The organism is Streptomyces sp. NPDC056738, from assembly GCF_042790435.1.
GTDB lineage: Bacteria > Actinomycetota > Actinomycetes > Streptomycetales > Streptomycetaceae > Streptomyces.
The window spans coordinates 74,105-130,703 of the sequence record NZ_JBHTZF010000004.1 but is presented as its reverse complement, the minus strand read 5'-3'; the positions used below and the strand labels follow the sequence as shown (position 1 = coordinate 130,703).

The following is a 56,599-nucleotide window of genomic DNA, read 5'->3' as shown; positions in this document are numbered from 1 at the left end:
GAACTGAACGGCAAGCCCGTCACCCTCGACGACCTTGAAGGCCTTGCGCTCACGAACTATGGGCACTTCACGTCCATGCGGATGGAGGACGGCACCATCCGGGGCTTGTCGCTCCATCTGGACCGCTTGGTGCGGGACTGCCGCATCGTCTTCGGTGTGGAGTTGGATCGAGAGCGGACGCTCAACTACATCCGCAACTTGGCCGACGGAGTGACCGGGGTTGCCGGTCTCCGCGTCACTGTCTTCGATCCCGCGCTCGATATGGGACGCCCCAGCGACGCTAAAGATCCCCACGTCCTTGTGAACCTGCGACCCGCGGGCGCCCTGTCGCCGTCGCCGCTCACAGCCAAGACCTTCACCTTCACCCGCGACAACGCAGCGGTGAAGCACATCGGTCTTCACCCGCAGCTTCGGCTTCGCCGCGACGCTCAACTTGCGGGGTTCGACGACGCGGTGTTCATCGAATCGGACGGCCGGATCTCTGAGGGAGGCACGTGGAACCTGGGATTCATCGACCAGGACGGGACGGTCATTTGGCCTGACGCTCCCGTGCTCCCTGGCACGACGATGCTCTTGCTCCAGAGCCTCAACGCTCCGAAGCAGGTCACCGCCCCAGTACGGCTCGCAGACGTCCCGAACATGGCCGCTGCGTTCGCCACCAACACGACGATCGGCGTGCGTTCCGTCAGCGCGCTTGACGACGTGCAATTCCCGCAGGACCACCCCGTCCTCACCGTACTGCGGGACGCCTACGCCAGTATCCCCGGCGATCGTCTGTAGACGCGTGCCGCCGCCCCTCTCGGGGGCGGCGACCCACGACAGAGGTAGCTCATGCCACTCGTAACGAAATGGACCGGACGTGAAGTTAAGGCGCTGCGTGAAGCCGTACGCATGAGTCTTATGGAATTTGCTGAGAAGCTCGGGGTGTCCGACCGCATCGTCTCCCGATGGGAGGCGGACGGTGGCCAAGCCTCTCTGCGCATGGTAAATCAGGCAGCGTTAGACACGCTGCTTGCTAAGGCTGACCAAGACGCACAGGGGCGATTCGTCGGCATCCTTGCGGCAGACGACATCCCGGCACACACCGTTATCGACCCTGACGATGAGCAGACAAGCAGCGGCGACTACGTGAAACATCCCGGGGATGGAAAGCTCATGGCCCTAGTGCCAGAAGGCATCTTCCTGTCCGGTGAGGACGATGACCCCGTTTGGGTGGAAGAATTCCACATCGACACCTTCCCGACGACCAATGCAGACTATGCGCGATTTTGCGCGGCCACTCAACGTTCTGTACCGGAGCATTGGAAGAATGGCCGATGCCCACGTGAATTGTATGACCACCCCGTCGTTCACGTAACTTGGCGAGACGCGAACGCATATGCGATGTGGGCAGGAAAGTCACTGCCGACTGCCGAGCAGTGGGAGAAGGCGGCGCGTGGAACCACTGGCCGACGCTTCCCTTGGGGTGACCAGAAGACTGCTGCGAAGTGCAATGTTCGAGAGACTGGAGTGGAGTGCACGACATCTGTCTCTCGGTACCATAGCGGAGTTTCACCTTACGGTGTCTACGACATGGTGGGCAATGTATGGGAATGGCTTGCCGCGCCGACGAAGGCAGGGCGATATGAACTACGCGGGAGCGCCTTTACTAGCCCTCTGTTCCGCGGGGCGCCAGCCGTCGCAAATGACGCGAACGAAACTATGCATGACGACGACACCGGATTCAGGTGTGTCGCCGTTGGTAGGCCAGATAAAGGATGGAAGAACGCGTGAGTGACAAGGTGGCAGGCTCCTTTACTGCGGGCTATGAGGCCTATTGGCGCCGCACGGCTAACGAGGTGGAAGAGGCAATCAAGACCAGTGTGATTGTTTTGGATACCAATGCGATTATCAACGTCTACCGCATGGCTCCTAAGGGGCGAGCGGAGTATCTCGCCGTCTTGGCAAACGTTTCGGATCGGTTGTGGGTGCCCCAGAACGTGGTGGCGGAGTTCCATCGGACTCGACTATCGGCAGTAGCGTCTCATATTGCTGGATTGAAAAATAAATCAGAGGCCGTGGGTGTTGCCGCTGAAGCCCTAAAAGTGGCGCTGAAGGATTTTGCTCGCCTCTATTCCCTAGCTGATGGTCGTGTTGCGGAGTATATGAAGCCACTGGACGTTGCAATCGCAGGAATTTTGGAACACGTCGATAAAGACGTAGAGGCGTTCGACCTAGACCCGAGTGATCTCGTCTCCGCAGACCCCATCCTTGATCGGCTGGGTGTTCTGCTGGAAGGGAAAGTGGGTGGCGGGATCGGCGAGGGGGACATGCCAGGAGTCTTGGCCGAGGCTAAGCGTCGGGGGGAGGGGAAAATTCCGCCAGGGTATAAGGATTATGAGAGTAGAGGTGAGGAAGGGTTTGGAGATTTTCTAATTTGGCGGGAAATCTTGACCTTTGCCAAGCAGGATGATCGGGGCATTTTGTTTGTCTCGAACGACGCTAAAGATGATTGGTTTAGACGTCAGGCGGGATTTGTAGTCGGTCCACGCCCTGAACTTGTCAAGGAGATGCGTGAAGAGGCGAATAGTGCCTACCATCATCTGACGTTGGCAGATTTTTTGCGAAAAGCTTCAACCGCGCTCGGGGTGTTTGTTAGTCCGAATACGATCAGCCAGGCCAAGGAACTGGAGAGTGAACGCTCTCGACTCGCAAGGGGGGAACTTATTAGGCAGCACGGGCAGCTTCGGAAAGAACTTTCCTCGGCAGTGGCGGAGCATACTCAACGACTCCATGAACTCACCCTCTTGCAGGAACGTGTGGCGATGTCTGAGCATGAGCTCAAAGAGCTTAACGCTCGTGCCGAATCGTCAGAAGTGGTGACAGTGAAGGAGTGGGAAGCTCTTCGCGAGAGGTTGGCTCATGCGGATGCCGGATTGAATGCGGAAAAGGAAGGCCGCGCGCATGTTCGCCTGGCTGTTAAGCGCAGTAATGCCAGGGTTTCGGACCTGACTGCGGCGCTGGACCACTTGGAAGGGATGATCAATGACCTACCCGCAGAATAGTGCGCTGGTTGAGACGCATTGAGATCCGAAAGAACGGTGCAGTAGCAACGAGGCGCCGCAGTGAGTCTGCCTCTGGCCAGACGATCTGCGCTCAGGATGTGGGCCATGTGTGGGCCAGACGTTCGGCATAGGACCCTGACACCGTGCCTGGCCAGCACGTTTCTAGTTCGTGCTTGACGGTCTTGAAAACCGTCGTGGCGCGAGTCACCGTGGGTTCAAATCCCACACCCACCGCAGGTGAGAGGCCCCCGACCGGTAGATGGTCGGGGGCCTCCGTCGTGTCCGTCCGCCGCGGGCCGTGCCGCGTCCACCCGGTGCGGGATCCCTCACCGCCTCACCCCTGGCGGGGCGATGAGGCGGTCATCCGGGCCGCCGAGGCGATCGTGGAGCGGGCCTCCCGTTCGGTCAGGCCCGTGCTGACGGCCGCCCGGACGAGCGGGGCGGTGAGCTGGGGGCCGAACCCGTTCTCGTAGGCGCGGCAGGCGGCCCAGAAGAGACGGGTGTTGCGCTGGCCCTCGTGCGCGGCGAGGACGAACTGGACCAGCCCCTGGCCCTGTCGTTCGTTCGCGGACTGCGTGGAGTGCCCGGAGTCCGTGGAGCGGCGGTCGCGGGCCGGAGGCGTGGGCGGGGGCAGGAGCAGGCGCAGGAGTTCGGGCGGGCAGGGCGCGGGCGCGAGCCCGGAGGTGCCGGGAGCCGTCCCGTACACGCCCTGTTCGGTGCGTGAGCCGGGGCCGACGAGGTAGCCGCCGGCGCCGCGGATGTCGATGCCGGGGGCGAGCCGGCTGGCCGAGTTGGGGACGACGACGTCCGGCGGTCCGCTCAGCCACAGATGGCGGCCGCCGCTGGGGGTCACGACGACGACCGTGTCCGGGATCGTGAACAGGTGACGCAGGGCCAGTTCGCGCAGTGCGGTCGAGGAGTCGGTGTCGGACTTGGTGTCGAGGTCGACGCCGATGAGGTGGTGCGGGTGCAGCCCGCAGGCGATGCCGTAGCCGGTGGCCCAGGGGGCGGCGGCGAAGAGCTCGCGGATGCGCCGGGGTTCGGTCGAGGCGTCGTACACGCCGTGCCCGAAGCGGCCGCATTCGCCGTGGCACGGGCGGGGGTCGGGGTCGTCGCGGTGGGGGGAGCGCAGGGCCGGGAGCTTCGTGCGGGACAACGGGATCACCGCGAGTCCGCGCTCGGCCGCGGACAGAGCGTGAGCCAGGGCCAGAGTGGTGGCCCGCCGGTCGATGGTGGCCATGGATCCATAATCGTACGAGTGTTCGAGAAAAGGAAGGGCTCTTCGGGCTCGTGCGGGAGCCGGTCGGGTGAGAGGCGGGAATGGCTGGAAAGGTGCCGAAACGCTTCGGCCGTTGCGGGGCCCGGATCCCCGCGCCGCACGGGGGCTGAGCAGGGGTTCCGTGTGCGTGAAGGTGGTTTATCGACATGTCATCACGCTTGAGGGGGATTAGCCGCTTCCGGTGTGGTTCGCCCGGGACGACCTGGGCAACTCTGGACTCGCGACGTCGTGGACAGCGCCGAGGCGGCCGGCCGACCGCCTCGGAACAAGCCGTATTTCGCGTACGTCCCGGCTCACCGCCGGTGCGTGCAACCGCTTCTGGAGGAACTCGCATGGCAAGCATCCGTACCGCTCGCGTTCTCGCCACCGCCGCGGCCCTGCCGCTGGCCGCCGCCCTGTTCACCGGGGTCGCCGCGGCGGACGACGGCGCCGTCGCGGACACCGGTTCGAACGCGGGAGCGGCGACCGCCGGGGGCGGGGTCGGGCGCGACAACAGCGGCAACTCCTCCGTCACCCAACAACAGGCGGTCGGCACCGGATCCTCGAACCAGAGCAACACGGCCCAGGTGAACGGCTCCGCGCCCACGGCCCTCAATCAGGGCAACTCGAACGTCCTCGTCAGCTTCGGCGGGCTCTGACGGGCGGGGCCGAGGGACGTCCGTCGGCTGGGGGCTGGGGGCTGGGGGCTGAGGGTCGGGGGTCTCTTCGTGGGGCGGGGGTTGGGGGCCTCTTGGCGGGGCCGGGGTCCTGGTCGGGTGGGGTTCCGGGGCGGGGGTGATGCGCGGGGTGGGGTGAGGCAAGGGGCTGTCGGGGCGGGGGATTCGGGGTGAGGTGAGGCGGGGGACGCGGGTGGGGTAGGGCGGGGGACGCAAGGTCCGCGCGACGGTGCTCAGGCACCGTCGCGCGGTCGTGTTCCCGGGCTCACCCCACGCGTTCCCGGGCTCGGCCCCCTTGTTCCCAGGGTCCAGCCCACGGGTTCCCGGGACCGGCCGACGACCTTGACACTCAAAGGTATCTGACGGACAGTCAGAAAACCTTGTTCGTACGAGGTCCGGGAGGGCCGCCGCCGTGCACCTCGCCCCCACCGAGCGCCAGCAGCGGCTGCGCGCCGAACTCCGCACGTACTTCAGGGATCTGATGCCGGACGGACCGCCGCCCGCCGACGATCCCGCCCGGCAGCGGGTACTGCTGCGCCGCATCGGAGCCGACGGTCTGCTCGGGCTCGGCTGGCCGGTCGAGTACGGCGGGCAGGGGCGCGGGGCGGACGAGCAGTTCGTCTTCTTCGACGAGGCCCACCGGGCCGGCGCACCCGTCTCGATGGTCACGCTGAACACCGTCGGACCGACGCTCATGAAGTACGGCAGCCAGGAGCAGAAGGAGTTCTTCCTGCCGCGCATCCTGAAGGGTGAACTCGTCTTCGCCATCGGGTACTCGGAACCGTCGGCCGGCACCGACCTCGCCTCGCTGCGCACCCGCGCCGTCCGCGAGACCGGCGAGAACGGTGCCGGGGGAGGATCCTGGCGGATCGACGGGCAGAAGATCTTCACGTCCAACGCGCAGAACGCCGACTGGATCTGGCTCGCCTGCCGGACCGACCCGGACGCGCCCCGGCACCGCGGCATCTCGATCCTGCTCGTCCCCACCGACGCCCCCGGCTTCTCGTGGACACCGATCGAGACCGTGGGCGGCCAGACCACCACGGCGACCTACTACGACGGGATCCGCGTCCCGGCCGGGAACCTCGTCGGCGAGGAGAACGGCGGCTGGGGACTCATCACGAACCAGCTCAACCACGAGCGGGTCGCGCTCGCCGCGATCGGCATGCAGGCCGAGGACTTCTACGCGGCCGCGCTGGAGGCGGCCCGCACCCCTGACCCGGTGACCGGGCGGCGCGCGGCGGACGAGCCGTGGGTGCGCTTCCAGCTCGCCGAGGTGCATGCCCGGCTGGCGGCGTCACGCCTGCTCAACTGGCGTCTGGTGGGGGACGTGGGCGCGGGCGGGCCGGCTCCCGGGGACGCGAGCGGCGTGAAGGTCATGGGGACCGAGTCCGCGGTCGCGGTGTACCGGATGTGCCAGCACGTCGTGGGGCCGGAGGCCATGCTCCGCTCCGGTTCCGCCGGGGCGTTCGGGGGCGGCGGACTGGAGCGGATGAACAGGGCGGCCCAGATCAACACGTTCGGGGGCGGGGTGAGCGAGGTGCAACGGGAGATCGTCGCGACGATGCGGCTCGGCATGAGGCGGAGCCGGCGGTGAGCGGCCGGGGCACGCCGGGCGAGGGCCCGGCGACGGGGCACGGCGTGACGCCCGGCGGCGTGGCGCGGGAAGAGGCGCGGCGGGCCGAGACCGTGCGGGCCGAAACCGGGGCCGGGGCCGGGGACAGGGGCGTGGCGTCCGACGGGGCCGGGGACAGGGGTATAGCCCCCGACGGGGACGAGTTGTCGGCGCGTCTGAAGGAGTACGAGGGGCGTTCGGCCACGGCCGGGGGCGTCGGCAGGGACCCGGTCAACGCGCCGATGATCCGCCACTGGTGCGAGGCCATGGGCGACACCAACCCGGCGTACACGGGGTCCGACGCGGTGGCCCCGCCCACCATGCTCCAGGTGTGGACGATGAGCGGCCTCTCCGGCCACGCCGACCGGCCCGGCCGTTCCGAGACCTACGACGAGCTGTTCGCCCTGCTCGACGGCGCCGGATACACCTCGATCGTCGCCACCGACTGCGAGCAGGAGTATCTGCGGCCGCTGCGCCCCGGGGACGAGATCACCTTCGACTCGATGATCGAGTCGGTGTCCGGACGCAAGACGACCAAGCTGGGCACCGGGTACTTCGTCACCACGCGCATGGACATCCGGGCGGGCGGCGAGCTCGCCGGGACGCACAGGTTCCGCATCCTCAAGTACGCGCCCGCGCGCCGGAGTCCGCGAGGAGCGGACGCGGCTCCGGTCTCGTCGGACACCGGGCGGCCCGGGAGCGGGCGTCCGCGTCCGGTCGTCAACCGGGACAACGCCGGATTCTGGGAGGGCGTCGGCCGGCACCGGCTGCTCATCCAGCGCTGCACGGCGTGCGGGACGCTGCGCTTCCCGTGGCTGCCCGGGTGCGGGGCGTGCGGCGGCCCGGACTGGGACACGGTCGAGTCGGGCGGTGAGGGGACCGTGTACTCGTACGTCGTCATGCATCATCCGCCGTTCCCGGCCTTCGACCCTCCCTACGCGGTGGCCCTGGTCGAGCTCGCCGAGGGTGTGCGGATCGTGAGCAACGTGGTGGGGGTGCCGTACGACGCGGTGCGGATCGGGATGCCGGTGCGACTCGAATTCCGGCGGTACGACGAGGACATGGAACTGCCGGTCTTCCGGGCCGTCACGGCTGCGGTCGGCGGCCCGGGCAGGGAGGGCTGACATGGACTTCACGCTCACCGAGGAGCAGGCCGCCGCCGTGGAGCTGGCCGCGCGGATCCTCGGCGACCACTCCACCCACGAACGCCTCACCGCGGCCGGTACGGGCAGCGACGCCGGGCTGTGGAAGGAGCTGTGCGCCGCCGGACTCGTGGCGGCGGTCGCGGACACCGGGCTCCTCGGGCTCGTCCTGATGCTGGAGGAACAGGGACGCGTCACGGCGCAGGTGCCGTTCGCCGCGAGCTGTGTGTACGGGCTGCTCGCGGTGGCGAGGCACGGATCGCCGGAGCAGCGCGAACGGCTGCTGCCGGGGATCGCCGACGGGACGGTGGTGGTGACCGGCGCGATAACGGGCACGGAAGCCGTTCTGTCGACCCCGGCGCCCTCCCCCGCCTCCCCCGCCTCCCCCTCCTCTTCCCCCTCACCCTCCCTCTTCTCCTCCTCCGGGACGCTGACCGGGGTTCTTCCCGCCGTGCCGTGGCTGCGCGACGCCACCCACGTGCTCGTGGCCGACGACCACCGCCGGCTCTGGCTGGTGCGCACCGCGGAGGCGGCGGTGAGCGAACCGGTCGAGCTGACCGCGCCCTGGTCGGCGGGGCGGCTGACGTTGGACGGGACGCCGGGGGAGACGCTGGGCGCGGCCGACGCGTGCGAGGACCTCCTGGCGACGGCCCGTACCGCGTTCGCCGGGCTCCAGGCCGGTGTGTGCGCGGGTTCGCTGGCGCGGGCGGTCGAGCACACGAACGCGCGCGAGCAGTTCGGGCAGCCGCTCGCGGCCCGGCAGGGAGTCCAACTGCGGGCCGCCGACGCGTACATGGACACCGAGGCGATACGGGTGACGGTGTACGAGGCCGCGTGGCGGCGCGACGAGGGGCTGCCGTACGCGACGCACGCCCTCACGGCCGCCTGGTGGGCGTCCGAGGCGGGCCGGCGCGTGGTGCACACGGGCCAGCATCTGCACGGCGGGGCGGGCGCCGACCTCGGGCACCCCGTGCACCGGCACTTCCTGTGGGGCAGGCAACTGGACGCGTATCTGGGCTGTGGAGGCGAACTGCTCCAGGAGCTGGGGGAGCTGATCGCGAACGGGAAGGTGGAGACATGAGGGTGGGCGACGTACTGCCGCCGCTGGAGATCGAGATCACCCGCACGTTGATCGTGGCCGGGGCGATCGCCTCACGGGACTACCAGGACGTCCATCACGACGCGGAACTGGCGCGGGCGAAGGGATCGCCGGACATCTTCATGAACATCCTGACGACCAACGGCCTGGTCGGACGGTATGTGACCGACCACTTCGGCCCGGACGCCGTGCTGCGCAGGGTGGCGATCCGGCTGGGCGCCCCCAACCACCCCGGAGACACCATGGTGTTGACCGGATCCGTCGAGGAGGTCGAGGGCGACACGGCGACGGTCAGGATCCTCGGTGCCAACCGCGTCGGCCGGCACGTCATGGGCACGGTGACGGTGACGGTCCCGGCGGGCGGTGCCGCATGAGCGCGCGCAGGCGGGACGGCCTCGGCGGCCGGGCGGCGATCGCGGGCATCGGGGCCACCGCGTTCTCCAAGGATTCGGGGCGCAGCGAGCTGCGGCTGGCGGTCGAGGCGGTGCGGGCCGCGCTCGACGACGCGGGCCTGACGCCGGGGGACGTGGACGGTCTGGTGACGTTCACGATGGACACCAGCCCGGAGATCACGGTCGCGCAGGCCGCCGGGATCGGGGAGCTGTCTTTCTTCTCGCGCGTCCACTACGGCGGCGGCGCGGCGTGTGCGACCGTCCAGCAGGCGGCGCTCGCGGTCGCCACCGGCGTGGCCGAGGTCGTGGTCTGCTACCGGGCGTTCAACGAGCGGTCGGGGCGCAGATTCGGCTCGGGGGTGCAGCGGCGGGAGCCGTCGGCGGAGGGCGCGGCCCTGGGCTGGGCCCTGCCGTTCGGGCTGCTCACCCCGGCCTCCTGGGTGGCGATGGCGGCCCAGCGGTATCTGCACACGTACGGACTGACTCCCGAGGCGTTCGGCCATGTCGCGGTGGTGGACCGCAAGTACGCGGCGACGAATCCGGCCGCGTACTTCCACGGCAGACCGATCACCCTGGCGGATCACGCGGCCTCGCGGTGGATCGTGGAGCCGCTGCGCCTGCTGGACTGCTGCCAGGAGACCGACGGCGGCCAGGCGCTGGTGGTCACCTCCGTGGAGCGGGCCCGCGACCTGCCGCACCCCCCGGCCGTGGTCACCGCCGCCGCCCAGGGCGCGGGCCGGGCGCAGGAGCAGATGACCAGCTTCTACCGTGACGACCTCACCGGGCTTCCGGAGACCGGCGTCGTGGCCCGGCAGCTGTGGCGCACCGCGGGGATGGGCCCGGCGGACATCGACGTGGGCATCCTCTACGACCACTTCACCCCGTTCGTGCTGATGCAGCTCGAGGAGTTCGGCTTCTGCAAGCCGGGGGAGGCCGCGGACTTCGTCGCCGAGGAGAGGCTGCCCCTGAACACGCACGGGGGGCAGCTCGGGGAGGCGTATCTGCACGGGATGAACGGGATCGCGGAGGGTGTACGGCAGCTACGGGGCAGCTCCGTGAACCAGGTGCCCGGCGCCGGCCGTGTGCTGGTGACCGCGGGCACCGGGGTCCCGACCTCGGGCCTGATCCTCGGCGCCGACGCCTGAGAGCCCCGCCAGGGGAATCACCCGTACTTCCCGGCCCCGAACCTCAAAGGAGTGACCCGCCCGCCCGGGTGACCCCACCCCTGTTCTCTCGCCCCCTCCGCCCCTACCCGTCCCATACCTGGGGCTCCACCCCAGACCCCGCTCCTCAATCGCCGGAGGGGCTGAAACTCCCCTGCGCCCGCGGGCGGGATCCGGCGCGGCCCCGACCCACCCACCGGACAGAACCGCGCCCGGCGACCGTCTCAGGGGTGAACCCTCAGACGGGGTGACCCGCTTGTCCACCTTCAGGAGGTGAGGCAGGCCCCGTCTCTACAACCTGAGGCGGACACCGCTTCGGGACCTGCGGCCGATCCGCCGGACGAGGGGTCGAACCTAGCGTGGAGCCATGACCCCACTCGTCTGCACGAGCGCCTCGAACGCCGCCACCGGGGCGGCCCGGACCCTTTCGTACCCCTCGTTCTCGTCGTACGTGAAGGCGCGGCAGCCGGTGCTGCTGCGTACCGCCCGGTCGCTCACCGCCAACCCGAGCGACGCCGAGGACCTGCTGCAGACGGCACTGACGAAGACGTACGTGGCCTGGGACCGGATCGAGGACCACCGCGCGCTGGACGGCTATGTGCGGCGCGCCCTGCTGAACACGCGGACGTCGCAGTGGCGCAAGCGCAAGGTCGACGAGTTCGTCTGCGAGGAGCTGCCCGAGCCGGAGGGGCTCCCGGCCGCCGACCCCGCCGAACAGCAGGCCCTGCACGACGCGATGTGGCGGGCGATCATGAAGCTGCCGGCGCGGCAGCGCGCGATGGTGGTGCTGCGCTACTACGAGGACCTGAGCGAGGCCCAGACCGCGGAGGTCCTCGGGGTCTCCGTCGGCACGGTCAAGTCGGCGGTCTCCCGTGCACTGGGGAAACTGCGCGAGGACCCCGAGCTGCTCCCCGTCCGCCAGGAAGCCACCCGTCCACAGGCCCGGCGCCCGGCCCCCGAGCACGCCTCGCGGTGATCGATCATTCCGGGGCCTAGTGACATACCACGCGGTATGTGCGCAGAATCAGCGCAACCCATTACTACCGCGTAGGCAATGTCGCCCCCGGGAGGACGCCGTGCTGAGCACGATGCAGGACGTACCGCTGACTGTGACCCGCATTCTGGAGCACGGGGCGCTGATCCACGGAGAGTCGCAGATCACGACCTGGACCGGCGAGGGCGAACCGCACCGCCGCAGCTTCCGCGAGGCCGGCCGCCGCGCGCACCAGCTCGCCCACGCCCTGCGCGACGACCTCGGGGTGACGGGCGACGAGCGCGTCGCGACCCTGATGTGGAACAACGCCGAGCACGTCGAGGCGTACTACGCGATCCCCTCCATGGGCGCCGTGCTGCACACCCTGAACCTCCGCCTCCCGGCCGAGCAGCTCGTCTTCATCGTCAACCACGCGGCCGACCGCGTCGTCATCGCCAACGGCTCGCTGCTCCCGCTCCTCGCGCCGCTCCTCCCCCACCTCCCGACACTGGAGCACGTGGTGGTCTCGGGCCCCGGCGACCGTTCGGTGCTCGACGGGACGGGCGTGCGGGTGCACGACTACGAGGAACTGCTCGCCGGGAAGCCGGACGTCTTCGACTGGCCGGAGATCGACGAGCGGCAGGCCGCGGCCATGTGCTACACCTCCGGGACCACCGGGGACCCCAAGGGCGTGGTGTACTCCCACCGTTCGATCTACCTGCACTCCATGCAGGTCAACATGGCCCAGTCGATGGGGCTCACCGACCACGACACGACCCTCGTCGTGGTCCCGCAGTTCCACGTCAACGCCTGGGGCCTGCCGCACGCGACCTTCATGTCCGGCATCAACATGCTGATGCCGGACCGTTTCCTCCAGCCCGCGCCCCTCGCCGAGATGATCGAGAGCGAGCGGCCCACGCACGCCGCCGCCGTCCCGACGATCTGGCAGGGACTGCTCGCCGAGCTGACCGCCAAGCCCCGTGACGTCTCCTCCCTCACCCAGGTGACCATCGGCGGCTCGGCCTGTCCGCCCTCGCTGATGGCCGCCTTCGACGATCTGGGCATGCGGGTCAGCCACGCCTGGGGCATGACCGAGACCTCCCCGCTCGGCACCGTCGCCCGTCCGCCGGCCCACGCGGTGGGCACGGAGGAGGAGTTCGCCTACCGTCTCACGCAGGGCCGCTTCCCGGCGGGCGTCGAGGCCCGTCTGACCGGCCCCGGCGGCGAACGCCTCCCGTGGGACGGCGAGTCCGCGGGCGAGCTGGAGGTCCGTGGCCCGTGGATCGCCGGCGCCTACTACGGCGGCAACGACGGGGAACCGCTGCGCCCCGCCGACAAGTTCAGCGAGGACGGCTGGCTCAAGACCGGTGACGTCGGCACGATCAGCCAGGACGGCTTCCTGACCCTCACCGACCGCGCCAAGGACGTCATCAAGTCGGGCGGCGAGTGGATCTCCTCGGTCGACCTGGAGAACGCCCTCATGTCCCACCCGGACGTGACCGAGGCCGCGGTCGTGGCCGTCCCCGACGAGAAGTGGGGCGAGCGCCCGCTGGCCACCGTCGTCCTGAAGGAGGGCTCCACCGCGGACTTCGAGACCCTGCGCGCCTTCCTCGCGGCCGAGGGCAAGATCGCCAAGTGGCAGCTCCCCGAGCGCTGGTCGATCGTCGAGGCCGTCCCGAAGACGAGCGTCGGCAAGTTCGACAAGAAGGTGATCCGCAAGCGGTACGCCGAGGGCAGCCTGGACGTGACCAAGCTCTGACCCTGACGACGTGAACACACAGGCCGGGCGGGGAGCTCCGAGGCTCCCCACCCGGCCTGCGCGTGTGTCACGGTCGTACGGGGCAGAACCCCACGGCGCTCCCGTACCGGGGCCCTACGACGCTCCCGTACCGGGCCCTACGACGCTCGGGTACCGAGGCCGTACCGGCGGCTCCGGTACCGGGCCCCACGGCGTTCTCGTACGGCCCTAGTTGGTGCCGATACGGGCCAGGAGGTCGACGATCCGGTCCTGGACCTCGTCGCTCGTCGAGCGTTCGGCGAGGAACAGCACCGACTCCCCCGCCGCCAGCCGCGGCAGTTCGGAGGCGTCGACGGCGGCGGTGTAGACGACGAGCGGTGTGCGGTTCAACTGCCCGTTCGCACGCAGCCAGTCGACGATCCCGGCCCGCCGGCGCCGTACCTGCAACAGGTCCATCACCACGAGGTTCGGCCGCATCTGCGCGGCCAGCGTGACCGCGTCCTCGTCCGTCGAGGCGCGCGCGACCTGCATCCCGCGCCGCTCCAGCGTCGCCGTCAGCGCGAGCGCGATCTCCGCGTGCTCCTCGATGAGCAGCACGCGCGGCGGGTGCTGCTCGGAGTCGCGCGGAGCGAGCGCCTTCAGGAGTACGGCGGGGTCGGCGCCGTACGCCGCCTCGCGCGTCGCCTGTCCGAGTCCGGCCGTCACCAGGACGGGAACCTCCGCGGCCACGGCGGCCTGACGCAGGGACTGCAGCGCCGTGCGGGTGATCGGGCCGGTCAGCGGGTCGACGAACAGCGCGGCGGGGAACGCGGCGATCTGCGCGTCCACCTCCTCGCGGGAGTTCACGATGACCGGCCGGTAGCCGCGGTCGCTCAGCGCCTGCTGGGTGCCGGCGTCGGGCGCCGGCCACACGAGCAGCCGCCGCGGGTTGTCCAGCGGCTCCGGGGGCAGTTCGTCGTCCACGGGCCGCGGCTGCGGCGGGTCGGCGACCTCGACGGCACCGCCGGGACCGTCGAGCGGCTCGGGGCCCTCGGCGGCGTTCTCGTCCGGTGCTCCTATGGCGTAGGACCGTCCGGCGCCCTCGGTGGTACCGGGCCGCCGCGGTCCCCCGCCGGGCTGGGCGCCCTGCGGAAGGGCGCGCGCGGCGGTGTCCGGGCGCTCGGCGGCGGGCTCGGGCGGAGTGCCGAGCTTGCGGCGGCGGCCCGCGCCGTTCGTCGCGTGCGGGGGAGGGGTCGGGGCCTGCACGCCGCTGCCGGGATGGGCCGCCGGGGCCTGGCGGGCGAACGGAACACCCTGGCCGAGCGTGCGCACGCTTATGGCACGGCCCTGCGTCGAGTTGGGGTCGGCCGCGGCGGACGCGGGCGCCGCCTCGGCGGGCAGCGGCTGGGCGACCCGCGCGGCCGGGCGCTCCGGGGGGAGCGGGGCGGGAGTCGCCTGGGCGGCCGGGGCCGCCGTGGTCGCCGCGGCTTCGGCGGTCGCCGCGTTCGCCGCCGGGAGCGCGGGCTGGGCACCGGCGCCGGTGGTGTTCGCGTCGGGCCAGGGCTGGGCCGCCGGACCGGACGCGGCACCCGGCTGCGCGGCGACCGGGACGGCCTGCCCCGGAACGCCCTGAGCGGGAACCGGCTGTCCGGGAAGTCCCTGAGCCGGAACCGGCTGCCCGGGAACACCCTGCGCGGGAACGGCCTGTCCGGGAACGCCCTGAGCCGGAACCGGCTGAGCGGAAAGTCCCTGTGCCGGTACGGGCTGTCCGGGGAGTCCCTGTGCCGGGACAGGCTGCTGCCCGGGAAGTCCCTGTGCCGGTACGGGCTGCTGCCCGGGAAGTCCCTGTGCCGGGACCGGCTGTCCCGGACCGCCCGGTGCCGGACGGGCCTGCGCGGGGGCCGCGCCTGCCGCTTCGGGCGCGCCTTCGGCGAGCTGACGGGCACGTCGGCGCCCCGTCGGGGCGGCGGTCGGGTGCGGCTGCGGCGGGGTGTGATCGTCGTCGGGGTCGTGCCGCATCGCGTCGTGGCGGCCGTCGGGCTGCTGGGCCAGCGCGACCTGGGCCTGCACCTGGGCCTGCACCTGGTCCTGCGCCGCCTGGGCCACCTGCGCCCGCGCGGCCTGGACCTCGGCGGCGTGGGCCTCGGCGGCCTGTTCCTGCGCGGCCTGCGCCTGCGCGGCGGCCTGGACGTACTCCGGCGAACGGTCCGCCTCGGCCGGCGGCAGCGCGAACACCGCACGGGCGCCCGTGTCCTGCGCGGCGGCACGCTCGGCCGCCTCGGCCAGCGCACGGCGGCGCCGCCCGGTCGGCCGGCCCGCCTCGTCGGCGGAGCCGTCGTCCTCGCCGGGACCGTCGGCCGGGGCCGCGGGCGCGGCCGGCAGCGCGTTCTGCTCGCCGTCGCGGCGCGCACGCCGTCCGGAAGGCACCGGCACCCCCTGCGGGGGCACCGTCCCGCCCAGCCCGGACCCCACGGCCGCGGTTCCCGCGCCGTGCTCGCCCGCCATCACGACCGCACCTTCGGAGACCTCGTCGGGCGCGTCCGGGGCCGCACCCGTGCCGTCGGCGGGGCTGGGCCGGCCACGACGCCGTCCGGTACCGCCGGAGCCGTCCTCGGAGGCGTCGACCTGCTGCTCCTGCGCCGGAACCGCGGGCTCGACCGCCGCCTGCTCCTCCGCGGCACGCCGGCGACGGCGCCCGGTGGGAGCGGTCGCGCCGGCCGCCTCGACGGCGTTCGGACCGGACTCCCCCGACTCCTCGCTCTCCAGGAAGGCGTCCGTCGAGGCACGCCGGGCCCGCCGTCGGCCACCGCTCTGCTGCGGGGCCGGCTCGGCCAGGGCGATCTCGGCGCCGACGGGTACGACGGAGTCGAACGGGACCGCGCCCGCCCCACCGCCGATGGGCACCTCGAGGACGTACGCGCTGCCGCTCATCCCCGGCACCTCGTGCGTCTGGAGCACACCGCCGTGCGCGCGCACGATCCCGCGCACGATCGGCTCGTGCACCGGGTCTCCCCCGGCGTACGGCCCGCGCACCTCGATACGGACGACCTCGCCGCGCTGCGCCGCCGCCACGACGACCGTGTTGTCCATGTAACCGCCCGCGGACACCGGCGCGTTGCCGGTCGCGTCGACGCCCGCGACGTCCGCGACGAGGTGGGCGAGGGCGCGCGCGAGACGCTGCGGGTCGACCTCGGCCTCGATGGGCGGCGCGTGCACGGCGAACTGCACGCGGCCGGGACCGATCAGGTCGACGGCGCCTTCGACACCGGCCGCGACCACGGCGTCGAGCATCACGTTCGTACGGAAGATCGTGTCGATGCCCGCGTCCAGCCGCTGGTAGCCGAGGACGTTGTCGACGAGCGTGGTGATGCGCGAGTAGCCGGCGGCGAGGTGGTGGAGCACCTGGTTGGCCTCGGGCCAGAGCTGCCCGGCGTCGTCGGCGGCGAGCTTGGCGAGTTCGCCGCGGAGCTGGTCCAGAGGGCCGCGCAGGGAGTGGCCGAGGACGGCGAGCAACTGCTCGTGCCGGGCGGCCAGCGCCTCGTAGCGGTCCTTCTCGCGTTCGCCGAGCGCCGCGTACCGCTCCTCGCCGGCGGCGAGTTCCTCCTCGTGCCCCTCGGTCAGTTCGGTGAGCTCGGTGCTGTGCCGCTCACGCAGCTTCTCGAGCTCGGCGGTGTGCTCCTCGCCGAGCCGCTCCAGCTCCTCGGCGTGCCGGGTGTCGGCCGCCTCCTTCTCCTCGACCAGGGTGTCGTACGGGCGCCGGTCGGTGAAGGTCATGACGGCGCCGACGAGCTGGTCCCCGTCGCGCACCGGAGAGGTCGTCAGGTCGACCGGCACCTTGTCCCCGGACTTCGACCACAGCACCTGGCCGCGCACCCGGTGCTTGCGTCCGGAGCGCAGGGTGTCGGCGAGCGGCGACTCCGCGTAGGGGAAGGGTTCGCCGTCCGCCCGCGAGTGCAGGATCAGGGTGTGCAGTTCCCGGCCGCCGAGGTCGCTGGCGCGGTATCCGAGGATCTGGGCGGCGGCGGGGTTGACGAGGACGACGCGGCCGTCGGTGTCCGTCCCGACCACGCCCTCGGCCGCGGCGCGCAGGATCATCTCGGTCTGGCGCTGCGAGCGCGCGAGCTCGGCCTCGGTGTCGACGGTGCCCGACAGATCGCGTACGACGAGCATGAGCAGCTCATCGGGGAGGGGGCCGTAGTTGTCGTAGGCCTGCTGGCCGCTCTCCAGGTTCGCGCTGGTGACCTCGACCGGGAACTCCGAGCCGTCGGTCCGCCGCGCGGTCATCCGGGTCGGCTTGGTCCGCCCGCGCTCGTCGGTGCTGTCGGGACGCCGCATGGAGCCGGGGATCAGCTTCGAGTCGAACTCGGGCAGCAGATCGAGGAGCCCGCGGCCCACCAGGGCGGTGCCCGGGGTCTCGAAGGCCTCCAGGGCGATCGTGTTGGCGTTGACGACGGTCCCGTTGGCGTTGACCAGGACCAGCGCATCCGGCAGCGCGTCCAGTATGGCTGCGAGGCGAGCAGCGCCTCGGGATGGCCTGCTGCTCACGAGACGCTTCCTCCCTGTTACCGCACCTTGCCGCCCGCGGAGGCCATCTTGCCAACCGGTCCGCGGCGTGTCACGCGAGGGAGTCTACGGGCAGAGGTTGCGCTCGCGATGCCGGATGAGAGGGAGGTCGCACACATATGAGACGCAGAAGCGGCGTAGAACCTGTGACCACGCATTTCACCGTACGGAACCGTGAGAGCACCGTGAGATCACCGTGACTCCGCCGTGTCCTCGGTCCCGAGTCCGCCGTCTCCCCGGTCCGCGGCACCTAGGAGTGGGTGCCGGGCAGGACGGGCACGAGGGCGTTCCAGCGCGAGATCTCGCACCCGTTCGAGCGGTCGTAGCGCGCGTCGACGGGGCGCCCCGCCCATGTCCCGGTGACATGCGCGGTGGCCGGACCCCCGTAGACCATCGTGCACAGGGCGTCCGGCGGCGCCGGGGCGAAGGTGTCCTTGCCCCAGGTGGTCATCCGGTCCAGCCGGTCGCAGGCCTCCGCCGCGTGCGGGTGGGTGCCGCCGGCGGGGTGGCACTCCAGCTCGAACGTCCCGTCCGCGCCGCCGCCCACGCCGTCGACGGTGACGGTGAGCCGGTCGGAGGAGTCCTCAGGACGGGCCGGCGGGGGCATGAGCGCCGGCGCGACGAGGCCGTACGCGGCGGCGACGGCCCGCGCGGACGGCGTCCCGGCGGGGAACAGCGACGCCGGTCCGCCGGTGAACGCGGCGGAGGGCCCGGCGGGGGACGCCGCCGGTACGGGGAACACGCCGGGGGCGTCGGAGAGGGTCCCCGCGACGGCGCCGGGCGCCGAGGAGAGCGCGGCGGAGGCGGACACGGCGGCGGTGAGGAGCAGTCGGCGCAACATGACCTGCCTAACGCGGGGCGACCCACCCGGTTGCGTGTTCGCGGGGGCTTTGCAGTGCGGCGTATCCGCCTAGTACCGTGGGGGGCGATTGGTGACACCGCGCTCGTCTGTGTCATCATCTGCACGCACCACTCGCGCTCGCGTGAGGGGTTGTGCGGGAGGCGTCGCCTAGTCCGGTCTATGGCGCCGCACTGCTAATGCGGTTTGGGACTTCAATCCCATCGAGGGTTCAAATCCCTCCGCCTCCGCGCGAAGATCCGAAACCCCGGTCCACTGGACCGGGGTTTCGGCGTTCCAGGAGTCCGCGCGACCCGGCGAGCGCGCCCGCGCCCAGGGCGTCCGCGAGCGCCCGGAAGCACGTTTGCCCAGCTCACAAGGGGTGAGGCAAATGGATTTCACATGGCGGCGGCAGTCATGTAATGTTCTTCCTGTCGCCGCGAGCGGGGCAAAAGCCCGGGGAGCGAAGACAAGAACAAAAACAGAACAAGCACTCGTAGCTTAACGGATAGAGCATCTGACTACGGATCAGAAGGTTGCAGGTTCGAATCCTGCCGAGTGCACACAGGCAAGAGGCCCCCGGAAATGATCCGGGGGCCTCTTGCGTTGACGCGCCCGGCGCGCAGGTCTGTGTCCGGGTGTCTCTCGACCTCAATGCCGACCGGAGTCGCACTGCGCCGGTCCGCTTCGGCCCCAGGGCGCTGGGCGCACGGCGAACAGCCGTCTGGCCGTCAGGTCGGTTGTGGTCGCGCTTTGCCCGTTCGTCTGGCGAGCAGGCCCGCCAGCAACAGGACGATCAGGCTGCATCCCACGCCGCACAACGTCCAGAGCAACCGGTAGCCCTCGGCGGCATAGTCGGAGGGCTGCGGAAGGTCCACCAGGATGAGCGCGCCCGCGGCGATGGCCGCACTGTAGAAGCTGTAGTTCCAGAAGCGGATCCCCGCCCCGTGCATCAGCAGGACGAGCGCCACCACTTCAAGGCCGCGCTCGACCGCAAACAGCCTGAGTCCGTGTTCGCTCGTGGGCACCAGCAGCAACAACCCGGCTACGACCGCGCCGATCAACGTTCCGACGAGACGTTGCGCGCTGACGAGCGCGGCTTGTTCCAGGCTCGGCTTCATCGCGGCCATGGCCGCGATCGGGATCCAGGAGCCGTGCGTCAGATCCAGTCCGAACGCCAGCGCCACGGTGCCGGCGATGACCACGGCGCGGATCACCGCGAACAGGATCAGCGGCGGGGTCAGCTTCCTCCGTGAGTTGTCGCCCGGGAGCTCCGAGAAGGGCTGGTTCTGATCCGTACGTCCCCGGATCAGCCACCACAGGAACGTCACCGCGATCCACAGCGCCGCGCCTCCGCTCCAGGCGAGCACCTGGGCCCAGATGTGGCTGGTGACGTGGACCGCTTTGTGGACGCCGAACTCGTATCCGATGGCGACGACGAACCAGACGTTGAGCAGCATGGCGTTGATGAATCGGTGGACCCCGAGGGCGACGGCCAGCCCGGCTGCCAGTGTGACCACGAAAGCCGCGAGCACCATCCAGCCCCAGGCGTCCGCCCCGATCTCGAACGCCAGCGCGGTCACCCCGGCACCCACCAGTGCGAAGACGGCGACGGAGAGCGCCCGGTGCCCGTAGCTCCCTCCCGGGTCACTCAGCGCCGAGAACAGCAGACCGAACACCGCGCTGAGCAGGTACACCTCATGACCGATCGCCCAGAAGACGAACAGCGGCACCAGCCCGGCATCCAGGAAGGCCACCGCTCGCGGCCAGTTCAGCCCTGCGGGGTGGAACTCGAACACCTTCGACAGCCACCTCATGGCCTTCCCCCTGCCAACGGGCTGTACTGCTCGTCCGCTCTCGCTCGCCACGGCCGCCCTCTCTCGTCTTGGCCATCAGGCACGCCGCTGAGGTGTCGAATTATCCGATTGGCTGAGGTTCATCACGAAAAGACTCACCGCGAAGCCGTGGACACTTGCCCCTTTTTTCACCCATTCCGGCAAGGTCATCAAAGGGTGAGCGGCAACCGGCCCCACCACTTGGCGTCTCTCAGGGGGAGGCGCGACCTGTCCGGCCGTCTGCGATCGACCTCTGTGAAGCCATGGAGCGGCCTTCGAGGCCGGAAGCAAAAGGACTCGGTACTCAGTGCCGCGGGGACTCCGTGATCCAGCGGCCGGGTGAATCGGCGTACCGGTAGAGCGGGAGGCCCGTGATGCCGGAGGTGCGGAACGGGCGGCCGTGGTCGTCGATCCGGATCGTTCCGGTGCTGCCCTGCGAGGACCAGTCGAGTTCGAGGTACCAGTCGCACGCGCAGTGCTCGGTCCCCGCTTTGACGAGCAGGACCTCGGGGTCGTCCACGGAGACGCGGTACGGGAGGTTCCGCGCCGGCAGGGTCTCGTCCCCCTCGCTGCCGGCCACGGCCCGGGGGACGGGGGTGTGCGCGTCGAGATTCACCGCGAAGGACCTGGGCTCGGTGTTCCCGCCGCAGCCCAGGGACGTGTCGTACACGAAGGCTCCGGCGCCGGGGGGCGCGGTACGGCGCACGACCCGGACGTGCAGGGACTCCAGGACGACGGCGGCCGGGCTGCGCCCCTGCACCGACACCCGCACGATCGTCTCCCCGCCGTGCACCGCGTCCTGGGCGTTGGCCCAGACCTCGGCGTCCTCGGCGGGCGGGGGCGGCGGGACCTGGCCCGGCGGTTTGGAGATGACGTAGTCGTGGCCGCAGTCCCCTTCCCACACGTGGGAGTTCACGGTCCAGGTGAAGGGGAGGGCTCGGGCGGACGGCCCGGCCGAGGCCCCGCCGGTCGACGCCGCCGGACCGCTGCGGGGGGTGGCTCCGCCGCCGGGAGAACCGTGCGTCGGGAACCCCGGGAACACGGAGAACGCCGCGAACCCGGCGGCGGTCAGCAGGAACACGCCGCCCAGGACGGCCGACACGACGGCCGGCCGCCGCCGGTACCAGGGGGGCGAGGACGGCTCGCCCGCGTTCGGGGTTCCGGGTGCCATGTCCGGTGCGGTTGGCGCCTTCGGCCGGCCCGGCCCTGACCCGTCCGGCCGAGACCCGCCCGAGCCTGGTCCGTCCTGATCTTCCGGTGTGTGTTGCGGAGCTGCCGTGTCCGGCGCGGGCGCGGTGACGGGGCCAGAGCTTGGCGTTCGAGGTGCGGAAGGTCCCGGTGGCGCTTGGGGCGCCGACGGTGCCTGGGGCACCGACGGTGCCTGGGCTTCGGGCGCGGGCCGCCGCTCCGGAGCCCCGCCAGGCGGCATCGAGCCGTTCCCGCCGGGCCCCGACGGACCGTTTCCGCCGAGCCCCGACGAGCCCGCTTCCGCGGCTCCGGGCGCGCCGCCCTTCGGGCCTCCGTTCACGCTTCCGTTCGCGCCGCCCTCCGAACCGCCTTCAGGGACGCTCGGTTCGCCCGCGGACGTCGGACGGGGGCGGGCCGCGGCCGGGCGGGAGCGCCTTCGTTCCGCGACCGCCAGGATCCACAGGCGGTGCAACTCCACGCGCTCCTGCGGCGAGGCTCCGCACAGCGCGGCGAACCGCTCCACCACGCCGAAGTCCAGCGGCACCGCCTCGCCCGCGCAATAGCGGTGCAGCGTGGAGGCGTTCATGTCCAGGCGCCGGGCCAGCGCCGCGTAGCTGCGATCCGTACGGGTCTTGAGGCGCGCCAGCAGCTCCGCGAACCTCGTCACGTCGTCGTCGGCCGCGGCCATGGCCCGTGCCCACCTCCGCTCGTATCGGTCCGTCCCGTCCCGGAACGGCATCCCAGGGGACCCATCTCTCTGCACGTCAACCGCCCTGGGATGGTTCCACCGTTGCGGATCCGGCGGGGGTCGTTGCCGCGGCTTCCCAGGGCCGCCGATGCTCTTGGCGTCGCCACCAGCGGTACGGCCCGACCGGCCGGCCTGTTCAGGGGAGCGGCATCCAGACCACGCACTCGTCCACGGGGAACCCATGGCCGGACGCACCCTCGACGGGGCGCCGGCGGTCCCCGCGACGACGTGCACCGAACCGGAACGAGGGACACACCATGCACGGCAACACCACCGGACGCCGGAGCCTGCGCCGTATCGCCGCCATCACCGCCGGCCTCGCGCTGGGCCTGGGGCTCGGCGTCTCGGCTCACGCCTCCCAGGCCGACGCGCCGCACCGCACCGCGCAGGCGGCCGCCGCCACCCCGCGGACGGTGAGCGGCAAGACCGGCGACGCCCTGACCGGCATCGCCGACTTCTACGGCGCCTACATCGACGCCCAGAACGGTTCCGACCCCGCCACCAAGCTGATGGGCGACCTGCGCGCCCACTACCTGGACCCCGCGTTCAGCAAGCGACTGGCGGCCTGGGAGCGCACGAACCACGCGGACGGCGTCCTGCGCGCCCAGAGCATCCCGGCCCGCTGGACGGTGACCGAGAAGAGCAAGGGCGACTCCACCGAGGCCCTCGTCACCCTGAACTGGAGCCAGGGAGGCGGCACGGTCAAGCTCTCGGTCGTCATGACCCCCAACCACCGCATCGTCGCCATCAGCCCCGTCAAGTAGCCGGCGGCCGCCTCCGGCCTGTGCGTCGCCTGAGCGTTCCCGCAGGCCGGGGCCGATGTCAGTGGGGACCTCTACTGTCGTGGTGTGCGGCAGGAGTGGGTGTGTTCGGGGGTGCGGTGGTCGGGGGACGGGGCCGTGCTGGTCTGGGGCGGGGGGCGGACCAGTCCGCTGGTCCGGGGGCGGCGGATCGCGTTCGGTGTCGTGGACGGGGGTGTGCGGACATGCGTGGGGGCTCGGGGGAACGCGTGTCCCGTGCGGGCCGTCGTCTCGCCGCGCGGCACGGGCGCCCGGTGCGAGGAGTGCGCGCGCCTGGACCGCGCGCACTCCGTCGCCGCCGACACGCTGGCCGACGACCCCCGGCCGTACCGCGTGTATCTCGCGTGGTTCGGGCCCGGCCTGGTCAAGGTGGGGATCACCCGGGTCGAGCGGGGTTCCGTCCGGCTCCTGGAACAGGGTGCCGTCACCTTCACCTGGCTGGGGCAGGGGCCGTTGATGGCGGCGCGCCGGACCGAGGAACTGCTGCGGGCCGCGCTCGGGGTGCCGGACCGGATCCCGTACGCGGGCAAGCGGGCGGTGCGGGCGGTGCTGCCCGGGGCCGGGGAGCGTGTCGCCGAGATCCGGGAGCTGCACGCGCGGGCCGGGGAGCTCGACGGCTGGCCCGAGTCGGTCGCGCGCGCCCCCTTCGAGCCCGTGGACCACACGGACCTGTTCGGGCTCGCCGGGTTGGCGCCCGCGCAGGCGGTCGTGCGTGAACTGGCCGCGGGCGGCTCCGTCGCCGGCGAGCTGTGCGCCGCCGTCGGTCCCGATCTGCACCTCCTCACCGGGCGGGGTGTCGTCGTGCTCGACACCCGGCTGATGACGGGCTGGGTCCTGACCGGCACCGGCGCCGGGGCCGCGGACGTCGACCAGGGCTTCGGAGTCACCTTTCCCGTACGGGAGTCGCCCGCGCCGGACACCGGCGTTCAGGACGGGCTGTTCTGAAGGGCGGGAAGAGAGGGAGACGGGGGAAAGGGGCGGTCGAGGGCGTGCGGACGGCCGGCGGGCGGGAAGGTCAAGACTTCGATCCCTTTCGGATCCCGTTCGGAAAGGCGCTGGACGACGGGGCGCGCCCGGAACGAGAGTGGCGGACATGAGCGATCACTCTCCCGCGCCTGTCGCGGCCTTCGAGCCTCCCTATTACGCCGCCGTGTTCACCTCCGTGAGGAGGGAGGGTGACGGCGGGTACGGGGAGACCGCCGAGCGCATGGACGAGTTGGTCAAGGAGATCCCGGGCTTCCTGGGGATGGACTACGCGCGGACACCGGGCGGACTGGCCATCACGGTCGGGTACTTCCGGGACGAGGACGCCATCAAGGAGTGGAGCGCGCACGCCGAGCACCGGGCGGCGCAGCGGCGCGGCCGTGCCGAGTGGTACGAGCGCTACACCCTGCACATCGCCAAGGTCGAGCGGAGCCACGGGTTCGAGCGTGCCGACGGCTGACCGGGAGGGCGCGGCGGGCGAGAAGACCGAGGAGACCGAGGACGTGGACGTGCGGGACGAGGCGCGGGACGTGCGCGGCTTCTGGCAGGGGCTCGGGCTGCCCGGACTCGTCGACGTCCACACGCACTTCATGCCCGAACGGGTGTTGCGCAAGGTGTGGGACTACTTCGACGGACTCGGTGAACTGACCGGCGGCATCGAGTGGCCGATCGCCTACCGCGCGGACGAGGACGAACGGCTGGCGCTGATCCGGGAGTTCGGCGCACGCGCTTTCACCGCGATGCTCTACCCGCACAAGACCGGCATGGCCGAGTGGCTCAACTCCTGGGCCGTCGAATTCGCCCGCCGGACACCGGACTGTCTGCACACCTCGACCCTCTTCCCCGAGCCGGGCGTCGAGCGGTACGTACGCGAGGCGGTGGAGGCGGGCGCGCGCGTCTTCAAGGCGCACGTCCAGGTGGGGGCGTACGACCCGGCGGACGAGCTTCTCGACCCGGCCTGGGGGCTGCTCGCCGAGGCGGGGATCCCCGTGGTGATCCACTGTGGTTCGGGGCCCTCGCCGGGGAAGTACACCGGCCCGGCACCGGCCGCGGCCGTCCTTCGCCGGCATCCCCGGCTGCGGTTCGTCTTCGCGCACATGGGGATGCCCGAGTACGAGGACTTCCTCGGCCTCGCCGAGCGGTACGACGAGGTGCGGCTCGACACGACCATGGCGTTCACCGACTTCAGCGAGCGGCTCGCGCCCTTCCCGCCCGGACTCCTGCCCCGCCTCGCGGACCTCGGGGACCGGGTACTCCTCGGGACGGACTTCCCGAACATCCCGTATCCCTACGTCCACCAGTTGCACGCGCTGCGACGGCTGGGTCTGGGGGACGACTGGCTGCGGGCGGTCTGCTACGAGAACGGCGCCCGCCTCTTCGGTCTGCGCGACGCCTGAGGGCCTCGGCCCGCGCCGGCGGAAAGCGGTACCCAGCAGTTCCCTGAGAGGCACCTGTGTGTTTCTCAGGGAAATCACAGGTTGGCGAAAGGATGCTCTCAGCGGGGCCCAGCAAGGTGTTCGGCATGACCACGACCTCGCCCCAGGGGCGCACCGAACTGCTGAGGCCGGACGGGAGCCCCGTCCGAGTCCTGGTGGTGGACGACGAGCTGTCGATCACCGAGCTGCTGTCCATGGCCCTTCGCTACGAAGGCTGGCAGATCCGCAGCGCGGGAGACGGGACGGGCGCGGTGCAGACCGCGCGCGAGTTCCGGCCCGACGCCGTGGTGCTCGACATGATGCTGCCCGACATGGACGGCCTGACGGTGCTCGGCCGGCTCCGCCGTGAGCAGCCCGACGTGCCGGTGCTGTTCCTGACCGCGAAGGACGCGGTCGAGGACCGTATCGCCGGCCTCACCGCCGGCGGCGACGACTACGTCACCAAACCGTTCAGCCTGGAGGAGGTCGTGGCCCGGCTGCGCGGTCTGATCCGGCGTTCCGGCGCCGCCGACCGGCGGTCCGAGTCCGTGCTCGTCGTCGGGGACCTCACCCTGGACGAGGACAGCCACGAGGTGTCGCGCGGCGGGGCGAACATCCACCTCACCGCGACCGAGTTCGAGCTGCTGCGCTTCCTGATGCGCAACCCGCGCCGGGTGCTGAGCAAGGCCCAGATACTCGACCGCGTGTGGTCGTACGACTTCGGCGGCCAGGCCAACGTGGTCGAGCTCTACATCTCGTATCTGCGCCGGAAGATCGACGCCGGGCGGGAGCCGATGATCCACACCCGGCGTGGGGCCGGATATCTGATCAAGCCCGCGACGTCATGAGCGGACGACGGCGGCCGCGGGCACAGAAGAGGCGGGGACGACAACCGCGCACCCTTCGGACGCGGCTCGTCGTCGGGTCCGTCGCGCTGATCGCCGTCGTGTGCGCGGTGATCGGCACCGTGACCACGATCGCACTGCGCACCCACCTGTACGAGCAGCTCGACAACAACGTCGCCGAGGCGGCGATGCGCGCCGCGGGCCCGGTGGGCGGCCCCACGGGCGGCCCCTCCGGCGGCGGGACCGTGCACCCTCCGGACGACGACGTGATCGCCAAGGATCCCCTCGGGTTCGTGCTCCGGGGCCAGGCCATGGGCGCCATCGGCGCCACCGTGACGAACGGCAAGGTCACCGAGGGCATAGTCAGCGTGGGGAAGAAGGACTCCAACGGGGTCAAGCAGCCCACGCCGCTCAAGCTCGGGACGAGCCAGCTCACCGCCCTCTCCTCCGTCGCGAAGGACGGACACGCCCACACGGTGGAGATCCCCGGCCGGGGCGAGTACCGCGTGCTGTACCAGGAGGGCCGCAACGGCGCCTTCTACGTGGCGCTCCCGACCGACGACGTCACCAACACCCTCACCACGCTCATCTACGTCGAGATCAGCGTCACCGGCGCCGGTCTCGCCGCGGCCTCCCTCGCGGGCGCGGCCATCGTGACCCTCGCCCTGCGCCCCCTGCGCAAGGTCGCCGCCACCGCCACCCGGGTCTCCGAACTGCCCCTGCACACCGGCGAGGTCACCCTCTACGAGCGGGTGCCGGAGTCCGAGGCCGATCCGCACACCGAGGTCGGACAGGTCGGGGCGGCGCTCAACCGCATGCTCGACCACATCCACGGCGCGCTGCACGCACGCCAGCAGAGCGAGATGCGCGTACGCCAGTTCGTCGCCGACGCCAGTCACGAGCTGCGCACCCCGCTGGCCTCCATCCGCGGGTACGCCGAGCTGACCAGACGCGGCCGCGAGGAGACCGGGCCCGACACCCGGCACGCGCTCGGACGGATCGAGTCCGAGGCCGGCCGGATGACCCTGCTCGTGGAGGACCTGCTGCTGCTCGCCCGCCTCGACGCCGGGCGGCCGCTGCAGTACGAGCAGACCGACCTCGTCCCCCTGGTGATCGATGCCGTGAGCGATGCCCGGGCAGCCGGGCGCAGCCACAACTGGCGGCTCGAACTGCCCGAGGAGCCCGCGCTGGTGGCGGCGGACGCCGCACGCCTCCAGCAGGTCATGGTCAACCTCTTCGCCAACGCCCGCACCCACACCCCACCGGGGACGACCGTCACCGCGCGGGTGCACCGGCACGGGCCGTGGCTGTGCGTGGACGTCCAGGACGACGGCCCCGGCATTCCGCCCGATCTCCTGCCACGCGTCTTCGAGCGGTTCGCGCGAGGCGACTCCTCGCGCTCGCGCGCCTCCGGATCGACCGGTCTCGGGCTCGCCATCGTGCAGGCCGTCGCCGCCGCGCACGGGGGCGCGGTGACCGTGGACAGCGCCCCCGGACGGACCGTGTTCACCCTGCATCTGCCCGCTGTCGCCCTCGAAACCTCCTGGCAACAGCACTCACAGGCGCAGCACAGCACCGGCACATGGGTGCGACAGGGGGCTTGACGAAGGTCGTTCCATGCGAACCGAACCTTCTCCCGGCAACCTGCCGGCGCGGGAGCACCTCCCGGCCGCAGACGCGGGAACGCCAGTCCTGGACGTCGTGATCCCCGTCTACAACGAGGAGAAGGACCTCCAGCCATGCGTCCTCAGACTGCACGACCACCTCAGGCGCACGTTCCCGTACACCTTCCGCATCACGGTGGCGGACAACGCGTCCACGGACAGCACCCCGGTCGTGGCGGCCCACCTGGCGGCCCGGATCCCCGAGGTCAGGTCCTTCCGGCTGGAGCAGAAGGGCCGCGGCCGGGCGCTGCGGACCGTGTGGTCGGCGTCCGACGCGCCGGTCCTCGCGTACATGGACGTGGACCTGTCCACCGACCTGAACGCCCTGCTCCCGCTGGTCGCCCCGCTGATCTCCGGGCACTCGGACCTCGCGATCGGCTCGCGGCTGTCCCGCTCCTCGCGTGTGGTGCGCGGAGCCAAGAGGGAGTTCATCAGCCGCGCCTACAACCTGATCCTGCGCGGCTCGCTCCAGGCCCGCTTCTCCGACGCGCAGTGCGGCTTCAAGGCGATCCGCCGTGACGTCGCCCAGGTGCTGCTGCCGCTCATCGAGGACACCGGCTGGTTCTTCGACACCGAGATGCTGGTCCTGGCCGAGCGGGCCGGGCTGCGCATCCACGAGGTGCCGGTCGACTGGGTCGACGACCCGGACTCGACCGTCCACATAGTGAAGACCGCGACGGACGACCTGAAGGGCGTGTGGCGGGTGGGCCGCGCCCTCGCCACCGGCTCGCTCTCGCTCGACCGGCTCGCCCGGCCCTTCGGGGACGACCCGCGCGACCGCGAACTGACCGACGTACCCAAGGGACTGGCCCGCCAGCTCGTCGGCTTCTGCGTCGTGGGCGGCCTGTCCACCCTCTTCTATCTGCTGCTCTACAGCGTCTTCCGCTCCTTCTCCGGGGCGCAGGTCGCCAACGCCCTCGCGCTGCTCGTGTCGGCGGTCGCCAACACGGCGGCCAACCGGCGGCTCACGTTCGGCGTGCGCGGCCGGGGCGGTGCCGTCCGGCACCAGGCGCAGGGGCTGGTCGTCTTCGGCATCGGACTCGCCCTGACCAGCGGATCGCTCGCCGCGCTCAATGCCGCGACCAGCGATCCCGGGCACTCCACCGAACTGGCGGTGCTCATCGCCGCCAACCTCGCGGCGACCGTGCTGCGCTTCCTGCTCTTCCGCGCCTGGGTCTTCCCCGACCGGCAGGGCGGGACGCCGTCCCCGTCCCCGGTGGTGGCCTCGCGCCGGCCGGCCCCGCAGTACAGCGCGCCGGGTGTTCGGCAGGACGTGTCCGCCCATCCCCCGCTGCCGCAGCGCCCGACGGCACCCTCCTCCCCCCACGACACCGACACGTTCCGCGCCGACGACGCCGCGGAGCACTCCTGGCGGGATTCGACCATGCAGTTGCAGGCGGTGCGCCCGCACGACCACGATCCGAGGAACGCGCGATGACGACACAGCCCGACACGAGCGCTGGGACCAGCGCCGGTACCGGCGTCGGTACGAGCATCGAGACGAACGCCGGTGTCAGCGCCGGTACGGGCGGCTCCGGGCACGCCTGGGGGCCGGCGACGCCGACGGCCGCTCCCGAGTCCGGTGAGCCCCGGCAGCCCTTCTTCCGGCGGGTCTGGAGAGGCCGGCCCGAGGATCCCCGCTGGGCGCGCCCCGCCTTCCTCGGACTGCTGCTCGCCACCGCGGTGCTCTACCTCTACGGCCTGAGTGCCTCCGGGTACGCCAACTCCTTCTACTCCGCGGCCGTGCAGGCCGGCAGCCAGAGCTGGAAGGCCTTCTTCTTCGGCTCGCTCGACTCGGCCAACGCCATCACCGTCGACAAGCCCCCGGCCTCCCTGTGGCCGATGGCCCTGTCGGTACGGATCTTCGGCCTCAGCTCCTGGGCGATCCTCGTCCCCGAGGTGCTGATGGGCGTCGCCACGGTCGGCGTCCTGTACGCGGCCGTACGCCGCCGGTTCAGTGCCGCGGCGGGCCTGATCGCGGGCGCCGTGCTCGCGCTCACCCCGGTCGCCGCGCTGATGTTCCGGTTCAACAACCCGGACGCGATGCTCGCGCTGCTCATGACCGTCACGGTCTACTGCGTGATCCGCGCCCTGGAGGACGGCCGTACGAGGTGGCTCCTGTGGGCGGGTGCCGCGGTCGGCCTCGCCTTCCTCACCAAGACGCTCCAGGCGTTCCTGATCCTGCCGCCGCTGGCCGTGCTCTACGCGGTCTGCGCGCCGGTGCCGGTCCGCAAACGGTTCGCTCAACTGGGCCTCTCGGCCGCCGCGATGGTCGTCGCCGGCGGCTGGTGGGTCGCGATCGTCGAACTGTGGCCCGCGTCCTCCCGCCCGTACATCGGCGGCTCGCAGAACAACTCCTTCCTGGAGCTGACCTTCGGCTACAACGGGCTCGGCCGCATCAACGGCGACGAGACCGGCAGCGTCGGCGGCGGTGGCGGGGGCGGCGGCACCGGGATGTGGGGGGAGACCGGCTGGAACCGGATGTTCAACTCCGAGATCGGCAGCCAGATCTCCTGGCTGCTCCCGGCGGCCCTGATCCTGCTGGTGGGCGGCCTCGTCCTGACCCGCGGGGCGAAGCGGACCGACGCGACCCGGGCCTCGTTCCTCGCCTGGGGCGGCGCGCTGCTCATGACCGCGCTGGTCTTCAGCTACATGGCCGGCATCTTCCACCAGTACTACACGGTGGCCCTGGCCCCCTACATCGCCGCCGTGGTCGGCATGGGCGCGACCGCGCTGTGGGCGGAACGGGGCAAGGTGTGGGCGGCGCTCACCCTCGCCGGCTCGGTCACCGCGACCGCGGCCTGGGGCTACGTCCTTCTCAACCGCACCCCCGACTACCTGCCGTGGCTCAAGTGGCTGGTCCTCGTCGGCGGTCTGACCGCCGCACTCGGTCTGATCTTCGTGGCCCGGCTGGGCAGGCGGCTCGCCCTCGCGGCGGCCGGACTGGGCTTCGTCGCGGCGGTCGCCGGCCCGACGGCGTACACGCTCTCCACGGTGGACACCGGGCACACCGGATCCATCGTGACGGCCGGGCCGTCCGGTGCGAGCATGATGGGCGGGCGGGGCGGCTTCCCCGGTGGCGGTGGTGGCACCCGCGGTGGCTTCCCCGGCGGCCAGAACCAGAACGGCAACGGCGGTGTGCCGAACGGGCAGCAGGGCATGCCCGGCGGCGGCACGGGTCAGCCTCCGACCGGCGGTACCGGCGGCCTCCCCGGCCAGAACCAGCAGGGGCCCGGCGGGACCCAGGGCGGGAACCAGCAGGGCGGCATGCCCGGCGGCGCGGGCGCGGGCGAGGGCGGTATGGCCGGTGGTGGCGGTGCCGGAGGACTGCTGAACGGTGCGAGCGTCGGCTCCGAGGCCAAGGCGCTGCTGTCGAAGAACGCCGGGGACTACACCTGGGCGGCGGCCGCGATCGGTTCCCAGAACTCCGCGAGCTACCAACTGGCCACCGGCAAGCCGGTGATGGCGATCGGCGGCTTCAACGGCACCGATCCGTCGCCGACCCTGGCCCAGTTCAAGAAGTACGTGACGGACGGCAGGATCCACTACTTCATCTCGGGCGGTGGCATGGGCGGCGGTATGGGCGGGGGCGGCAACTCCGGTACCGCCTCCACCTCTTCGCAGATCAGCTCGTGGGTCACGGCCAACTTCAAGAAGGTGACGGTGGGTTCGGCCACCTTCTACGACCTGACGCAGCCGACGAGTTCAGGCTGACCGGTTCCGCGGGGTCGGTTCTTCGGTGAACGGGCGGTGTTCCGGGGCGGGTTCGCTCCGGGGCGCCGCCCGTTCGGGTTCGTCCTGCGATGGCTGTTCCCGTGGCTGTTTCCGGAGGTGGGCCGGACGTGTCCGGGCGGGGCGCGCTTAGCATCGTCGAGGAGGGTGACCGGGGAGTCCGGCCCGGTCCGTGGTCGGTTCCGAGGAAGGGGCGCCATGGTGGGGTCAGCGGACAGGGCGAAGCGGCCGGCCGGGCTCGACCGGGAGCGGGTCACCTCGGCCGCGGTGCGGTTGCTGGACGCGGAGGGGCCGGCCGGGTTCTCCATGCGGCGGCTGGCGGCCGAGCTGGACGTCACCGCGATGTCCGTGTACTGGTACGTCGACACCAAGGACGAGCTGCTGGTGCTCGCGCTCGACGCCGTGTTCGGTGAAGTGGAGCTGCCGCGAACCGGGTCGGCGGCGGGCTGGCGGGATCGGCTTCGGGGACTGGCGACCGGGTACCGGGCGATGCTGGTGCGCCACCCCTGGGTGCCTGCGCTGTTGGGGAACCAGGTGGAGGCCGGGCCGTGTTCGGGGGCGTTCGCGGCGTGTGTGCGACGGGTGGTCGCGGACGCCGGGATCCCGGCGTCCGGGCAGGTGGGGGCGGTGTCGGCGGTGTTCCGGTTCGTGTACGGGGCGCACTTCGCCGGTGCGGAGCCGGGGGAGCGGGATTCCGAGTTCGCGCTGGAGCTGCTGATCGCGGGCATCGAGGCGGTGGCGGCGCGGCCCGGCTGAGACCGCGGCCCGGCTGAGACCGGTGGGTGGGTCGGGGCCGCGCCGGTACATCAGCCCGTCGCCGTCGGGTGAGGAGTGACCGTCGGTGGCGACGGCCATCGATGTACCGGCACGTCCCCTCACGCCGGATCCCGTCTGCGGGTCCGCGTTCGCTGGGGTTCGGGCGTGAGTTTCAGCCCCTCCGGCGTTTGAGGAGCGGGGTCTGGGGCGGAGCCCCAGGTATGGGACGGGTAGGGGCGGAGGGGGCGAGGAAGCGGGGTCCCGCCGGCCGGCCGGCCGGTCAGTCCTGGGGGGCCAGGTGGGGCGGGAAGCCTCCGGTGGCGACCGGGCCCCAGTGGGTGGGGGTGATGCGGATGATCGACTTGGCCTGCTTGCGCATCGCCGCGCGATACTCGTCCCAGTCGGGATGCTCCCCGGCGATGTTCCGGTAGTACTCGACCAGCGGCTCGACGGAGTCGGGAGAGTCGATCACCTCGGCGGTGCCGTCGACTTGGACCCAGGGCCCGTTCCACTCGTCGCTCAGGACGATCAGCGCGACCCGCTCGTCCCGCTTGGCGTTACGCGTCTTGGCACGCTCGGGATACGTCGAGACGACGATGCGTCCGGCGTCGTCGACGCCACAGGTCAGCGGAGAGCCCTGCGGGCCGCCGCCGGCACGGCGGGTGAGCAGGATCGCCCGGTGGCGGGGGCGTACGAAGTCCAGCAACTCGTCGAGGGAGACAGAGGTGTTCGTCGCGATGTTGGGTGCCATGCGATCAGCGTAGGGCGCGGGCCCGGCGATCGCCCGCGGGCCGGGCCGGTGGGCGGCACCCGACCTCGGCGAAGCGGCTAAAGTGCTCTTCGTCCTGTGCTCGCAGTCGGGAATGTGCTGCGGAGCTCTCCTGCGCATGGCCGTTTGGCCCTGCATGCCGAAGAGGTTCGTGGTGGCTGCGTCTGAGTTTTCTGAATTGTCCCGTTCTGATACGGATTTCGAGCTGGCCGAGGGCCTCACGGCCGCGGCCCAGCAGTTGCACGAGACATCGAGCGCCCACGCCACCCTGCGCACCGCCGTCCGGCTGGCCGTGCGCATCCTGCCCGGCGTCGAGTACGCCGGCATCTCCGTCATCGAGCCCAAGGCCCACCGGCAGACGCTGGCCTGGACGGACGAGGTCGTCCGCTCCGCCGACGCCATGAACGCGGGCCGTGAGCATCCCCCGTACTGGAACCGGCTGTGGACGGCTCCGGTGGCCCGCATCGAGGACAGCGCCGCCCCGGACGGAGACGGGGACCGCGCGCTCTCGGATCTCGGCCTGCGGTCGGTGCTGTCGCTGCGGCTGCGTGCCGACCGGCGCCGGCTGACCGTCCTGACCGCCTACGCGCGGGCGCCGCGCGCCTTCGACGAGTCGGCCACCCGGATAGGGCGGCTGTTCACCGCGCACGTCGGCATCGCGCTGGACTCGGCGACCCTGCGCGAACAGCTCACCGAGGCGATGCGCACCCGGGATCTCATCGGGCAGGCCACGGGCATCCTCATGGAGCGGCTCGACATCGACGCGTCCGAGGCCTTCGACAGCCTCGTGCGCACCTCCCAGCGGGAGAACGTCAAGCTCCGTGACCTGGCCCGACGGATCGTCGACGCCAGCGAGGGCGAGTGAGCCGGGGTCAGACCGCCGGCAGCGACTCGCCCTGCACGGCCTGGATGTCGAGCTCCACCTTCAGGGTCGTTCCGATGGCGGAGATGCCCGCCTGGACGATCTGGTTGTAGTGCAGGGCGAAGTCCTCGCGGTGGAGCTCGGCGGTCGCCCGGAACGCGGCGCGGGTGCCGCCCCAGGGGTCGGCGCCGGTGCCGAGGTAGGCGAGGTCGAGGTCGACGGGACGTACGACACCGTGCAGGGTGAGCTCGCCGTGCACGGTCCAGCGGTCGGAGCCGGCCGGTGTGAGGCCCGTCGAACGGTAGGTGATCAGCGGGTAATTCTCGGCGTCGAGGAAGTCCGCCGACCTCAGGTGCCCGTCGCGCATGCCGTTGCCGGTGTCGATGGAGGCGGCCGTGATCGTCGCCTCGACCCGGGAGGCGGTCACGTCGCCGGGGGCGATCTCGACGCGGCCCGCGAAGTCCGTGAAGCGGCCGTGCACGCTGGAGATGCCCAGGTGCTGGGCCACCGCGCCCACGGAGGAGTGCGCCGGGTCGATGGTCCACGGTCCCGGTGGGGGCAGCTCGGTGCCGCCCCGGCGGGCCAGCGTCACCTGGCCGACCTCGGCCCGGCCGGCCGCCGTGACGATGGCCCCGGACGCGGCGGGCGCGTACCCGAGCGCGGTCACGATCACGGTGTAGGCGCCCGGCGCGAGGCTCGTGGTGTCGCGTACGGACCCGTCGGTGTCCGCCTCGGCCCGCAGCACCTGCGCCCCGGTCGAGTCGGTCACCGTGACGACCGCGTGCGACACGGCCCATCCGTCCCGTGTGCGGATCTTCGCGGTCAAGCCCATGGCAGTAACTCCTTGCGGTGTACCAATGAAAACCGGCCCGTGGGGGGCGCACCTCCGCTCAGAGTGCGCGCATCCCCACGGGCCGGGGCTCGGACTACTCGCCGGGGTGGGCGAGTTCGATGTCGTGGTCGTCCGCTCCACGGCCGCCGACGGTCAGCGCGGTCGCCACCGGCGGGTAGCCCGCCGCGATGACGGTGTACTCGCCGCCGTCCAGATCGGTGAAGGCGTACGCCCCGTCGCCGCCGGTCCTGGCCGTGCCGACGACGTTCCCGGCCGCGTCCACCAGCGTCACGCGGGCGTCCGACAGGGGGCCGTGCGGGGCCCGGACGACACCCTGGACCTGGGCGCCCGCGTCGAGGTCGACCTCGACCCGGGTGATCCCGGTGCCGCCGACCTCGACGGGCAGCGCCCGCGGCCGGTGGCCCGCGGCGTTCACCGCGACCGTCACGACGCCGGGCACCAGCTCGGCGAAGGCGAACTCGCCCTGCTCACCGGTGGTTCCGGTGGCCAGCACGTCCCCGCGCACGTCGGTCACGACGACCATCGCGTCCTTGACCGGGGAGGCGCCGTCGGAGGCCCGGACGACACCGCTCAGCCCGCTCGTGCCGCTCAGCAGGATGTCGTACGCGAGCGGCTCGTCGTGCACGACGATCGTCGAGGCCTGCGGCTGGAAGCCGTCGGCGGAGGCGATCAGGACGTACGAGCCCACACCGGGCGCGTCGAGGGCGTAGGAGCCGTCGGCCTGCGCGACCGAGCGGCCGAGCTGGCGTCCCGCCGGCGAGATCAGCGTGACCGCGGCCTGCGGGACGGGCGCGCTCTCGGCACCGCGGACCTGGCCGTGCACCCGGATGCCGCCGGACGCGGGCCGGGGGTCGCCCTCCCGCGTGGCGGTGGCGACGGCGGCGAGCCGCTGGGTCCCCTCGGGCGCCGTCTCGGAGACGGTCTCGGTGGTGCCGACGGCCGGGGCGAGGGCGGCGGTGGCCGCGGCCTCGACCGCCTCGGCGACGGGTGCCTCGGTGACCGGCTCGCCGGACTTCTCCGCGGCGGCCTGGGCCATCGCGCCGGACGTCCGCAGCGGGACCTCCTTGATGAACAGCACGATGAGGAAGGCGACCAGCGCCATGCCGGAGGCGATCAGGAAGACGTCCGCGATGCCGTGACCGTAGGCGCTCTCCATCACGTTGCGCAGCGGAGCGGGCAGCTTGTCCATGTCCGGGATGGTGGAGCTGGAGTCCGAACCGGACCCGAGGGCCGCGTACTTGGGGCCGAGATCGGTCAGCCCGTCCTTCACGTAGTCGGTGATCCGGGTGGCCATGACCGCGCCGAGCGCGGAGACGCCGATCGCACCGCCGAGGGACCGGAAGAACGTCACCGTGGAGCTCGCCGCGCCCAGGTCCGAGGGCGCCACCTGGTTCTGCGTGGAGAGCACCAGGTTCTGCATCATCATGCCGATGCCGAGGCCCAGCAGCGCCATGAAGATCGCGATGTGCCAGTAGGCCGTGTCGTAGCGGATGGTGCCGAGCAGGCCGAGGCCCGCGGTCACCAGGAAGCCGCCGGAGACGAGCCAGTACTTCCACCGGCCGGTCTTGGTGATGACCTGGCCGGAGACCGTGGACGAGATGAACAGGCCGCCGATCATCGGGATCGTCATGACACCCGACATCGTCGGGGACTTGTCCCGGGCGAGCTGGAAGTACTGGCTGAAGAAGACGGTGCCGGTGAACATCGCGACACCGACGAACAGCGACGCGAGGGAGGAGAGGGTGATCGTGCGGTTGCGGAACAGCCGCAGCGGGATGATCGGCTCGCTCGCCCGGGACTCGACCAGCACGAACAGCAGTCCGAGGACGATCGCGCCGCCGACCATGGCGTACGTCTGCCACGAGATCCAGTCGTACTTGTCACCCGCGAAGGTGACCCAGAGCAGCAGCAGCGAGACCGCGGCGGAGATGAAGAACGCGCCGCCCCAGTCGACCTTCACGTCCCGCTTCACGACGGGCAGGTGCAGGGTCTTCTGCAGCACGATCAGCGCGATGACCGCGAACGGCACACCGACGTAGAAGCACCAGCGCCAGCCGAGCCAGCTCGTGTCGGTGATGACACCGCCGAGCAGCGGACCGCCCACGGTTGCGACGGCGAACGTCGCGCCCAGGTAGCCGGAGTAGCGCCCGCGCTCACGCGGGGAGATCATCGCGGCCATCACGATCTGCGCCAGGGCGGACAGACCGCCGACGCCGATGCCCTGCACGACACGGCAGGCGATCAGCATGCCGGCGTTCTGCGAGAGTCCGGCCGCGGCCGAGCCCAGCACGTAGATGATGAGCGCTATCTGGACGAGCGCCTTCTTGCTGTACAGGTCGGACAGCTTGCCCCACAGGGGCGTGGCCGCGGTCATGGAGAGCAGCGCGGCGGTGACGACCCAGGTGTACGCGGACTGGCCGCCGCCCAGGTCGCCGATGATCTCGGGGAGCGCGTTGGAGACGATCGTCGACGACAGGATCGCGACGAACATGCCGAGCAGCAGCCCGGAGAGCGCCTCCATGATCTGCCGGTGCGTCATCGGAGCGCCGTCGGCGCCTCCGTGCTTGGCGTGAGAGCCCCGCACACCGGCTGGTGTGGTCGTTGCCATGGGCTTCCTTTTCTTACGCGGGTGTACGGGTGGTCGGTTCTGATACGTCTGTCGCGTACGGGGGAGGGTGCGCGGGCGTCCGCTGCGGGGAGCGGCAGTCGCCGAAGCTCTCGCGCAGCCGGCCCATCAGCTCGATGAGCAGCCCGACCTCGGCGTCGGACCAGTGGCTGAGCCGGTCGGAGAGCAGGCGTGACGTGCGCAGGGACAGCTCGTCGAGCTGGGCGTGCCCGGCCGCGGTGAGGCGCAGGATGCGTGAGCGTTTGTCCGCCGGGTCGGGGGACCGTTCGATCCAGCCCCGGTCGGCGACGTGCGCCACATGGCGGCTGGTGACCGACATGTCCACGGACAGCAGCTCCGCGAGCTTGCTCATCCGCATCTCGCCGTACCGGCCGAGCAGGGTGAGCACGGCGGCGGATCCCGCGGGGCACTCGGGCGGAAGGATCCGGCCCATTCCCCTCTTCACGGCACCGATGGCGCTGAGCTGACGAGCCAGTTCCTCGTACTGCGCCTGCTCGGCCATCGCACCTCCCCTTATTCGTTGCTTAGGGCAACCATAAAGAAGTTGGTTGCCGCAGGCAAACGAGTTCGGGGCTTCAGGGATAAAAAGTTGGCAAAGGCAAGTGTTGGCGAACGGAAACGTGCAGGCGGGAGGGGTGGACGGGGCGGGAGATACGGAGGGGACGGCCGTCGAGGTGAGGAGGCGACGCGGAGGCGGTGTGCGTGCTGGTCGCGGGTGCTGTGCGGTCGGGTCACGATCGGCGTGATGAGCAACCCGGCACTTGGGCAGCCCGCGCGCATTCGCTAGGGTCCGGCCTATGGCAAACACCCAGGGCCCCGAGGGCAACTACGACCCCGCGGGCAGCACTCAGATGTTCCGTGCGTTCGTCGACGAGGCCCCCCAGGGCCGGCAGCAGCAGGCGGCCGCTCCCGCGGGTCCCCGCGTGGGTCTGATCGTCGGCGTCGTCCTCGCCGTCGCGGTCGTCGCCGCGGTGGCCTGGCTCGCCTTCATGTGATCGAGCGGGACCGCGAGATCGGGCGCAACCGCCTGATCGGGCGGGAGCGCGGGGGCGTGACCCGGTAGGGGCGCGCCCCTACTTCCACGCGACGGACACGTCCTGTGTCTCGACGTGCATGCCCAGCGGCACCCGCCAGGAGTCGACGCACACCGTCCAGGTCCCGCCCTTCCTCCCGCCGGCGGCGATCGGCGCCGGAAGGGGTTCGGTCGACCGGACGGTCGCCCAGTCGATCCCGAGCGCCCCGATGATGTGCGTCCCGAAGGTCACCGTGCCCGAACGGACCGCCGTACCACCGGTGTTGCTGAAGGAGAGGGTCACCTTCTCGCACCAGCGCTGACCGGTGGCCGTGCGCGAGGGCTCGCTCACGGCGAGCGCGGCGGGGCGGGCACTCGCCGTCGGGCCGGGCGAGGACGGGGTCGACGAACCTCCCGAACCTCCCGAAGAACCTCCCGAACTCCCGCCCGTACGACCGGAGTCGCCGCCGGAGTCACCGCCCGAGGGTGAGCCGGACGACGACGAGGACCCGCCGCCCGTCCCGGTTCCCGTGCCTCCCGCGCTGCCGGACGCGGTCCCCGAGCCGCCCCCGCCGGCGGCGGAACCGGTCGAGCCGCCCGAACCGGGCGACGAACCGTGCGAGCCGTCCGCGTCACCCGTGCCGCCCGTCGGCGTACCGCCGCCCGGACCGGCGGCCGAGGACCTCTCGCCGGCTCCGGAACTCCCTTTGCCTCCGGTGGGGTTGGTGCCGTCGAGAGGTGCCAGGGACACCTCTCCCGACGGTGCCACCACCGCCCCCGACGCCCGGGGGGAGCCGTCCGCGGCCCCGACGGCGGCATACCCGCCGTCCCCGCCGCTCCCGCACGCGGCCAGCAGTCCGCCCAGACACAGCGCGGCCGCCGACGTGCCCACCAGGGCACCTCGGCGACCGCTCGGCGATCCATGACGCATCGGCTCGTGACGCATCGCGCCAGTGTGGCTGACGACCCGTCAAATATGAACCCCGCGTGGGACGGTCAGTCGGAGATGAGTCCTTCGCGGAGCTGCGCCAGCGTGCGGGTGAGCAGCCGGGAGACGTGCATCTGGGAGATGCCGACCTCCTCGCCGATCTGCGACTGGGTCATGTTCGCGAAGAAGCGGAGCATGATGATGCGGCGCTCGCGCGGCGGCAGCTTGGCGAGCAGCGGCTTGAGCGACTCGCGGTACTCCACGCCCTCCAGCGCGGTGTCCTCGTAGCCGAGGCGGTCCGCGAGGGAGCCCTCGCCGCCGTCGTCCTCGGGAGCGGGCGAGTCCAGCGACGAGGCCGTGTACGCGTTGCCGACGGCGAGACCGTCGACCACGTCCTCCTCGGACACCCCGAGAGCCGTGGCGAGTTCGGCGACCGTCGGCGAGCGGTCGAGCCGCTGCGACAGCTCGTCGCTGGCCTTGGTGAGGGCCAGGCGCAGCTCCTGGAGGCGGCGCGGGACGCGGACCGACCAGGACGTGTCGCGGAAGAACCGCTTGATCTCGCCGACGACCGTCGGCATCGCGAAGGTCGGGAACTCGACGCCGCGTTCGCAGTCGAAGCGGTCGATCGCCTTGATCAGGCCGATGGTGCCGACCTGGACGATGTCCTCCATCGGCTCGTTGCGGGAGCGGAAGCGGGCCGCCGCGTACCGCACGAGCGGGAGGTTGAGCTCGATGAGGGTGTCCCGGACGTAGCCGCGCTCAGGGCTGTTCTCGGCGAGTGCCGCGAGGCGCAGGAACAGGGAGCGGGACAGGGTCCGGGTGTCGATGGCGCCCGAGGACTCGGGGACCAGAGCGGCTTCCGGGGCCTCGGCGGCAGGGACGTCGTGAAGCGCGGCGTGCGCCTCGGGCACTGCGTCGCTCTTCGTGAGCGTGAGCACCTTCGAGCTGCCCTGATCTGCGGACATGCCACCCCCTTTGGGTCGCGGACGGTCGCGGCAGTCGCTCCCGTCGGAGGAACGCAGCCTCCACCTGAATACCGGAGGCGAGGCCGCGGCAAACGCGCTCCCGGAAGAATGTCACATGTCGGCAACACGCTGTAGAGACTTGTCGACATGTAGAGGGTGGATCGGCCCTGGAAAAAGGGGGTCTGACAGGTAATCAGCGCTGAACCGACATAAAAAGTGACCTTGAGCGATTAGCTCTTCTCGGTTACGCCTCGATCCTGTTTGCGGATCGAAGACGCGCGAAGCTGCGGGCGAGGAGCCTTGACACATGCATCTGGGAAACACCCAGTTCCGCGCTGATCTGTGACTGGGTCAGATTGCTGTAGTAGCGCAGGAGCAGGATCCGCTGCTCGCGTTCGGGCAGTTGTACGAGCAGATGCCGTACGAGGTCGCGGTGTTCGACCCCGTCGAGCGCGGGGTCCTCGTATCCGAGCCGGTCGAGCAGTCCCGGCAGTCCGTCGCCCTCCTGGGCCGCTTCGAGGGAGGTCGCGTGGTACGACCGTCCGGCCTCGATGCAGGAGAGGACCTCCTCCTCGGTGATGCGCAGCCGTTCGGCGATCTCCGCGGTGGTGGGCGAGCGTCCGAAGGCGGTCGTCAGGTCCTCGGTGGCGCTGTTCACCTGCACCCACAGTTCGTGCAGCCGGCGCGGTACGTGGACGGTGCGGACGTTGTCGCGGAAGTACCGCTTGATCTCGCCGACGACCGTCGGCATCGCGAAGGTCGGGAACTGCACGCCCCGGTCCGGGTCGAAGCGGTCGATGGCGTTGATCAGGCCGATCGTGCCGACCTGGACCACGTCCTCCATCGGCTCGTTGCGGGAGCGGAAGCGGGCCGCCGCGTACCGCACGAGCGGCAGGTTCGCCTCGATCAGCGCGCTGCGGACCCGCAGGTGCTCCGGGGTGCCCGGCTCCAGCACCTTGAGTTCGCCGAAGAGCACCTGGGTGAGGGCCCGGGTGTCGGCGCCCCGGCGCCGCTCCTGAGGGACCTCCTGGGCCGTTTCGGGGGCGGTCGCGGGGCCCTGGGTGCCCGGAGCGGCGTTCGGTGCCGTGGTCTGCGTCAGGGGCCGCGCCGGGGGTGGCGGCGGGGCGGAGGCCAGAGCCGTCGCCCGGTCCTGGGCCGGGGCTTCCTCCTGGGGCGGCGCAGTACTGGCCGACACGGTCAACGCCACCTCTTCGTTCGTCAACGATCCGTCGACGTATCCGTCAACTCATCCGTCAAAAGCGGTCATAGCATCACAAGACATGTGCACTGTGTGCAAGCACCGCATAACGCCGTGTTGAGGGTGAACAGGAGGTGAGTTGGGGTTCAAGACGCCGAAAACCCCTGACCGGTTGCGGTCAAGGGCTCGGTAAGAGTGTGCGATCAAAAACGGTCAGAACGGGTAATCGGCGATCACCCAGGTGGCGAACTCACGCCAGAGCGCGACACCGGCGGTGTGGGCCGGGTGCTCCAGGTAACGCTTGAGGGCGTCGGCGTCCTCGACGGCGGCGTTGATGGCGAAGTCGTACGCGATGGGCCGGTCGCTGATGTTCCACTCGCACTCCCAGACCCGCAGCTCGGGGATCTGCCCGCCGAGCGCGCGGAAGGCGGCGACGCCCTCGGCGACGCGGGGCTCGTCGCGCCGCACGCCGTCGTTGAGCTTGAAGAGGACCAGATGGCGGATCACGGGTACTCCCTGGTGATGAGGTGGTTCTTCGCTCGGTCACGCCCTCGCGGGGGCGCGCCTCGCTCCGTCGGGCCCGCTCGGCGCCGGATGCGCGGCCCTGCCGCGCCGGCGTCGGTGCCCTGCGTCAGTTCTTCGCTCCGTCGGCGACCCAGGTCATGAAGTCGCCTATCGCCCCGGCGGCGCTCGATATGCCCTCGAACGCTATCTGGACGTAGTCGGCGGCCTTGGCCGGATCCGTGATGATCACGTAGAGCACGAAGACCACGAGCACGTAGATGGCGATCTTCTTCGAATTCACCGCCATGGCGGCCTCCCCTGTGACTCCTGCGCCCGTCGGCCCCCTGCTGCCGGCGGTGAGTGTAACCTTCACGCCCCCTTTAAGGACCAACGGCCCGCTGGTAGAGGTCCTTTGCGGGGCCTGGGCGGCGCGCTCGCGGTCCAGCATGGAAGGGAGCCCCGGCGGGAACCGTCAGGAGTCCCCGGGGCCCGGAGGGACCCCACTGCGGGGTTCTCGCCGCCCGACTTTCCCCCGAGACGGCGGCGTGGACTTGCGGGTCCCTGCGTGGGGGAAGCGGGCGCCCCCGAATTGCGCCCCTTCCCCCTCCTCTGTGGGAGCGGAGAGCCCTTTCGGGTACGGAAGCCCCGGCGACCGAGCGGCGCCGGGGCTCCTTCGCGTCGCGGCCCCCGCGGAGCCCGGGAACGCACGAAGGGCCCCGTCTTTCGACGGGGCCCTCCAGAAGCGGTAGCGGAGGGATTTGAACCCTCGGTGACTTGCGCCACACTCGCTTTCGAGGCGAGCTCCTTCGGCCGCTCGGACACGCTACCGAGGGAGACCCTACCCCAAGGTGGCCCGTGGTCTGAAATCCGTTTCGGCGGCCCGGTCAGCGGTCGCGGAAGAAGTCGGTCAGCAGTGCGGCGCAGTCGTCGGCGAGCACGCCCTCGATCACCTCGGGCCGGTGGTTGAGCCGCCGGTCGCGGACGACGTCCCAGACGGATCCGGTCGCGCCCGCCTTCTCGTCGCGGGCGCCGTAGACCACCCGGTCGACACGGGACTGGACGAGCGCGCCGGCGCACATCGTGCAGGGCTCCAGGGTGACGACGAGCGTGCACGCCGTCAGCCGCCACTCACCGAGCGCGGCGGCGGCCCGGCGCAGCGCGAGGATCTCGGCGTGCGCCGTCGGGTCGCCGGTGGCCTCGCGTTCGTTGTGCCCGGCCGCCAGCACGGTCGTCCCGTCCGGGGACAGCACGACGGCACCGACGGGAACGTCCCCGCCCCGGACGGCCAGCCGTGCCTCGTCCAGCGCGAGCCGCATCGGGTCCCGCCACCGGTCGCGTACGGGATCGGGCGGCGGGGGTACCTGGCGCGGGGTGCTCATCCGGGGAACCTAGCGGAATCCCGCCGGGCAGGGCGGAAGGCCGGAGCCGGTGGGCGGCGGACGGCAGGCGAAGATCCGGCCCGCTGGATCGGGCCGGTTCGCCGGTATGGGGGCAGGGGTGCGGGAGAGGGGCCGGGCCCGCCGTTTCCGGAGGCCCTGACCTGTTCCGGACGTCCTAGCGGACGGTCTCCAGAACCTCTGCCGCGCCCAGGGCCTCGGCGATCGTGCCGAGCGCGTCGCCTTCGTCCAGGGCCAGCAGTTCCTTCTCGCTCACTCCGAGGTCCGCGAGGATGTAGCGGTCCCCGACGGGGCTGTGCGAGACGGCGTCGCCGGACACGCTCCCCTGGTCCTCGTCGTCGTCCTCGGAGTCCCCTGGTTCACCGTCCTCGGTGCCGTCCAGATCGAGGGAGTCCAGGTCGGCGTCGTCGTCGCCCGGATCCCGTCCTAGTAGTTCGTCCGTGAGCAGGATCTCGCCGTACGAACTGCGGGCGGCAGCGGCGGCGTCCGAGACGTAGATACGAGGATCCTCCTCGCCGTCCACGCGGACGACGCCGAACCACGCGTCCTCCTGCTCGATGAGCACGAGCACCGTGTCCTCGTCCGAGACCTCACGGGCCAGATCGGTCAGATCCGACAGGGTTTCCACATCGTCGAGCTCTGTATCGCTCGCTTCCCACCCGTCTTCGGTGCGCGCGAGCAGTGCGGCGAAGTACACCGTGACTCTCCCACTGGTCATAGGTGTGCCGGTTGGGGTTCCCCCCGGCGGAGGCTGTGGGCGGGGAGTGCTGCTGCTCCGAGCCCCGCCCACTCGGAATCGTGGCAGAAAGACAGCGTTCAGGGGACGTCTTCGGCCTGCTGTGTCCGCCTCTTTTGATCGCTAACAGCGGATCGTACGCGGCTGCCCGCGCCGCGTGGAGACCTCCTCGCCCGACACGTCCTCCACACGGCCCCTCGTGAGGCGGGCGCGGCGCGGTTCCCGGGCGGCCGGGCGGCCGGGCGCGTTTGCCCGCGCGCCGACCGCCGGGCGGGCGCGTTCCCTTGTCAGGGCGGGTGTGCCCCGGGTGCCGGCGCGGCCGGGTCGCGGGGGCGGGGCCGGTTCTTGCGCGCCGACCCCCTCCGTGGGCGTGTCGGCCGCGGAGGCGGCGTGCCGGGCCGGAGCCCGGCGCCGTGCGCGGGCGCGCGCGGTGGTGCGTACGGCTGTGGCTACCAGCGGAACGTGCGCATGCGCATCGCGTGGCGCAGGCGGGCCGTCTTGGCCCGGCGGGGCTGGACGCGGTCGCGCAGCTCGCGCGCCTCGGCCAGGTCGCGCAGGAACTGGGCCCGCCGCCTCCTGCGTTCGGCGTCGCTCTCCAGCCGTTCGGACGACTCCTCTTGCTGGTCCCGCATTGGCACACCACCCCAGGTCCGTCCCTCCCACCTTCCCTCCGATGGATGGTTTGATGCCAGCGGACGGGTGATGCCGGGCGGCGGCCCTTGCCGGGCGGGTCGGTGGCGGGTGCCGTGGGCCCCGCTACTGTTGTGGACATGCGTCTTCACGTCGTCGACCACCCCCTGGTCGCCCATAAGCTCACCACCCTGCGCGACCAGCGCACCGACTCCGCGACCTTCCGGCGGCTGGCCGACGAACTGGTCACCCTCCTCGCCTACGAGGCCACGCGCGACGTGCGCACGGAGCAGGTCGACATCGTGACGCCGGTCTCCCCGACCACGGGCGTCAAGCTCTCCTACCCGCGCCCGCTCGTCGTGCCGATCCTGCGCGCGGGCCTCGGCATGCTCGACGGCATGGTCCGGCTGCTGCCGACCGCCGAGGTGGGCTTCCTGGGCATGGTGCGCGACGAGGAGACGCTCGAGGCCTCCACGTACGCCACCCGGATGCCGGACGACCTCTCCGGCCGTCAGGTGTACGTCCTGGACCCGATGCTGGCCACCGGCGGCACGCTCGTCGCCGCGATCCAGGAGCTGATCAAGCGCGGCGCCGACGACGTCACCGCCGTGGTCCTGCTCGCCGCCCCCGAGGGCGTCGAGCTGATGGAGCGCGAGCTCGCCGGCACCCCGGTCACCGTGGTCACGGCCTCGGTCGACGAGCGCCTGAACGAGCACGGCTACATCGTGCCGGGCCTCGGCGACGCGGGTGACCGCATGTACGGGGCCGCCGAGTAACGCCCCGGCTCCGCGGCACCCGCGGAGCGCACCGGTACTCCGCGGCACCCCGCGGAGCGCACGGGTACGGACACGACTCCGGAGCCGGCGGCTCGCACGCGAGCGCGGCTGCGGAGTCGTCGGTGCTTCCTCGGGAACGGTCCCGGGGTCAGCAGTGCTTCTTCGCGTCGGCGGGCGCCGGCTCGGGCCGCGTGAGGACGGTCAGCGCCTTGTCGGCGTCCGCCTTCTTCGTCAGCTCCTTGAACGCGGTGCCGATGATCAGGTCGACCGTGGTGGCCTTGGCGCGGCCGTCGGTCTTCAGCTCGGCGCCGGAGAGCTGGGTGTTGAGGACGGGCAGCGCGGCCTGGCCGGCGGCCTTGGCGCCGAGCAGTATCCCGGCGCCCGCGACCTTCTTGTCGTACGCGGCCGTCGCGTTGCCCACGTCGCCGATCTTGAAGCCGCGCTTCTTCAGCTCGTCCGCCGTCTGCTTCGCGAGCCCGCTGCGGGGCGTCGCGTTGAAGACGTTCACGGTGATCTGGCCGGGCTTCGGCAGCGTGGACGCCACGGCCGCAGCGGCGGCGGCGGACGCCTTCGCCTCCGGCGTGACCTTCGAGGCGCAGTCCGCCTTGGTGCCGGCCGCCGTGGCCTTGCTGCCGCCCGTGTAGATGTCGATGAGCTGCAGGGACCCCCACCCGATCAGACCGAGAACGGTGACGGAGCTGAGGCTCAGGAACACGAACTTGCGACGCCCGCGGGGGCGGCGCATCCGCGGGTACTTGTCCCCCGTGATCCGATACTGGCCACCCATGCCAGGGGGAGTAAGCATGCTCATGGGCGCAGCGTAGTGCGCCGGGGCGCCAATGCCTACTAGATGATCATTGCCCGGCGTTCAGTTCAACCCATTGGGGTCAAGCCGTGGCCATTAGTCCAGTTCAAGAACGCGCGCGTGCAGCACCTGGCGCTGCTGCAGCGCGGCGCGGACGGCGCGGTGCAGGCCGTCCTCCAGGTACAGATCGCCCTGCCACTTGACGACGTGGGCGAAGAGGTCGCCGTAGAAGGTGGAGTCCTCGGCGAGGAGGGTCTCCAGGTCGAGCTGGCCCTTCGTCGTCACGAGCTGATCGAGGCGGACCGGGCGCGGCGCGACGTCCGCCCACTGCCGGGTGCTTTCCCGGCCGTGGTCGGGGTACGGCCGGCCGTTTCCGATGCGCTTGAAGATCACACGGAAAGCCTACCGGTCAAGACCTTCCGGGCGCAGCCATGGCGGCGGAGTGCGACGCTGGAAAAGATGTCGTAAATCCTTTCAAAACGGGAACAGGGGTCTGATATGAGTGACGGCGAGACCGTCCGGTCGGCTGCCGCCGGGACCGCTCCCGAGCGGGTCGCCGGCGCCCCCGCGCTCCCGCGGGAGGCCCTGGAGATCGCGGCCGGCTACGCCTTCGCGGGCCCCGCTCTCGACCTCGGCGCCCTGCTCTGGGACGGGGCGTGCCTGTCCGACGCGCAGATCCGCGTCCCGCTGCCGATGCTCAACCGGCACGGCCTGGTGGCGGGCGCCACCGGCACCGGCAAGACCAAGACGCTCCAGCTCATCGCCGAGCAGCTCTCCGCGCAGGGCGTCCCCGTCTTCCTCGCCGACATCAAGGGGGACGTCTCCGGGATCTCGGTTCCGGGCGAACCGGGGGCGAGGGTGCAGGAGCGGGCCGGGGAGGTCGGCCAGGAGTGGACACCGGCCGGCTGTCCGGCGGAGTTCTACGCGCTCGGCGGCCTGGGCCACGGCATTCCCGTACGCGCCACGGTCACCAGCTTCGGGCCGGTGCTGCTGTCCAAGGTGCTCCAGCTCAACCGGACCCAGGAGCAGTCGCTCGGCCTGATCTTCCACTACGCCGACCAGAAGGGCCTGGAGCTGGTCGACCTCAAGGACCTGCGCGCGGTCGTCGCCTTTCTGACCTCGGACGAGGGCAAGCGGGAGCTGAAGGGGATCGGCGGGCTGTCCACCGCCACGGCGGGTGTCATCCTGCGCTCGCTGACGGCCTTCGAGGCGCAGGGCATGAGCCCCTTCTTCGGGGAGCCGGAGTTCGACACGAGCGAGCTGACGCGCCTGGCGCCGGACGGCCGGGGCGTGGTGTCGGTCCTCGAACTGCCCGCCGTGCAGGACAGACCGCAGCTCTTCTCGACGTTCCTGATGTGGATGCTCGCCGATCTCTTCCACGACCTGCCGGAGGTCGGCGACGCGGACCGGCCGAAGCTCGTCTTCTTCTTCGACGAGGCCCATCTGCTCTTCAGCGACGCGTCGAAGGCGTTCCTGGACTCGATCACGCAGACGGTCCGGCTCATTCGCTCGAAAGGGGTCGGCGTGTTCTTCGTGACGCAGACGCCGAAGGACGTGCCCGCGGACGTTCTCGCCCAGCTCGGCAACCGCGTCCAGCACGCGCTGCGGGCCTTCACGCCGGACGACCAGAAGGCGCTGAAGGCCACCGTGAAAACGTTCCCCGACTCCCCGTACGACCTCGAAGAGGTCCTGACGGGCCTCGGCACCGGCGAGGCCGTGGTCACGGTGCTGAGCGAGAAGGGCGCCCCGACGCCGGTCGCGGCGACCCGGCTGCGCGCGCCGAGGTCGCTGATGGGTCCGGTGGAGGCGGACGCGCTCGACCGGGCGGTGCGGGAGTCGCCGTCGTATGGGCGGTACGCGCAGGCGGTGGACCGGGAGTCGGCGTACGAGAAGCTGACGGCCGCGGAGGCCGCCGAAGCGGAACCCGCGTCCTCCTCGCGGCAGCGGAGCGGGACCGGCACGCGGTCCGGCACCCCGTCCGCATCCGGGGCCGGCACCGATGACGGGCGTTCCGGTGGCCGGAGCCGGCCCGAGGAGCCGAAGGAGGAGCCCTCCATGGTCGAGCAGGTCGTGGGCAGCGGTCTGTTCAAGTCCCTGGCGCGGTCGGTGGGCACCCAGATCGGGCGGGAGATCACCCGTTCGGTCTTCGGGACGGCGCGCAGGCGGCGCTGACACCGCTGCGGCGTCGACACCGCTTCCCGTCGCGCGGGCGGCGGGAAGGGCGCCGGTCCCGGGGGGCGGGACCGGGGCCGGGGTCAGCCGCGGGCGGCCTTCGCCGCCGCCTTCATCTCCTGCTTGTGCGCCCGGACCTTGGCGAGGGACTCCGGGCCGGTGATGTCGGCGACGGAGCGGAAGGAGCCGGACTCGCCGTAGGGTCCCGCCGCCTCGCGCCAGCCCTCGGGGGCGACCCCGAGCTGCTTGCCGAGGAGGGCCACGAAGATCTGGGCCTTCTGCGGTCCGAAACCGGGGAGTTCCTTGAGCCTGCGCAACAGCTCGGCGCCGCTTCCGGCGTCCTTCCAGACGGCCGCGGCGTCTCCGTCGTAGTGCTCGACGAGGTACTGGCAGAGCTGGTGGATGCGCTTGCCCATCGAGCCGGGATAGCGGTGCACGGCGGGCTTGGCCGACAGCAGCTCGGCGAACTTCTCCGGGTCGTACGAGGCGATCTCGTGCGCGTCGAGATCGTCCGCCCCCATGCGCCGGGCGATCGTGTACGGGCCCGCGAAGGCCCACTCCATCGGCACCTGCTGGTCCAGCAGCATGCCGACCAGCGCCGCGAGGGGGCTGCGGCCGAGCAGTTCGTCGGCCTCGGGCTGCTGGGCGAGGTGAAGCGTGACGTCCATGAACCGATGATCCCGCGTACGGGGGCGGGCCGCGCGGTCGCGGCGGGGCGGGCCGCCCGGCTTCACCGGGTCCTCACCTCCGGCGTACGATCCTCCCGATTAAATTAGGTTAGCCTAACCTGACATGACTGGGGATGGACCGTGACCGCCGAGATCTACCGTGACCCCTGGGGCATCCCGCACCTGCGCGCCGCCGGCGCCCTGGAACTCGCCCACGCCCAGGGCCGGGTCACCGCCCGGGACCGCGCCTGGCAGCTCGAGGTCGAGCGGCACCGCTCCCAGGGCACCTCGGCCGCCTTCCTCGGCGCGGAGTCCGTCGGCTGGGACCGGTTCGCCCGGCAGGCCCGGCTCGACGACACCGCGCGACGCTGCTTCGCCTCCCTGGAGCGGAGCGACCCCGAGACCGCCGCGTGGGTCGTCGCGTACGTCGACGGCGTCAACGCCGGGCTGGCCGAAGGAGCCGCGCGGGCACCCGAGTTCGCCGCGAGCGGGCTCGAACCGGGCCGCTGGGAGCCCTGGAGCCCGCTGGGGGTCTGGCTCGGTACCCACATCCTCTTCGCCGGGTTTCCCGCCAAGCTGTGGCGCGAGGAGGTCGCCCGCCGGCTAGGCACGGACGCGGTCGGCCTGTTCGCCATGGACGGGCCGGGCACGGCCGGGAGCAACGGATGGCTGGTGAGCGGCGAACGCACCGCCACCGGGCAGGCGTTGATCGCCGGCGACCCGCACCGCTTCATCGAGGACCCCGGCGTCTACCAGCAGATCCGCCTGTCCTGCCCGGAGTTCGACGTCGTCGGCATCGCCGTCCCCGGCGTGCCGGGCATCGCCCACTTCGCCCACACCGGAACCGTCGCCTGGGCGATCACCAACGCGATGGCCGACTACCAGGACCTCTACCGTGAGCGGCTGCGCGAGACCGGCACCGGGGCCGTCGAGGCCCTCGACCCGGACGGGGTGTGGCGGGCCGCGGCACGGCACACCGAGCGGGTGGAGGTGGCCGGCGGCGAGAGCGTCGAGGTCGAGGTGATCGAGACGGCACGCGGACCCGTGGTGATCGGGGGCACCGGCGCCGAGGAGTCCATCAGCCTGCGCTATCCGCCCCGCGTCACCGCGGACCTCGGCTTCGGCGCGCTCCTGCCGCTGCTGCGGGCCCGCCGCGTCGCCGACGTGGACCGGGCCTTCGACGCCTGGGCGGAGCCGGTGAACGTCGTGCAGGCCGCCGACACCGAGGGCGGGCTGCTGCACCGCGTCGCGGGCCGCGTCCCGGTGCGCGCCACGGCCAACCGCCTCCGGGTGGTGCCCGCGTGGGAGGCCGGCCACGACTGGACCGGCTGGCACGAGATGCCCCGCGGCCCGGTCGACGACGGCCTCGCCGTGATGGCGAACCAGCGCGGCCCCGCGACCCCGCTCGGAGTCGAGTTCGCGCCCCCGCACCGCGCCGAACGCATCCGTCGACTGCTCGACACGGGGCGCACGTTGTCGGCCGCCGACATGCCGGCCATCCACATGGACACCCGGCTCGGCTCCGCGGCGGCCCTGCTGGACCCGCTGGCCGCCCTCGAACTCTCCGGCGCCGCGGCCGGCCTCCGGGACCGGCTCCTGCGCTGGAACCGGCACATGGACGCCGACAGCGGCACGGCCGCGCTGTTCGCCCAGGTGCGCGACGCGGTCGTACGCCGGCTCGTGGCGCACCCGGCGCTCGCCGTCCTGGCCGAACCGCCCGCCCGTCCGGCCGTCTTCCTGCCCTGGCTCGCACTCACCCCGCGCGTCGCCTTCGCCCTGGAGAACCTGCTGTCGCAAGGGGAGGCGTACGGCATCGACCGCGACGCCGTACTCCGGGCGGCCGTCGAGGAGGCGGCCGCCGCGCCCGTCTCCCGCACCTGGGGCGACACGCACCGCCTCGCCCCCTGGCGGGCCCTGCCCGGCACCCCGTACGACGAACCGGCGCTGTCCGGCGACAACGACTGCGTCCTGTCCACCTCGTCGCTCCCCGGACTGACCGACCTGAGCGCCCGCGGACCCGCGGCCCGTTACGTGTGGGACCTCGCCGACCGCGACGCCAGCCTCTGGGTGGTCCCCTTCGGGGCCGACGGCGTTCCCGGCGCGGCCCACCACCGCGACCAACTCCCCTTGTGGCTCGGGGGAGATCTCGTCCCGGTGACCACCGACTGGAACACGCTGACCAAGGAGAGCGATGACGACTGACACGTACGCCGCCACCCGCGAGGCCGTTCACGAGCAGCGGATCGACGGGTTCGGCACGGTCCGCGTGCTGCCCGTCGACCCGCACGCCGACCTGGACGTGCTGCACGGCTGGGTCGCCGAGGAGCGCGCCGCCTACTGGGGGATGACCGGGTTCACGAAGGAGCAGGTGCTGGAGACCTATCTGCACCTCGACTCGCTCGACACCCACCACGCCTTCCTCACGCTCAAGGACGGCGTCCCGGCCGCGCTCTTCCAGACCTACGAGCCCGAGGCCGACCGCGTCTCCGAGTGCTACGAGGTCCGGCCGGGCGACATCGGCGTCCACCTGCTCATCGGGCCCCCGGCGCCCGGGGCCGACGCACTGCCGGGCTGGTCGTCCACGCTGCTGTCCGCGTTCCTGGCGTACGCGCTGACCGGACTCGGCCGGCGGCGCGCGGTCGTCGAACCCGACGCCCGCAACACCAAGGCCATCGCCCGGCTGACCCGGCAGGGGTTCGTCCCCGCCGGGGACATCGTGCTGCCCGCGATCGACCTGCCCGAGGTCCGTCTGCCCGAGAAGCGCGCCCGGCTCGCCTTCCTCACCCGCGAGGCCTTCGAGAAGGGCCCGACGGCCCCGAGGTGAGCCGGACGCGGCCCGTTTCCGTACATGACCGAGACTCTGGACATGCGGATACGGAGACGGCGTGTGAACGGAAACGGGCAGCGACGGCGACGACTCGGCGCCAGGGCCCTGGCCCTGCTGGGCGGTGTCCTGGTCCTGGTGCTCTTCGGCGGCGTGGGCGGCGCGTCCGCCCACGCCGCGCTGACGGGCACCGATCCGCAGGAAGGCAGCGTGCTGAAGTCGGCGCCCCGCCGGGTGACCCTGACGTTCAGTGAGTCGATCGGCCTGTTCGACGACTCCTTCCGCGTGCTCGACCCGGACAACCGGCGGGTGCGCACCGGCGAACCCGAGCACGCGGACGGCCGTTCCGACACCGCCGGCATCACCCTGCCGAGCGGCCTCGCCGACGGCACGTACACCGTCGCCTGGCGGGTCGTCTCGGCGGACAGCCACCCCGTCTCCGGCGCCTTCACGTTCTCGGTCGGCAAACCGTCCGCGACCCCTGCTCCGCCGCCGCCCACCGCCGGCGACCCCGTCTCCTCCGCCCTCTACGACATCGCCCGCTACGCCGCGTACACCGGGCTCGCCCTGCTCATCGGCGCGGTCACGTTCGTGCTCGCCTGCGGCTTCCCCGGCTCGGTACGGCGGCTCCTCGTGACCGGCTGGTGGATCCTGCTCGGCTCCACGTTCGCGCTGCTCCTGCTGCGCGGCCCCTACGAGCGCGGCACCGGCGTGGCGGAGGCCTTCGACCCCGACGGCCTCAGCGACACCCTGGCGAGCCGGCCCGGCGTCGTCCTGGTGGCCCGGCTGGCGCTGCTCGCCGCCGTGGCCTTCGTGCCCCCGCGGGTGCCGGTACGGGACCGGGGAGCCGGCCGTGGCGTCCTCGTGCTCGGGGTGCTGTTCTCCCTGGCCCTGGCGGTCACCTGGGCCGCCGCCGAGCACGCGTCCGCCGGGATCCAGGTGCCCGCCGCGATGGTCTCCTCCGTACTGCACCTGCTCGCCATGGCGGTGTGGCTCGGCGGTCTGGCCGCCCTCCTGACCGCCCTGCACCGCCCCGCCGAGCCGGTCCCCGCGGCCGTCGTCACCCGCTTCTCACGGCTCGCCCTCACCTCGGTCGCCGTCCTCGCGGTCACCGGCGTCTACCAGTCCTGGCGCGGCCTCGGCTCCTGGGACGCCCTGACCTCGACGACGTACGGCAGGCTCCTGGTCGTGAAGGTCGTCCTGGTGGCGCTGCTCCTGGCCGGAGCCGCCCTCTCGCGGCGCTGGACGGCCCGGCTGGCGACCACGCGGACGCCCGCCACCGTCCCGGCCGGCCGCGTCGCGGTCCCGGTCGCGGTGTCCGCCGGGGTGTCCGAGGGCACCGTCTCCGGGGACGTACGCGAGGAGCCCGCGGACGGCCGGAAGGCCACGACGGGGGACGAGCCGTCGGCGGAGGTGCCGGAGGCCGGGGAAGCGGCCTCGGACGGGCCTGCGGGAGACGCCACGACCGGAGACGGCACGACGGGAGACGGCACGACGGGAGACGGTCCCGCAGGTGACGGTTCGGCGGGCGACGGGGCGAAGGGCGGGCCGGGGGAGACCGAGTACCACCGGGGACTGCGTCGCTCGGTGCTCGCCGAGGTCACCGTCGGGATCCTGGTGCTGGTGATCACGACGATGCTGACCGGGACCCAGCCGGGCCGCGCCGCCGCCGAGAGCGCCGACGCGGTCGCGGCCGTGCGCCGTGTGACCTCGAAGACGACCCTGGTGCCCTTCGACGTCGGCACCCCGGGCGGTCACGGCAAGGCCCAGGTCGAGCTGACGCCCGGCCAGGTCGGGGAGAACTCCGTGCAGGTCGTGGTCTTCGGCCCCGACGGCGGCCTCGTGACCGTCCCCGAGGTGCGCCTGACCTTCACCCTGGAATCCCAGAAGGTCGGCCCGATCGACGCGGAGATCACCGACAAGGGCGGCTACTGGACCTCCGACGGCCTCACGCTCCCCCTGCCCGGCACCTGGACGATGAAGGTCACGGTCCGCACCAGCGATCTGGACGAGGTCACGGTCTCGAAGAAGGTGACGATCGACTGAATCGGACCGTGCTCCTCAAGTCGGCTCGACCGAGATTCACGAAAGTCGCCTTTGTCGCGGCGAGGGGGCGACTAGCGTGGATCTCCGGTCCGTTGCAGGCACGGGCCTGCGAGCCGCTGGTGCCCAGTGAAGGTCCGGGGCCGTGCTGGCGAGGGAGCTGATGCCGTGCCGGGTCCGGAGGGCAGGGCGGGGATGGCAAGGGGGCGCTATGACGATCGTGGTCGAAGCTGCGGTGGCATGTGTATTCGCATGGGCCGTACGTAAGGCCCGCCGAGTCGGCGGGCAGGCGGATGCGGAGGTCGACTACGCGCTGGACGCGGCGATGGACAAGGTCCATGGTGTCGTGGTGCGTCGTCTGGGCCCGGGCGGTGAAGTCGAACGACTGGAGCAGGAGGCTGCAGCCGGGCAGAACGAGCCCAGCGCGCTCACCCGCCGCAACGTCGCGATCGGGCTTGCGGAAGCGGTTGCGCAGGATGACGTGTTCGCACAAGAGCTCCAGGACGCGGTCAAGGCCCTGGAAGACGCGAAGCGCGCCGCTGACCCCAAGACCCTCGGCGCCTACAGCCTGACGGTTGGCGGCAACATGGACATCAAGGCCGACAGCGGTTCCGTGGCCGGCGGCAGCGTCCACGTCGAAGGCGATCTCTCGCTGGGAAACCCTCCCAAGCCCGGGGCGGCCACCTCCTGACCGTTCCGGGCGCCGTACCTAAAAGATCTTCGGCACCTGGGTCGGACGCCGAATCCACATCACATGTGTCGGCGGAACGCGGGGCTATGGCCGCGCACTACCTCACTGCGCGCGACGTCTACATCGGCGGCAGACCTGTCGTTGAACCGTCCGCCTCATCAGTGGAGCTTCCGCCGCTTCCCGAGGTACCGCCCGGTTTCACGGGACGCTCACGGGAGCTGGACGATCTTCTTTCGGTACTCGGCTCCCGGGAGGGAGCGGGCAAGGATTCCGGTGCTGCCACTTCCGTGGTCGTGTCTGCGGCGGTGCGGGGCATGGGCGGGATCGGCAAGACCACCCTTGCCCTGTCCGCAGGTCGTCGTGCCCTGGAAGAAGGGGCTTTCACCGGCACACTGTTCCTGGATCTGCGCGGCTATGACGACGCTCCGGTCGACGCTGCTCGCGCCCTGGACGACGTGCTGCGCCAGCTCGGCGTCGATGCCGCCCAGATCCCCCCGGAACAGGCCCAGCGCGCGGCCACTTACCGCTCTCAGCTCGCCCTCCGAGCCCGCCGCGGGGAGCGACTCCTGGTCATCGCGGACAACGCCTCCGCCGGTGAGCAGGTCGAATGCCTGATCCCCGGCGGACCTCACCGTCTCCTGATCACCTCTCGCGACGACCTCTCTTACATCGGTGCGCAGCTCATCGACCTGGACACCCTTCCACTCGGGGAAGCCGTCGAACTCCTCGACGCCGCCGTGCGCACCGCCCTCCCCAGGGACGACAGGGTGGCTGCCGACACCGAGGGTGCCCGGCGCGTCGCCGAGCTGTGCGGATGTCTGCCTCTCGCCCTGTGTATCGCCGCTGCCCAGATGGTCGCCGACCGCTCCCTGAAACCTGCCGACCTTGCCGCCGACTTGGAAGATCCCGTCGGGCGATTGGACGTGCTGGAGGATGAGTCTCGCGCGGTGCGTGGTGTGGTGCAGCGGTCGGTGCGTCGGCTGTCCCCGCCTAAAGAGGAACTTTTCTGGCTGCTGACGGTCAACCCCGGGCCGGACTTCTCCCTGGACACAGCTGTGGCGGTCGTCGGAGCGGGCAAGGCCAAGGACGTCCGTCTTCGGCTGGCCGCCTTGGCCAAGGCGAGCCTGCTGCGCCAGGACCCTGTCAACGGCCGGTGGAGCATGCACGACCTAGTCCGCGCCTACGCCAACGAGCAGGCAGCTCGCCACCCCGCCGCAACAGATCGAGCCCTGAAGCGGCTTCTGGAGCACTATGTCCGCTGGGCGGTGGACGCGGCTGTGTACCTCAACCCCGAATCCCCCGGCAACGCCTCGCGTTTCCGTAATCGCGCCCGCGCCATGGCGTGGTTCGACGCTGAGCGCGCCAACCTGGTCGCCGCCGTCCAGGCCGCCCATACCGGCGGCCACCTCCTCTTCGCGGCAACCCTGCCCGCCCTGCTCAGCGACTACCTCCATGTCCGCCGGCTCCTCAACGATGCGCTGACGGTCTCCACCATTGCTCTCGACGCCACCAAAGCGCTGGGCCACCGCGCGGGCCAAGCCACGTCGTGGATGAACCTCGGCAGCGTCTTTGGCGACCTGCGGCGCTTCGAGGAAGCTCTTGACGCCCACCAGCGGGCTCTGGATGCCTTCAGTGATCTCGGTGACGCCCACGGTCAAGCGACGGTGTGGATGAACCTCGGATACAGCCTTG

49 protein-coding genes, 3 tRNA genes and 1 pseudogene (1 of these 53 only partly in view) are annotated in these 56,599 nt (G+C 71.5%); 31 read left to right on the top strand and 22 right to left on the bottom strand.

Annotated elements, in window-relative coordinates:
- The 3 genes in view from ACFRIC_RS11650 to ACFRIC_RS11640 are tightly spaced (at most 51 nt apart) and all read left to right on the top strand, a layout consistent with a single transcriptional unit that may run on beyond the window.
- Positions 1-780, top strand: partial view of an aminotransferase class IV family protein gene (locus ACFRIC_RS11650; protein WP_382783034.1) — the 3' portion only. It extends 6 nt beyond the left edge of the window; only the last 780 of its 786 coding nucleotides appear in the window; the start codon falls outside the window, past its left edge; it ends in the stop codon at positions 778-780.
- A gap of 51 nt (positions 781-831) precedes the next feature.
- A complete protein-coding gene (locus ACFRIC_RS11645; protein WP_382783032.1) occupies positions 832-1,773 on the top strand; it encodes an SUMF1/EgtB/PvdO family nonheme iron enzyme in 942 nt (313 codons plus the stop codon).
- A complete protein-coding gene (locus ACFRIC_RS11640; RefSeq protein ID WP_382783029.1) occupies positions 1,770-3,044 on the top strand; it encodes a PIN-like domain-containing protein in 1,275 nt (424 codons plus the stop codon). Before ACFRIC_RS11645 ends, ACFRIC_RS11640 begins: the two co-directional genes overlap by 4 nt.
- A 334-nt stretch (positions 3,045-3,378) precedes the next feature.
- On the opposite strand, the gene ACFRIC_RS11635 is transcribed toward ACFRIC_RS11640, so the two are convergent.
- Entirely contained in the window at positions 3,379-4,284 is a 906-nt protein-coding gene (locus tag ACFRIC_RS11635; RefSeq protein ID WP_382783026.1) for a bifunctional DNA primase/polymerase, read from the bottom strand.
- Between the two features lie 371 nt (positions 4,285-4,655).
- On the opposite strand from ACFRIC_RS11635, the gene ACFRIC_RS11630 reads away from it, so the two are divergent.
- The 8 genes from ACFRIC_RS11630 to ACFRIC_RS11595 all read left to right on the top strand — a co-directional run bounded on the left by ACFRIC_RS11630 (position 4,656) and on the right by ACFRIC_RS11595 (position 13,122).
- Entirely contained in the window at positions 4,656-4,961 is a 306-nt protein-coding gene (locus ACFRIC_RS11630; protein WP_382783023.1) for a hypothetical protein, read from the top strand.
- A 430-nt stretch (positions 4,962-5,391) separates the two neighbouring features.
- The gene (locus ACFRIC_RS11625; protein ID WP_382783019.1) at positions 5,392-6,576 is read left to right on the top strand and encodes an acyl-CoA dehydrogenase family protein; all 1,185 of its coding nucleotides are present in this window, start codon (positions 5,392-5,394) and stop codon (positions 6,574-6,576) included.
- Between the two features lie 131 nt (positions 6,577-6,707).
- Positions 6,708-7,718 carry a bifunctional MaoC family dehydratase N-terminal/OB-fold nucleic acid binding domain-containing protein gene (locus ACFRIC_RS11620; protein WP_382784236.1) on the top strand — a complete coding sequence of 337 codons (1,011 nt, stop codon included), beginning with the start codon at positions 6,708-6,710 and terminating at the stop codon, positions 7,716-7,718.
- A 1-nt stretch (position 7,719) separates the two neighbouring features.
- The gene (locus ACFRIC_RS11615; RefSeq protein WP_382783016.1) at positions 7,720-8,817 is read left to right on the top strand and encodes an acyl-CoA dehydrogenase family protein; all 1,098 of its coding nucleotides are present in this window, start codon (positions 7,720-7,722) and stop codon (positions 8,815-8,817) included.
- Complete coding sequence (locus ACFRIC_RS11610; RefSeq protein WP_382783013.1) at positions 8,814-9,209, top strand: MaoC family dehydratase; 396 nt, start codon at positions 8,814-8,816, stop codon at positions 9,207-9,209. Before ACFRIC_RS11615 ends, ACFRIC_RS11610 begins: the two co-directional genes overlap by 4 nt.
- Positions 9,206-10,372 (top strand): lipid-transfer protein, encoded by a 1,167-nt coding sequence (locus tag ACFRIC_RS11605; protein ID WP_382783010.1) that lies wholly within the window; start codon positions 9,206-9,208, stop codon positions 10,370-10,372. Before ACFRIC_RS11610 ends, ACFRIC_RS11605 begins: the two co-directional genes overlap by 4 nt.
- Before the next feature lie 385 nt (positions 10,373-10,757).
- Positions 10,758-11,366, top strand: coding sequence for a SigE family RNA polymerase sigma factor (locus ACFRIC_RS11600; RefSeq protein ID WP_382783007.1), 609 nt, complete (start codon positions 10,758-10,760; stop codon positions 11,364-11,366).
- A gap of 112 nt (positions 11,367-11,478) precedes the next feature.
- Positions 11,479-13,122, top strand: coding sequence for a long-chain fatty acid--CoA ligase (locus ACFRIC_RS11595; protein WP_382784232.1), 1,644 nt, complete (start codon positions 11,479-11,481; stop codon positions 13,120-13,122).
- Between the two features lie 207 nt (positions 13,123-13,329).
- Here the strand turns inward: ACFRIC_RS11595 and ACFRIC_RS11590 are convergent, their stop codons facing one another.
- Positions 13,330-17,625, bottom strand: a complete 4,296-nt coding sequence (locus ACFRIC_RS11590; protein ID WP_382783002.1) for a PAS domain-containing protein — start codon at positions 17,623-17,625, stop codon at positions 13,330-13,332.
- A 268-nt stretch (positions 17,626-17,893) separates the two neighbouring features.
- Positions 17,894-18,484: an SSI family serine proteinase inhibitor gene (locus ACFRIC_RS11585; RefSeq protein ID WP_382782998.1), complete on the bottom strand. Its 591-nt coding sequence runs from the start codon at positions 18,482-18,484 to the stop codon at positions 17,894-17,896.
- 157 nt (positions 18,485-18,641) lie between these two features.
- On the opposite strand from ACFRIC_RS11585, the gene ACFRIC_RS11580 reads away from it, so the two are divergent.
- Both ACFRIC_RS11580 and ACFRIC_RS11575 read left to right on the top strand, forming a co-directional pair.
- Positions 18,642-18,732, top strand: a tRNA-Ser gene (locus tag ACFRIC_RS11580).
- Positions 18,733-18,971: 239 nt separating this feature from the next.
- A tRNA-Arg gene (locus ACFRIC_RS11575) sits at positions 18,972-19,044 on the top strand.
- A 168-nt stretch (positions 19,045-19,212) separates the two neighbouring features.
- Here ACFRIC_RS11575 and ACFRIC_RS11570 read toward each other — a convergent pair.
- The 3 genes and pseudogenes from ACFRIC_RS11570 to ACFRIC_RS11560 all read right to left on the bottom strand — a co-directional run.
- On the bottom strand, positions 19,213-20,298 hold the full coding sequence (locus ACFRIC_RS11570; RefSeq protein ID WP_382782995.1) for an FUSC family protein: 1,086 nt from the start codon (positions 20,296-20,298) through the stop codon (positions 19,213-19,215).
- Between the two features lie 322 nt (positions 20,299-20,620).
- Positions 20,621-21,487 carry a hypothetical protein gene (locus ACFRIC_RS11565; RefSeq protein WP_382784279.1) on the bottom strand — a complete coding sequence of 289 codons (867 nt, stop codon included), beginning with the start codon at positions 21,485-21,487 and terminating at the stop codon, positions 20,621-20,623.
- A 546-nt stretch (positions 21,488-22,033) separates the two neighbouring features.
- Positions 22,034-22,192: pseudogene (locus tag ACFRIC_RS11560) on the bottom strand (helix-turn-helix domain-containing protein); the annotation flags it as partial.
- 317 nt (positions 22,193-22,509) lie between these two features.
- Between ACFRIC_RS11560 and ACFRIC_RS11555 the strand changes: the two are divergent.
- From ACFRIC_RS11555 to ACFRIC_RS11515, 9 genes are all read left to right on the top strand, one after another.
- On the top strand, positions 22,510-23,016 hold the full coding sequence (locus ACFRIC_RS11555) for a hypothetical protein (protein ID WP_382782992.1): 507 nt from the start codon (positions 22,510-22,512) through the stop codon (positions 23,014-23,016).
- Between the two features lie 84 nt (positions 23,017-23,100).
- Positions 23,101-23,997, top strand: coding sequence for a DUF2797 domain-containing protein (locus ACFRIC_RS11550; RefSeq protein ID WP_382782990.1), 897 nt, complete (start codon positions 23,101-23,103; stop codon positions 23,995-23,997).
- A gap of 148 nt (positions 23,998-24,145) precedes the next feature.
- Complete coding sequence (locus ACFRIC_RS11545) at positions 24,146-24,496, top strand: antibiotic biosynthesis monooxygenase family protein (protein WP_382782987.1); 351 nt, start codon at positions 24,146-24,148, stop codon at positions 24,494-24,496.
- Between the two features lie 43 nt (positions 24,497-24,539).
- Positions 24,540-25,433: an amidohydrolase family protein gene (locus ACFRIC_RS11540; protein ID WP_382784230.1), complete on the top strand. Its 894-nt coding sequence runs from the start codon at positions 24,540-24,542 to the stop codon at positions 25,431-25,433.
- Between the two features lie 125 nt (positions 25,434-25,558).
- A complete protein-coding gene (locus tag ACFRIC_RS11535; protein ID WP_382782984.1) occupies positions 25,559-26,299 on the top strand; it encodes a response regulator transcription factor in 741 nt (246 codons plus the stop codon).
- The gene (locus ACFRIC_RS11530; protein WP_382782981.1) at positions 26,296-27,900 is read left to right on the top strand and encodes a sensor histidine kinase; all 1,605 of its coding nucleotides are present in this window, start codon (positions 26,296-26,298) and stop codon (positions 27,898-27,900) included. Before ACFRIC_RS11535 ends, ACFRIC_RS11530 begins: the two co-directional genes overlap by 4 nt.
- Positions 27,901-27,913: 13 nt before the next feature.
- On the top strand, positions 27,914-29,398 hold the full coding sequence (locus ACFRIC_RS11525) for a glycosyltransferase (protein WP_382782978.1): 1,485 nt from the start codon (positions 27,914-27,916) through the stop codon (positions 29,396-29,398).
- Positions 29,395-31,674, top strand: coding sequence for an ArnT family glycosyltransferase (locus ACFRIC_RS11520; RefSeq protein WP_382782975.1), 2,280 nt, complete (start codon positions 29,395-29,397; stop codon positions 31,672-31,674). The genes ACFRIC_RS11525 and ACFRIC_RS11520 overlap by 4 nt, the downstream gene beginning before the upstream one ends.
- A gap of 216 nt (positions 31,675-31,890) precedes the next feature.
- Positions 31,891-32,448, top strand: a complete 558-nt coding sequence (locus tag ACFRIC_RS11515; RefSeq protein ID WP_382782972.1) for a TetR/AcrR family transcriptional regulator — start codon at positions 31,891-31,893, stop codon at positions 32,446-32,448.
- A gap of 280 nt (positions 32,449-32,728) precedes the next feature.
- Here ACFRIC_RS11515 and ACFRIC_RS11510 read toward each other — a convergent pair whose 3' ends face one another.
- On the bottom strand, positions 32,729-33,199 hold the full coding sequence (locus ACFRIC_RS11510) for a PPOX class F420-dependent oxidoreductase (RefSeq protein WP_382782969.1): 471 nt from the start codon (positions 33,197-33,199) through the stop codon (positions 32,729-32,731).
- A 154-nt stretch (positions 33,200-33,353) separates the two neighbouring features.
- On the opposite strand from ACFRIC_RS11510, the gene ACFRIC_RS11505 reads away from it, so the two are divergent.
- Entirely contained in the window at positions 33,354-34,082 is a 729-nt protein-coding gene (locus tag ACFRIC_RS11505) for an ANTAR domain-containing protein (protein ID WP_382784227.1), read from the top strand.
- A gap of 7 nt (positions 34,083-34,089) precedes the next feature.
- On the opposite strand, the gene ACFRIC_RS11500 is transcribed toward ACFRIC_RS11505, so the two are convergent.
- From ACFRIC_RS11500 to ACFRIC_RS11490, 3 genes are all read right to left on the bottom strand, one after another.
- Positions 34,090-34,911, bottom strand: coding sequence for a YceI family protein (locus ACFRIC_RS11500; RefSeq protein WP_382782966.1), 822 nt, complete (start codon positions 34,909-34,911; stop codon positions 34,090-34,092).
- 94 nt (positions 34,912-35,005) lie between these two features.
- Entirely contained in the window at positions 35,006-37,540 is a 2,535-nt protein-coding gene (locus tag ACFRIC_RS11495; RefSeq protein ID WP_382782963.1) for an MFS transporter, read from the bottom strand.
- A gap of 13 nt (positions 37,541-37,553) precedes the next feature.
- On the bottom strand, positions 37,554-38,060 hold the full coding sequence (locus ACFRIC_RS11490) for a MarR family winged helix-turn-helix transcriptional regulator (protein ID WP_382782960.1): 507 nt from the start codon (positions 38,058-38,060) through the stop codon (positions 37,554-37,556).
- A 295-nt stretch (positions 38,061-38,355) separates the two neighbouring features.
- On the opposite strand from ACFRIC_RS11490, the gene ACFRIC_RS11485 reads away from it, so the two are divergent.
- Complete coding sequence (locus ACFRIC_RS11485; RefSeq protein WP_037615166.1) at positions 38,356-38,553, top strand: hypothetical protein; 198 nt, start codon at positions 38,356-38,358, stop codon at positions 38,551-38,553.
- Positions 38,554-38,631: 78 nt separating this feature from the next.
- Here ACFRIC_RS11485 and ACFRIC_RS11480 read toward each other — a convergent pair whose 3' ends face one another.
- The 9 genes from ACFRIC_RS11480 to ACFRIC_RS11440 all read right to left on the bottom strand — a co-directional run bounded on the left by ACFRIC_RS11480 (position 38,632) and on the right by ACFRIC_RS11440 (position 44,930).
- The gene (locus ACFRIC_RS11480; RefSeq protein WP_382782957.1) at positions 38,632-39,462 is read right to left on the bottom strand and encodes a hypothetical protein; all 831 of its coding nucleotides are present in this window, start codon (positions 39,460-39,462) and stop codon (positions 38,632-38,634) included.
- Positions 39,463-39,566: 104 nt separating this feature from the next.
- Positions 39,567-40,463 (bottom strand): RNA polymerase sigma factor SigF, encoded by an 897-nt coding sequence (locus ACFRIC_RS11475; protein ID WP_382782954.1) that lies wholly within the window; start codon positions 40,461-40,463, stop codon positions 39,567-39,569.
- A gap of 244 nt (positions 40,464-40,707) precedes the next feature.
- Positions 40,708-41,664, bottom strand: a complete 957-nt coding sequence (locus tag ACFRIC_RS11470) for an RNA polymerase sigma factor SigF (protein ID WP_382784224.1) — start codon at positions 41,662-41,664, stop codon at positions 40,708-40,710.
- Between the two features lie 210 nt (positions 41,665-41,874).
- On the bottom strand, positions 41,875-42,168 hold the full coding sequence (locus ACFRIC_RS11465; protein WP_382782952.1) for a Dabb family protein: 294 nt from the start codon (positions 42,166-42,168) through the stop codon (positions 41,875-41,877).
- Between the two features lie 124 nt (positions 42,169-42,292).
- Positions 42,293-42,472, bottom strand: a complete 180-nt coding sequence (locus tag ACFRIC_RS11460) for a hypothetical protein (RefSeq protein WP_382782948.1) — start codon at positions 42,470-42,472, stop codon at positions 42,293-42,295.
- A gap of 436 nt (positions 42,473-42,908) precedes the next feature.
- Positions 42,909-42,993, bottom strand: a tRNA-Ser gene (locus tag ACFRIC_RS11455).
- Between the two features lie 56 nt (positions 42,994-43,049).
- The gene (gene tadA / locus ACFRIC_RS11450) at positions 43,050-43,544 is read right to left on the bottom strand and encodes a tRNA adenosine(34) deaminase TadA (protein WP_382782945.1); all 495 of its coding nucleotides are present in this window, start codon (positions 43,542-43,544) and stop codon (positions 43,050-43,052) included.
- Between the two features lie 175 nt (positions 43,545-43,719).
- Entirely contained in the window at positions 43,720-44,259 is a 540-nt protein-coding gene (locus ACFRIC_RS11445) for a hypothetical protein (protein ID WP_382784222.1), read from the bottom strand.
- Between the two features lie 488 nt (positions 44,260-44,747).
- Positions 44,748-44,930, bottom strand: a complete 183-nt coding sequence (locus ACFRIC_RS11440; RefSeq protein ID WP_361682768.1) for a hypothetical protein — start codon at positions 44,928-44,930, stop codon at positions 44,748-44,750.
- Positions 44,931-45,068: 138 nt separating this feature from the next.
- On the opposite strand from ACFRIC_RS11440, the gene upp reads away from it, so the two are divergent.
- Entirely contained in the window at positions 45,069-45,704 is a 636-nt protein-coding gene (upp, locus tag ACFRIC_RS11435) for a uracil phosphoribosyltransferase (protein ID WP_382782941.1), read from the top strand.
- 148 nt (positions 45,705-45,852) lie between these two features.
- Here upp and ACFRIC_RS11430 read toward each other — a convergent pair whose 3' ends face one another.
- Positions 45,853-46,515: a LytR C-terminal domain-containing protein gene (locus ACFRIC_RS11430; RefSeq protein ID WP_382782939.1), complete on the bottom strand. Its 663-nt coding sequence runs from the start codon at positions 46,513-46,515 to the stop codon at positions 45,853-45,855.
- Positions 46,516-46,605: 90 nt separating this feature from the next.
- Positions 46,606-46,902: a type II toxin-antitoxin system VapB family antitoxin gene (locus tag ACFRIC_RS11425; protein ID WP_003999914.1), complete on the bottom strand. Its 297-nt coding sequence runs from the start codon at positions 46,900-46,902 to the stop codon at positions 46,606-46,608.
- Positions 46,903-47,007: 105 nt separating this feature from the next.
- Here ACFRIC_RS11425 and ACFRIC_RS11420 point away from each other — a divergent pair, with 105 nt between their 5' ends.
- Positions 47,008-48,681 (top strand): helicase HerA-like domain-containing protein, encoded by a 1,674-nt coding sequence (locus tag ACFRIC_RS11420; protein ID WP_382782936.1) that lies wholly within the window; start codon positions 47,008-47,010, stop codon positions 48,679-48,681.
- Positions 48,682-48,764: 83 nt separating this feature from the next.
- On the opposite strand, the gene ACFRIC_RS11415 is transcribed toward ACFRIC_RS11420, so the two are convergent.
- A complete protein-coding gene (locus ACFRIC_RS11415; protein ID WP_382782934.1) occupies positions 48,765-49,349 on the bottom strand; it encodes an HhH-GPD-type base excision DNA repair protein in 585 nt (194 codons plus the stop codon).
- Positions 49,350-49,490: 141 nt separating this feature from the next.
- Here ACFRIC_RS11415 and ACFRIC_RS11410 point away from each other — a divergent pair, with 141 nt between their 5' ends.
- The 5 genes from ACFRIC_RS11410 to ACFRIC_RS11390 all read left to right on the top strand — a co-directional run.
- The gene (locus ACFRIC_RS11410; protein WP_382782932.1) at positions 49,491-51,551 is read left to right on the top strand and encodes a penicillin acylase family protein; all 2,061 of its coding nucleotides are present in this window, start codon (positions 49,491-49,493) and stop codon (positions 51,549-51,551) included.
- Complete coding sequence (locus tag ACFRIC_RS11405) at positions 51,541-52,173, top strand: GNAT family N-acetyltransferase (protein ID WP_382782929.1); 633 nt, start codon at positions 51,541-51,543, stop codon at positions 52,171-52,173. Before ACFRIC_RS11410 ends, ACFRIC_RS11405 begins: the two co-directional genes overlap by 11 nt.
- A 63-nt stretch (positions 52,174-52,236) precedes the next feature.
- Positions 52,237-54,219 (top strand): copper resistance CopC/CopD family protein, encoded by a 1,983-nt coding sequence (locus tag ACFRIC_RS11400; RefSeq protein WP_382782926.1) that lies wholly within the window; start codon positions 52,237-52,239, stop codon positions 54,217-54,219.
- Positions 54,220-54,427: 208 nt separating this feature from the next.
- Positions 54,428-54,907 (top strand): hypothetical protein, encoded by a 480-nt coding sequence (locus ACFRIC_RS11395; RefSeq protein ID WP_382782924.1) that lies wholly within the window; start codon positions 54,428-54,430, stop codon positions 54,905-54,907.
- A gap of 86 nt (positions 54,908-54,993) precedes the next feature.
- A partial coding sequence (locus ACFRIC_RS11390) for an NB-ARC domain-containing protein (RefSeq protein ID WP_382782921.1) occupies positions 54,994-56,599 on the top strand: 1,606 nt, incomplete at its 3' end.

Excerpts from the sequence above, each read along its gene's own strand:
- ACFRIC_RS11645 (WP_382783032.1), top strand. The coding sequence starts at position 832 with ATGCCACTCGTAACGAAATGGACCGGACGTGAAGTTAAGGCGCTGCGT.
- ACFRIC_RS11635 (WP_382783026.1), bottom strand. The coding sequence starts at position 4,284 with ATGGCCACCATCGACCGGCGGGCCACCACTCTGGCCCTGGCTCACGCT.
- ACFRIC_RS11630 (WP_382783023.1), top strand. The coding sequence starts at position 4,656 with ATGGCAAGCATCCGTACCGCTCGCGTTCTCGCCACCGCCGCGGCCCTG.
- ACFRIC_RS11615 (WP_382783016.1), top strand. The coding sequence starts at position 7,720 with ATGGACTTCACGCTCACCGAGGAGCAGGCCGCCGCCGTGGAGCTGGCC.
- ACFRIC_RS11610 (WP_382783013.1), top strand. The coding sequence starts at position 8,814 with ATGAGGGTGGGCGACGTACTGCCGCCGCTGGAGATCGAGATCACCCGC.
- ACFRIC_RS11605 (WP_382783010.1), top strand. The coding sequence starts at position 9,206 with ATGAGCGCGCGCAGGCGGGACGGCCTCGGCGGCCGGGCGGCGATCGCG.
- ACFRIC_RS11600 (WP_382783007.1), top strand. The coding sequence starts at position 10,758 with ATGACCCCACTCGTCTGCACGAGCGCCTCGAACGCCGCCACCGGGGCG.
- ACFRIC_RS11595 (WP_382784232.1), top strand. The coding sequence starts at position 11,479 with ATGCAGGACGTACCGCTGACTGTGACCCGCATTCTGGAGCACGGGGCG.
- ACFRIC_RS11585 (WP_382782998.1), bottom strand. The coding sequence starts at position 18,484 with ATGTTGCGCCGACTGCTCCTCACCGCCGCCGTGTCCGCCTCCGCCGCG.
- ACFRIC_RS11570 (WP_382782995.1), bottom strand. The coding sequence starts at position 20,298 with ATGAGGTGGCTGTCGAAGGTGTTCGAGTTCCACCCCGCAGGGCTGAAC.
- ACFRIC_RS11565 (WP_382784279.1), bottom strand. The coding sequence starts at position 21,487 with ATGGCACCCGGAACCCCGAACGCGGGCGAGCCGTCCTCGCCCCCCTGG.
- ACFRIC_RS11555 (WP_382782992.1), top strand. The coding sequence starts at position 22,510 with ATGCACGGCAACACCACCGGACGCCGGAGCCTGCGCCGTATCGCCGCC.
- ACFRIC_RS11545 (WP_382782987.1), top strand. The coding sequence starts at position 24,146 with ATGAGCGATCACTCTCCCGCGCCTGTCGCGGCCTTCGAGCCTCCCTAT.
- ACFRIC_RS11535 (WP_382782984.1), top strand. The coding sequence starts at position 25,559 with ATGACCACGACCTCGCCCCAGGGGCGCACCGAACTGCTGAGGCCGGAC.
- ACFRIC_RS11530 (WP_382782981.1), top strand. The coding sequence starts at position 26,296 with ATGAGCGGACGACGGCGGCCGCGGGCACAGAAGAGGCGGGGACGACAA.
- ACFRIC_RS11525 (WP_382782978.1), top strand. The coding sequence starts at position 27,914 with ATGCGAACCGAACCTTCTCCCGGCAACCTGCCGGCGCGGGAGCACCTC.
- ACFRIC_RS11520 (WP_382782975.1), top strand. The coding sequence starts at position 29,395 with ATGACGACACAGCCCGACACGAGCGCTGGGACCAGCGCCGGTACCGGC.
- ACFRIC_RS11515 (WP_382782972.1), top strand. The coding sequence starts at position 31,891 with ATGGTGGGGTCAGCGGACAGGGCGAAGCGGCCGGCCGGGCTCGACCGG.
- ACFRIC_RS11510 (WP_382782969.1), bottom strand. The coding sequence starts at position 33,199 with ATGGCACCCAACATCGCGACGAACACCTCTGTCTCCCTCGACGAGTTG.
- ACFRIC_RS11505 (WP_382784227.1), top strand. The coding sequence starts at position 33,354 with ATGCCGAAGAGGTTCGTGGTGGCTGCGTCTGAGTTTTCTGAATTGTCC.
- ACFRIC_RS11500 (WP_382782966.1), bottom strand. The coding sequence starts at position 34,911 with ATGGGCTTGACCGCGAAGATCCGCACACGGGACGGATGGGCCGTGTCG.
- ACFRIC_RS11495 (WP_382782963.1), bottom strand. The coding sequence starts at position 37,540 with ATGGCAACGACCACACCAGCCGGTGTGCGGGGCTCTCACGCCAAGCAC.
- ACFRIC_RS11490 (WP_382782960.1), bottom strand. The coding sequence starts at position 38,060 with ATGGCCGAGCAGGCGCAGTACGAGGAACTGGCTCGTCAGCTCAGCGCC.
- ACFRIC_RS11485 (WP_037615166.1), top strand. The coding sequence starts at position 38,356 with ATGGCAAACACCCAGGGCCCCGAGGGCAACTACGACCCCGCGGGCAGC.
- ACFRIC_RS11475 (WP_382782954.1), bottom strand. The coding sequence starts at position 40,463 with ATGTCCGCAGATCAGGGCAGCTCGAAGGTGCTCACGCTCACGAAGAGC.
- ACFRIC_RS11460 (WP_382782948.1), bottom strand. The coding sequence starts at position 42,472 with ATGGCGGTGAATTCGAAGAAGATCGCCATCTACGTGCTCGTGGTCTTC.
- tadA (WP_382782945.1), bottom strand. The coding sequence starts at position 43,544 with ATGAGCACCCCGCGCCAGGTACCCCCGCCGCCCGATCCCGTACGCGAC.
- ACFRIC_RS11440 (WP_361682768.1), bottom strand. The coding sequence starts at position 44,930 with ATGCGGGACCAGCAAGAGGAGTCGTCCGAACGGCTGGAGAGCGACGCC.
- upp (WP_382782941.1), top strand. The coding sequence starts at position 45,069 with ATGCGTCTTCACGTCGTCGACCACCCCCTGGTCGCCCATAAGCTCACC.
- ACFRIC_RS11430 (WP_382782939.1), bottom strand. The coding sequence starts at position 46,515 with ATGAGCATGCTTACTCCCCCTGGCATGGGTGGCCAGTATCGGATCACG.
- ACFRIC_RS11420 (WP_382782936.1), top strand. The coding sequence starts at position 47,008 with ATGAGTGACGGCGAGACCGTCCGGTCGGCTGCCGCCGGGACCGCTCCC.
- ACFRIC_RS11415 (WP_382782934.1), bottom strand. The coding sequence starts at position 49,349 with ATGGACGTCACGCTTCACCTCGCCCAGCAGCCCGAGGCCGACGAACTG.
- ACFRIC_RS11405 (WP_382782929.1), top strand. The coding sequence starts at position 51,541 with ATGACGACTGACACGTACGCCGCCACCCGCGAGGCCGTTCACGAGCAG.
- ACFRIC_RS11395 (WP_382782924.1), top strand. The coding sequence starts at position 54,428 with ATGACGATCGTGGTCGAAGCTGCGGTGGCATGTGTATTCGCATGGGCC.